Origin of the sequence: Thermotoga sp. SG1 (assembly GCF_002865985.1) — a bacterium.
Lineage (GTDB): Bacteria > Thermotogota > Thermotogae > Thermotogales > Thermotogaceae > Thermotoga.
In genome coordinates this window covers 230,686-285,833 of the sequence record NZ_LNDD01000003.1, presented here as the reverse complement: position 1 = coordinate 285,833, position 55,148 = coordinate 230,686, and the positions used below count along the sequence as shown (strand labels likewise).

Genomic DNA, 55,148 nt, shown 5'->3' with positions numbered 1-55,148 from the left:
ATCCTTGAAAACACCTCATGAAGATAGAGTTTACTGTTTGGAAAAATTCTTTTCCATGATGTCTTTCAGTTCTTTGAGAATCCTTAGAATGTTTTCGGCTTTTTCTTGTCCAAGTTCACTCGTGATCTTTTCTATGAAGTTCTCCCTTCTTTCTATGACTTTTTCTATGACTTTTTCTCCCTTTTTGGTTATGTCCAGAAGATAAGCCCTTCCGTCTGTGGCGTCCGGTGTCCTTGTGAGGTAACCGTCCGTTTCCAGTCTTTTGACAAGGCCGCTTATGGTGCTTTTTGCAACTCCCAGAAGGAGGCTGAGTTCTCCCGGCCTTTTCGGGCCTTCGAAGTATATCTTTTGCAAGATGTCAAACTGTGCAGGGGTGATTCCAAAATCCTTCAGCACCTTTCTTCCTTCCACCTTCACCATGAAACAGATCTCCCTCAGTACCCTCTCGAATGGTTGTTTCATTCTTTCACCTCTTTCCAGAGAGTATCACCGTGATTTCGCCAAGGATTTCCTTCTTCCCGAAGTGCTCGAGTGCCTCACTCACTTTCCCCCTGAAAAACTCCTGGTGCATTTTGGTCATCTCCCTGGCGATGAATATTTCCCGATCTCCCAGTATCTCGAGAATGTCCTTCAGAGTGGAGATGAGTCTCTCTGGAGATTCGAAAAAGACGATGGGCCTTTTCTCCTCTTTCAGCGTTCTGAGAAGTCTTCTTCTGTTCTTCCCGCGTGGAAGAAAACCCTCAAAGATGAATTTGGACCCGGGAAAACCACTCACGGCAACGGCACTGGTCAGCGCACTGGGTCCTGGTACCACATCCACCTCTATTCCGCTTTTCCAGCACTCCTCTATGAGATTGTACCCGGGATCCGAAATCACTGGCATACCTGCATCACTCACAAGTGCCACGGTCTTTCCTTCTTTCAGGAGTGGAAGGACTTCTTTTATCCTTCTTCTTGAGTTTTTATCAGTGAAGGAAAGAAGGGGTTTTTTTATTCGATACTTGTTCAAAAGTACCATCGTTCTTCTGGTGTCCTCTGCGAGTATCAAATCAACACTTCTGAGCGTTTTCAAAGCCCTGATGGTGATGTCCTCCAGATTCCCTATGGGTGTTCCCACAACGATGAGTTTTCCCAAACTATCTCCTCCTCATCTCGAAGAATCCAGAAAGCTCGTGTGCTTCCTTCAACATATCATCACTCAGCTGTATTCGAACAGAAGGACCAAAAAGCTTTTCAAAACTTCTCACGAGTGTTTTTTCCAGAAGAACCACATCAACATCGTACATCTCCAGAAGACCTCCCACCTGGAGAACGCTTTCTCCAAAGATCTCTCTCAAAAGCTTTTTGCTCTGTTTCAGAACGATCGAACCGTGTTCAACGATGGCATTTTTCGTTCTGAACTGGGCACTTCCGACGATCTTCATTCCATCGACCACAATTTCGTATTTCGAAGACGCATCAAAGCAGAATGCGGTATTTCCACGCTTTCCATCTGAGAGTACCGCGGGAACACCCAATTCACGAAGGGCATCCTTTATCACACTATGAACCAGTCTGTGAAACTCAAGAACAGACAGTTCACCGAAGGAATTTCCTCTTGGAACGGCAAGACAGTATGTGATCTCCATGTGGTGAAGAACCGCCCGACCGCCAGATGGTCTTCTCACAAAATCCACACCTTCTGGTATTCTCAAACCATCTTCTTTCTGAAATCTTCCTAGAGAAACTGTCGGATTTTTCCAACCGTATATCCTGAAAAACGGCCTCTTTTCAACCCACACCCATTTTGCCATCAGACTGTCTATGGCCATGTTCAAAGAACCAGGAAAGACACCCTTTTCAATCACAACAAGGGACGCTTGAATGGTATCCCCACCCTCCTTGGGTACTTCTCAGGAGATCGATCCGTCTTTCTGAGCACCAGAAGACACCTCTGTTCACCCGTTTTCAGAGTGTACCTTCTTACCTCCTCCAGTTCGACCTTCAGTTCATCGAGGGCTTTTCTTGCCTCCTTCAATTCCTCTTCAAAAGAAGGTCCTTTGTAAAAGAGCAGTTTCCCTCCTATCCTGACGGCCGGTGCACATATTTCCACGAGAGTGTTCAAGCGTGCCACTGCTCTTGCCGTCGCGTAATCGTACTCTTCCCGGTGCTCCCCTGAGAAGTTTTCGGCTCTTTCCTTTACCACCACAACGTTTTCGAGATTGAGTTTCCTGACGACGTGTTCCAGAAATCGCACGGCCTTTTCTCTGGAATCCAGAAGCGTCACCTTGAGTTCCGGGAAAAATATCGCTAAAATAAGCCCTGGGACCCCGTTACCCGATCCCACATCGATGAGTGATCCCCTCAGGTTTTCATTCTTCAAAGGGATGAGTATCTCTGCAACGTTTTTGTGAACAGCGGAGTCTAATGACCTGAGGGCAGTGAGGTTGTGCGGTGAATTCAGGAGTTCGTTGAGATAACGAAGGGTTTTTTCTACTTGTGATTCTTCAAAGCGAACGCCGTACTCCTGAAGCACGCTTCTCAGAAAGTCCATTCAGAGCACCTCCGAAAAGAATTCTAACATTTCATACTGGAGGGAACGTGTGTGGTTCTCAAGATTGCCATAAGGAATTTCACAAAAAATCTGAAAACATCTTTCATTGTTGTTCTGGGACTGGCCATCAGTCTTTCATTGGTGATAGGGTCATTAACGCTTTCCGACTCGATAAATGCATGGAAGCAGGAAAGAATAGAGGAAAATTTCGGAGTTGCAGATGCTGTCGCAGAACCGAAGAGTCCTTCTTTTCTTTTCTTCGATTTTTTGACAACCAAGATTAAAAACGAAGAAATAGAACTTCTTAGAAAACAAGTAGAAAGGGTACTTCCTGTCTCAGAAGGATCGGCCAGACTGGATGGACTGGATGTCCTTGTGATCGGCGTGAAGCCCGATGAACTTGGTCAATTTGTGGGCAAAGACATCCAGCTGAATCCCGGTGAAGTAATAGTTGGAAAATCCTTAGCAGACGCTCTGAACTTAAGGATAGGAGAAAGAATCACACTCATTTTCTCCACAGGTAACAAGGATTTCATCGTAAAGGAAATAGGAGAGAACGGTTTTTTGAACTTCAAAGGAGAGATGGCAAGTCTACCAGGAACCGTTTTCATCCACCTGAAAGACTTTCCAGACAGCAATTATCCCACCAAATGTTATCTTCATTACGGCCTGCCATTGGATGAGCATGAAAAGATATCCATCGAAACCAGTTTGAGAGTGAGGAAAATAAAGCACAACTTTCTGAAATCACCTGTCAATAGATCTCTCACTTACGTGACGCTCGCGTTCTCCGGAATGTCCATATTCGTTGGTTTTCTGGTTTTCTACATGTTTTGTGAAGACGTGATGAGGGACAGAAACTTCACTCTCGTTACGCTGAGGAAAATAGGTATTCAAAAAAAGAAAGAGTGGGGTATATTGCTTTTGGAAGGGCTCCTGTACTCGTCCATGGCTGCTTTTTTTGGTTTGATCTTCGGAACTTTCGTGGGAAAATACCTCTTGAATCAGTTTCAAGTAGTGGTCGATGCGATGTCCACCACGTTCCTTCACATTGACAGAGTGGTGTTCCACATCTCTCCAAAGACCGTTCTGATCGGCCTTGGACTGGGCGTTGCCTTTCCAATGGTCCTATTTGCTCTCAAATCAAGAGATATCACCAGAAAGCCACCTATCTACCATGATCTCGAAGATCGCTTGGACGTATCTACAAAGAGATTCGTCTTGATGATAATGGTCAGCCTGATGTTGATTCCTTTTTCAGGCCTTCGTATCTTTTCTGTGATACTTCTTCCTCTTGCGCTCTCTTTGAAATTCAAGAACGCATTTTTGTTGATGATGATGGGTGTCATGGATCTCGTCATTGGTGTTCTGATCAACGTGAATCCTCAGTCGGAAAGGCTCTTTCTTCTTTCTTCGATGAGTAAAGGAGCCTCCATATTCACTGGAATTTCACTTCTGGTGTTTTCATTGGTTCTTCTTACGAAGAACGTCCTGGATCGTATGGTATCCGAAGGAAATCTTCCCCTTTTGATCGGTCTATCTTACGTTCAGCGATTTCCGAGAAAGGGCATGATGATCTCTCTGACCTTTGCCCTTCTGATATTCACATCTACCGTTTTCAACATCCTCTCTGCCAGTGCCGATCGATTCGTTAAAGAAAAAGTGAAAAATGGCCTTTTTGGATACAATTTCCTTGTTCTGGAAAACCCGTTCAGGTCTTTTCTTTCTAAGTCTTCCATACCTGCTCATGAGAAACTTGAACTTCCTTCTCGAGCGTACCTCTACATTTTGAGAATAGGAGAAACAGACAGGCTCATAGCTTACGTTGATTATTCTTTCCTTGAACACTCAACATTGAAAGTGACGAACATAGAAGATCTCAAGGTGTCCAATGCTGCACTCGTTGGTTATGAAACAGCTCCTGAAACCATCCGAGGAACCCTGAAATCCATTTTTCCCTTTGGAGGAAGAGAGAATGCGAGTTTCAAGGTGGTGGGAAGATACAACAAAAACGATTACCTGGTTCCCGTTGATATGATCGCACTCGAAGAAAAAAAGCCAGAAAACGTGAAAGGTTTCGAGGTTTTGCTGGGAAAGGCCGATGAAAAAAGTGCCAGTGAAATAAAACGGTTCTATCTTTCCAGATTTCTCTATCCATTCTTTCTAAACGAAGAACTTGGGAAGTTATACAGCGGAATAGAAGGACTTGTCAACGTTATCAAGTTCATCTTCCTTTTTGGCTTCCTGTCAGCCACAACCGGCCTTGTTCTCTTCGTTCTGAAGTCGTACTTTTCCAGGGTGAAAATTCTAGGAACACTCAGAGCGGTTGGATTGAAATCAACACAGTTGATCTTTGCTTTCCTTGTGGAGCATTTTTCTTTCCTTGGTGGAGGAATAATCATAGGAACTGTCTCTGGTATCGTAATGGGACTTTCCATAACAAAAACGATGGCGGAAAACTTGGGTACCTTTGTAGCCTTCTTGCCGATAAAATCCATCATCCTTTCTATACTGTTCGTTGTTGTGCTTGCCGCGATCGCCATGGTTGTTCCAAGCTACATGATATCGAGGGTATCACCACTTGAAGCCATGAAGGAAGGAGAGTGAACTGCGTTGATTGAGGTTCGAAACCTCTGGAAAGAGTATAACAGAAGGGACAGAGTAACTGCCCTCAAGGGGATAAATCTGAAGATAAACAGTGGAGAGTTTGTTGTGATACTGGGACCCTCAGGCTCTGGAAAGACCACTCTTCTCAATTGCCTCTCTGGTGTGGATCGTCCAACGAAAGGAACCGTGATCATCGATGGGATAGATCTCTACACTCTCTCCGAAGAAGAAAGGACAAGGTTCAGAGCAAAAAACATGGGATTTGTCTTTCAATTTTTCAACCTTGTACCTGTCCTCACAGCTCTCGAGAACGTTGAACTTCCTCTTTTGATTTTAGGCGTTAGCAGAAAGGAAGCAAAGGAACGTGCTTTCGATATTCTGAGAAAAGTTGGACTTGCTCACAAGTGGAACAGGTTTCCAGAAGAACTCTCCGGCGGGGAAAAACAACGCGTTGCCATAGCAAGGGCCCTTGTCCACAATCCGAAAGTGATATGGGCAGACGAGCCCACCGGTGCCCTCGATGGTGAAACAGGAAGCATGATCATAGATTTGCTCATGGAGATGAAAAAGAACTCCACCCTGGTGGTCGTGACACACGATGAGAGGATAGCAGAAAAGGCAGATCGTGTTATCAAAATAAGGGATGGTCAGATCGTACAGGATATATGCGAGAGAACGTTGTAGCCGATATGAAGAACCAGGTGTTCAAAGCTTCTGTAGCCACACTCTTCCCACTGAAAAAGGAGACTTTCGATTTCTGGAGCGTCTCCGTAAATCCTCATTTCATCATCTAGAAACTCTACCACTCCTTCCGATCCTACGTAGTAGAAGATCCCGTTCACTCTTGTGAGTCTTCTTGTGAGAAGATCTACCAGTTCTACAAACACATGGAGTCGGGGAACCTGAATCGCTTTTCGAAAGGGAAAATCTTTCAGAAGTTTTCTGTTCCTTTCCAGCAAATTTCCAAGATTTCCTCCTGCTTTTATGAACCTTGTTTCCAGCTTGTAACCACCTTCAAGGTAATTTCCTTTTTTCACAAACAGGAATGCAGGCTGTCTTTCCGAAAGCTTCATGTTGATAGGCACAATCACCCTTCCTCCGTCTTTCAGCTGACGAAACCAGTGTTCCGGTACCTCATCCACTCCAACAGTAGCGAGTATTACATCGTACGGTGCAAGGTCTGAAACACCGTAATACCCGTCGCCACAGACAACTACAACGTTTTCTATTCCAAGACGTCTCATGTTCTCCTGGGCAATTCTGCAAACCTTCTCGAAATACTCTATGGTCACAACAAGTCCTTTCTTTCCAACGACCCTGCTCATCACAGCCGCGTTGTACCCTGTTCCACCCCCTATTTCCAGAACCTTCATCCCTTCATCCAGCCCTGCCCATTCCATGAACATCGCCATCAAGGAAGGCTGGCTGGAAGTGCTGTAGACCTCTCCGTCATCATACGAAACGAGCACTATGTCCTCATAAACATAGGAAGATGGATACCGCTTTACCAGAAACCCCTCCCGAGGTATCTCCAGAAAGGCTTTTGCGATACGATCACTTATTCCGTAGTTCTTCAAAATCCAGAAGAGTCTTTCCTTCATGGCATCCCCCTATGCTATCATATCATTGAAAGGAGGGATCGGATGAAAAAAGCAGCTATAATCACCGTGGGAAGTGAGCTTCTAGAAGGACTGATTCTGAACAAGAACGCTCAGTTTCTCTGCCAAGAATTGAAGAATCTTGGATACAGAGTGATAAAAATCTCCACAGTGGGTGATCATCTCGAAGATATAGCCGAAGAGGTTAGATCACTCCTCTCGAAGGTCCACCTCTTGATACTGACAGGAGGACTCGGTCCTACAAAAGATGATCTCACACGAGAGGCAGTGGCAAAAGCTCTGAACAGAGATCTCTTCCTCGATCAGGAGCTCAAGAAGAAAATCGAAGAAAAGGTGAAAAAGTACCATTCTGAAATACCATCCAACATCGAAAGGCAGGCATTCGTCATCGAAGGGGCGAAAGTGATCGACAACCCTGTTGGAAGTGCGCCTGGCCAACTTCTGGAAGTGGATGGAAAAAGGGTGATTTTGTTTCCTGGTCCACCAAAAGAGTTAATTCCCATGTTCGAATCCTTGAAAGAGCTTTTGAAAACTCCTCACGCTCTTTATCAAGTCATCCTGAAGTACTACAGTATACCCGAGGCCCTTCTGGAAGACCTCCTGAAGGAGATACTGTACTCTCAGGACAAAGTGGAAGTGGCCACAATGGCGGATCACGTTGAAGGCGTGAGACTGAAATTGACGACGAGCGTAGAGCACAAAAAGTTCCTAGACGGACTCGTGGAAAAGATCATTGAAAAAACGGGAGAGTACCTTTACGGGATGAACGACGAAAAGATGGAAGAAGTGGTCGTCAGACTTTTGAAAGAGAACAAAAAGACACTCGCTGTTGCCGAATCCTGCACAGGCGGCATGCTCTCTTCTCTCATAGTGAACGTTCCGGGAGCATCGAACGTTTTCATAGGAGGCGTGGTGGCGTACAGCAACGACCTGAAAAAAAGCATCCTTGGGGTGAAAGAAGGCACTCTGAGAAAGTACGGTGCTGTGAGTGAACAGTGTGTTCGGGAAATGACAGAAGGGCTGAAAAAACTCACAGGAGCAGACATATGTGTAGCCATTTCTGGAATCGCGGGACCATCAGGTGGAACTCCCACCAAACCGGTTGGTACCGTCTTCATAGATCTTTTTGAACAAGATCATGTCACGATACGTTATAATTTCTCTGGTGATCGAAACACCATAAGAACCCGTTCAGCGATGATGGCTCTTGAGAACCTGAGAAAACATTTGAAGGAGCGTGGAAAGCTATGATGGAAGAATATCTGGGAGTGTTTGTCGATGAGACAAGAGAATACCTTCAAAGTTTGAACGATACCCTGTTGAAACTTGAAGAAAATCCCGAGGACATGGAATTGATAAATGAAGCTTTTCGAGCACTTCACACCCTGAAAGGTATGGCAGGAACCATGGGATTCAACAACATGGCAAAGCTTTGCCATTCTCTTGAAAACGTTCTCGACAAAGCCAGAAACGGTGAAATAAAGATAACATCGGATCTTCTCGACAGAATCTTCACGGGAGTGGACTTGATCGCCAGAATGGTTGACAAGATCGTATCCGAAGGATCCGATGAGATCGAAGAAAACGTCGACGTGTTCGCTGATACCATGAAGAGTTTCGTTCCTTCAGAAAGAGAATCGAAAGAGAGTGAAAAAAGTTCCATACCAGCTTCAAACGAAGTAGAAGAGACCATGGCCCTTCCAGAGGAGGTAGTTCACGTTTTCCAAGAAGCAAAAAATAAAGGGTACAAAACCTTCTATGTAAAGATCGTCCTCAAGGAGGGAACACAGCTCAAATCTGCGAGGATCTATCTTGTCTTCCACAAGCTGGAAGAGTTGAAGTGTGAAGTTGTAAAGACCGTTCCTTCGGTGGAAGACATAGAAGAAGAAAAGTTCGAGAACGAAGTGGAGTTGTTCGTCATTTCTCCCATCGACCAGGAGAAGCTCTCTGAAGCCCTGAATAGCATCTCCGACATAGAAAGGGTCATCGTGAAGAGTGTCACTCCTGTTACGGAGAAAAAGACCACCTTTGAAGAAGCGGAGAAGAAAGAAGAAAAAGCAGAAGAGAGCAGCAGAAAGAAGGTTGTTTCTCAAACCGTCAGGGTGGACATAGAAAAACTGGATACTTTGATGGACCTCATGGGAGAGCTCGTCATAGCCAGAAGTAGAATTCTGGAAACGCTCAAAAAGTACAACATAAAGGAAATAGACGAAAGCCTAACCCAGCTCAGCAGAATCACTCTGGACCTTCAGAATGTCGTGATGAAGATCAGGATGGTCCCGATCGCCTTTGTGTTCAACAGATTCCCTCGGATGGTCAGAGATCTTGCGAAGAAGATGAACAAAGAGGTCAACTTCATCATGAGAGGAGAAGACACGGAACTCGACAGAACCTTCGTGGAGGAAATAGGAGAGCCTCTCCTTCACCTTCTGAGAAATGCCATAGATCATGGTATTGAGCCGAAAGAAGAAAGGATAGCCAAAGGGAAACCTCCTGTGGGAACTCTAATCCTTTCCGCTCGTCACGAGGGAAACAACGTGGTGATAGAGGTCGAAGACGACGGAAGGGGAATAGACAAAGAGAAAATCCTCAGAAAGGCGATAGAAAGGGGACTCGTGGACGAGTCGAAAGCTGCCAACCTGTCTGATCAAGAAATACTCAACTTCCTCTTCCTGCCGGGGTTCTCCACAAAAGAAAAGGTTTCAGAAGTGTCCGGAAGAGGGGTAGGAATGGACGTTGTCAAGAATGTTGTTGAGTCCTTGAACGGAAGCATAAGCATAGAGAGTGAGAAAGACAAAGGAACAAAAGTCACCATAAGATTACCTCTCACCCTCGCCATCATTCAGGCTCTCCTTGTGAAAGTTAACAGCTTCGTCTACGCAATTCCAATAGCGAACATCGACACAACCCTCAGAATATCTAGAGGAGATTTACAGAGAGTACAGGACAAGGACGTGATAGTAATAAGAGGTGAAGTGATACCGGTATACAAACTCTGGGAAGTGCTCCAGATAGAACACGAAAGGGAAGAGGAAGAGATGGAAGCGGTCATTGTGAGAATAGGAAACAGAAAATACGGAATAATCGTCGACGAACTTCTTGGTCAAGACGACATCGTTATAAAATCTCTCGGAAAGGTGTTCTCTGATGTCAGAGAGTTCAGCGGAGCGGCGATCCTCGGTGACGGCAGCATCGCTCTCATCATAAATGTTTCTGGTATTGTATAATGGAGGTGAAGAAGTTGCCCGATATGAAAGAGTTCGAGGTACTCTCGTTCGAAGTGGGAGGACAGGTTTTGGCCTTCGATGTGGATAACATCGAGATGGTGATAGAAAAACCCGAAATAACCCCTGTCCCCAAGTCCAAACACTTCGTGGAAGGTGTTATCAATCTGAGGGGTAGAATTATTCCTGTGGTGAACCTTGCAAAAATTCTCGATATTTTCTTCGACGACTCGAAGCTGAAGAGTATAATCGTGGCGAAGACAAAGGATGTAGAAGTGGGCTTCTTGGTCGACAGAGTGCTCGGTGTGTTGAGGATAACAGAAGAACACATTGAGATGGTCGAAGTATCCGACAAGTTTGGGAAGAAATCCAAGGGATTGATAAAAACGGATGGAAAGCTCATAATTTATTTGAACATCGACGAAATAATTGAAGAAATAACAGTTAAGGAGGGTGTGTAAAAGATGGCAAAGAGAGTTTTGATAGTCGACGACGCAGCGTTCATGAGGATGATGCTAAAGGACATCATCGTCAAAGCAGGATACGAAGTGGCAGGAGAAGCCACAAACGGACGCGAAGCTGTTGAAAAATACAAAGAACTCAAACCAGATATTGTTACAATGGACATCACAATGCCTGAAATGAACGGTATCGATGCGATCAAGGAAATCATGAAGATCGATCCGAACGCCAAGATAATCGTATGCAGTGCCATGGGACAACAGGCGATGGTCATTGAAGCCATAAAAGCCGGTGCAAAGGATTTCATCGTGAAACCATTCCAGCCTTCCAGGGTGGTAGAAGCGCTCAACAAAGTTTCGAAGTGATCCGTCATGAGTGCCGTTTTGCAGTTTCTTCTGGCTTTTGGCATCGTTCTCTTCTTTCTTCTTCTCGCTTACTACTTCGTAAGAAGGGGGTTCTTTTCTCAGAAAGGCTCCAGTATCTCGATAGTAGAGAGACATTATCTCGATAGAAAGACCTTCATAGCGATCGTCAGGGTGGTGGATGAGTATTTTGTCATACTGGTGACAGATTCAGGAGCCACGGTTCTTAAAAAACTCGAAGATTACAAAGAAGGTGAATCTTTTTCTTCGATCCTTTTCAAAAAAATAGGGAGAAGGAGTAAATGAGGAGAAGACTCATTTTTTTTCTGATACTTCTTTCACTTGTCTCTTTTTCTCAGGAAGTGCCCTTCCCTTCCATTTCTATAGGAGTCAGACCAGCTGAAAAACCAGAAGACCTTGTGATCACCCTTGAAATTCTCCTCGTTCTGACGGTACTGACACTGGCGCCTTCCATTCTTGTTCTCTTCACTTCGTTCACTCGGATTATAGTCGTTTTTTCACTCTTCAGGAACGCCCTTGGAACAAGACAAACCCCTCCCAACCAGGTTATGATAGGTCTTGCGCTCTTTCTTACGTTTCTCATCATGCAACCCGTCTGGAATGATATCTACAACAATGCCATAACACCGTATCTGGAAGAGAAAATAGGATACCAGGAGATGTTCCAAAGGATCAACACCAGAATCAGAGAATTCATGATAAAGGAGCTGAAGAACCATCATAATGAAGACAATGTCTTCATGCTCGCCAGGAATTCAAACCTTGAGATCACTAAGATAGAAGATGCACCGAATTCTGTGTTGATACCTGCCTTCGTCCTCGGTGAACTCGAAATCGCCTTCAAGATGGGAGTTGTACTGTACGTTCCGTTCATAGTCATCGACATGATCGTGGCGAGCATTCTACTTTCCATGGGTATGATCATGATACCTCCTGTGTTCGTTTCTCTTCCGTTCAAGATACTGATCTTCGTGATGGCAAACGGATGGGATCTCCTCGTTGAAGGATTGATAAAAAGCTTTGTGGGGTGATATTCTTGACCATCGAAGTGTTTCTGGATATCATGAAGAGTGGAATAGGACTCATACTGGAGATCATAGTCCCTCCACTCGTTGTAAGTTTGATTGTGGGACTGATCATAAGTATCTTTCAGGCAGTCACCCAGATACACGAACAAACACTGATGTTCGCACCCAGGGTTATCGTCATGTTCCTCACTTTACTGTTTTTGAGTGGCTGGATGGCTCAGAAGATCCTGGATTTCTTCACAGAACTTCTGCAAAGGTACTTTCAAATGATCTGAAGGAGGTGTCGATATGAAGCGGTTAATTGTTATTTCAATGATAATGACTTCGTCTTTGCTTTCTTTCTCCAGTGCGTTCGACATAATCGATGATGCGTATCTTTCACTCAAAGAGTTCCTCGATCAGCCAGACAGTGGTGCCTTCCTTTCCCTTCTCGAGAGAGCAAGAGGCATTCTCATCGTTCCAAAGTATCTGAAACTCGGATGGGTGGTGGGTGGCCAGTACGGTCAAGGAATTTTGCTGAAAAGAGATCCTTTGACAGGCACCTGGTACGGCCCTCTTTTCGTTAAAATCTACGGTTTGAGTGTAGGACCACAGATAGGATTTCAATCTGTCTCACTCGTTGCGGTTATCATGGAGAACGTGGAGACCTTTGCTGAAGGAAACATCACACTCGGCGGATCTCTCAGTGTTGCGGCAGGACCCCTTGGAAGAAGACTCAGCGCAGACTACAACCTTGAAGCATCCATCTACTCCTATTCGATCGCACGTGGGTTCTACGCAGGCTTTTCTCTGGAAGGAGCAAAGATAGACGTCGATCTGGACCTCACACGGGAATATTACAACGTGTACAGGGTGGACCTGCATGAGATTCTTTCAAAAGAAGTGAAGGGAAGGGCAGAAAAGATAACAGCCTTTTTGAACGAAAAACTCAAAGAAAAATAGGGCACCTCAAAGGTGCCCTTCATCTTGAACTCACCACCTTGTCCACTATACCGTACTCTTTTGCCTCTTCAGCACTCATGAAGAAATCTCTGTCTGTGTCTTTTTCTATCTTTTCTATCGGCTGGCCCGTGTGCTTGCTGAGAATCCTGTTGAGAAGATCCTTTATCCTCAGGAGCTCTCTTGTGATGATTTCAACGTCTTTTGCGGGACCTTCTGCTCCTCCGAGTGGTTGGTGAATCATGATCCTGGCGTTTGGAAGAGCATACCTTTTTCCTTTTGTTCCAGCTGCAAGAAGAACGGCTGCCATGGATGCGGCCTGTCCCACGCAGATGGTGGAAACGTCACACTTTATGTACTGCATCGTGTCGTAGATGGCAAGCCCTGCCGTTACGGACCCTCCGGGTGAGTTTATGTAAAGGTAGACATCCTTGTCAGGATCTTCTGCCTCCAGGAACAGAAGCTGCGCTATAACAAGATTTGCCACATGATCATCTATAGGAGATCCAAGAAAAACGATCCTGTCTTTCAAAAGCCTGGAAAAGATGTCGTACGCCCTTTCGTACCTTCCTGTGCTTTCAACAACTATGGGAACGTACTGATCAATTATCTCCTTTTTCCTCATCACTATCACCCTCTCCTCTGGGTTCAACTACCTTCACCGTCACCTCTTCGAGCAAAAGATCGAGCACCTTTCTCTTCAGTATTGCCCATCTCAGATCCTCTCTGAGATCTCTTCTTGACTTCACAAGTGATTTTGCACGTTCGGGAGAGATTCCCCAGAATGGTGCGAGTTCTTCTGCTTCCTTCTCAAGCTCTTCATCGCTCACATCTATGTTCCTCTCTTTTGCTATCACCTCTATCGCTCTGTCTCTTTTGATATCGTCCAGAATTCTCTTCTTCAGCTCTTCTTTCAGTTTTTCCTCGTTTTCGTAGGAACTCAAAATCTGATCGTACCTTCCTTCTCTCTTCAATCTGTTTATCGTCTCTTGAACGAGTAGATCGAGCGTTTTCTCAGAGATCTCTATCTCCACCACTTCCGGGAGCTTCTCCAGAAGTTGCTCTCGCATGCTTTCTTTCATTTCCACGTCGTATATGTCTTTTCCTTCTTTCTTCAGTTCTTCCTTCAGTTGTTCTAACGTCTCAAACTCGTTGTTCACCGTCCTGGCGAGTTCATCCCCAATCTCTGGGAGGGTCCGCTTGTACACTTCCTGCACCGTCAATCTATAGGTGTACTTTTTCCCCTCGTACTCTCTTTCTATTTCAACCACATCATCTTTCTTTTTTCCTACAAGGTCCTTCACAAACGGCCTGTCTTCCCCTTCTTTTATAACGTACTCGTACTCTCTGGTGGTGAGTTTCTTCCCTTCTTCGTTGTACACTTCCATGCTTATCCTGACAAGATCTCCTATTTCGGCAGGACCTTCCTTGGGTTCTAAAAGTGCATGTTTTTCCCTTAAGTCTTCGAGCCTTCTTTCAACGTACTTTTCCAATACCTTCTCTTCGTTAACCTTTTCAACTTCTATCTTCGAGACGTCTCCTATCTTCACCTCGGGCTCTTCGTGAACCTCAACCACGAACCTTGCCATGTCTTCTTTTATCTCTCTTTCCGTGACCACAGGAGCCACGATGAGATGTCTGTCCTTCAGGGTATCCGGTATGAGATCCATGAGAAAATCAAGAGTGTACTCTTGAAAGTCCTCACCGAGTCTCATCTTCAAGATGTTCTTTGGTACCCTTCCCTTCCTGAAACCAGGTATCTCCACTCTTTGATTCAGGTACCTGGTCGCTTTGTCCTCCGCCTCAAGCACTTCCTCCCTGTTGAATACGTACTCCAGCACGACCCGGTTCTTGTCTCTTTCGAGTTCCTTCACTTCCATCTTTAAGCATCCCTCCTGTCATGTTTTTTAACCTTTTCCAATGGTGTCTCCTCTAGTCCAGATGTTTTTCTGCAAGGAACCTTTGATGTTTCTGAGACTGGAAAGTTCCCGAAACAAACTGTCTTTCCTTTCATTGATGATCCTAAGTCTTTCTCTGTCCTTCTCAAGAATCTCAGATAGCTTTTCCACAGGAAGATTCTTCAGAAGCCTTTCTCTTTCTTTCAAAAGCGACTGAAGATGATCGTAATCCTCTTTTTCTATGGCTTCGTCTATCTTCTTCTCTATTTCATCCACGTCCATCGATCTCACACTCCGAAAGCAAGATATTCCCATATCTCACCAGCTGGCAGTGAAGCTCAGAAAGCCTCTTTTTCAAAGAAAAAGGTGGAATCAAAGTGTCTATTTCCCATCCCTCAGCGGATTTTCCAAGAACACAGAAATTCTCTCTGAGTACCTTTTCATCGCCTTCTACAATGATACCACCTTTTCTTTTTTCGAGTACAACGACCGCCACCACGAACCTGTCATGAGAGAGTGAAACGTGAACAAAGTTGAATTCACCAAAATCCCGATGTATCTTTACAACAGGCTTTCCTCCTGATTCTAGAAATTCCACATCCGTGAAACGGTAACCGTTCAATCCCGTTCCCAAAGCCTTGAAGAACGCTTCTTTGAGAGCGAATCTCCCTGCCACGAATTCTTTTTTGTTTCTCCTGGATCGAAAAATGTTCTTTTCATCTTCTCCCAAAACTCTTTCAGCAAGTCTTTCAGAAACCCTTTCGATCTCAAGAAAATCGACTCCGACACCAACGATCATGAGAGAATCACCGGAGGATCCACCACCAGTCCTCTTTTACCGTTCTTTTTCAACCTCAACAGAACAAGGGTAGCTGTCCTATCAATTTTACCATGAACAAAGCACATCCTCTTCGGCTCGAGACGATAGAGGATGAACTTTTCCAACCAGTCCATGAGATTTTCGGGAGAGAGAACATAAACCGCCGTTCCACCGTTTTTGAGGAAACGAAACGTTGCCCTCACAAAAGATTCGATGTCTGATTTTTCCAGGTTCCTTGTCGAAGATCTCAGAGGATAAGGGCTTTTGACTTTCGTGTGGTGTGGTGGGTTGGATACAACCATGTCAAAGGACTCAGGAGGAAATGAGCAGTTTTCCACAGAGACGTTCACGAAGGAAACTCTTCCCTCCAGACCGTTCAGAGAAATCCCCTGAACAGCTTTTTCATACAGCTTTTTCTCTTTTTCCACCCCCACCACTTCCACATCGTAGAGCTTTGCGAGAGCAAACCCCACCGTTCCTACACCACTCCCAAGTTCCAGAACCCTTTTCACACCTTTACCAGGTTTTGCGTACCAGACGAGGAGAGAAGAAGCGTGGGTAGGACGGTGGTGAGGACCCGCATCGACTATTTCCACACACCTGATGATATCAGGATCGAACCTCATAGAGACTCCAAAATTTCCCTCACCATCTTGTTCACAAGTTTTCCGTCTGCTCTTCCCTTCACCTTCGGCATGACAAGTTTCATGACCTTTCCGAGGTCCTTGGGAGAAGTGGCTCCTACTTCCTTTATTGCATCCATAACGATCTCCCTTACCTCTTCTTCCGAGAGCTGCTTTGGAAGGTAAGATTCTATGATTTCCAGTTCTTTTTTCTCCTTTTCAGCAAGATCTACTCTGCCATGCTTTTCGTACTCTTCGATCGCCTCTCTTCTTTTCTTTGCCTCCTTCATAAGAGCTTCCATCACTTCTTCGTCGCTGGCTTCTTTCATCTTCTCCACTTCGAGGTTTTTCAGCGTTGTGAGTATCATGCGAAGTGTGTTCACCTTTGTCATGTCTTTACTTTTCATCGCTTCCTTCAGATCCGCCATCAACTTCTCTTTCAAGGACATGACGAATACCTCCTCTCCAAAAGCCAAGACCCCGCAGAGCGGGGTCTCAGGAAATCACTCCTTTCATTATTCTCGCAAGTTCTACAAAGGATTCCTTCAAACTGGCTCCTCCTACCAGTCCACCATCGATGTCTCTTTGGATAATGAGTCCGAGGAAGTTATCTGGTTTTATGCTGCCACCGTAGAGTATTCTGATCGCCCTGGCCGTTTCATCGTCGTACATCTCAGCAAGAAGTTTCCTTATGAACGCGTGTACCTCCTGGGCTTGCTGTGGTGTCGCTACCTTTCCTGTTCCGATTGCCCACACGGGTTCATAGGCTATGACTACTTTCTGTGCTTCCTCTTTGCTGAGACCATGAAGACCTTCTCTCACCTGTTTTTCCACAACACAGAATGTGAGTCCCTTTTCTCTCTCTTCCAGAGTTTCACCCACACAGAATATCGGCGTCATTCCCTTCCCCAAAACAGCCTTGATCTTTCTGTTTATCAATTCATCATCTTCTTTGAAAATACGCCTTCTTTCGGAGTGTCCCACGATCACGTATTCAACGCCGATCTCTTTCAACATCACCGGTGACACTTCTCCTGTGAACGCTCCCTGGTCTTCGTAGAAAACGTTTTGAGCACCGAGTTTGATATTCCTTCCTGAGAGGATTTCTCCAACCTCAGATAATGCTGTGAAAGGTGGACAGACCACTATTTCGAACTCTTCCACATCGTACAGTTTGTTCAAAAGTAACGACACGAATTTCTTCGCTTCAGATATGGTCTTGTGCATCTTCCAGTTTCCAGCAAGGATCAATCTACGTCCTGTTTTTTTTTATCGGCGATGCTGACTATGCCAGGAAGTTCTTTTCCTTCGAGGAACTCAAGCGATGCTCCTCCACCCGTTGAAACGTGTGAGAATTTGTCTTCGAGTCCGAACTTGTTCACGGCAGCAGCGCTGTCTCCTCCTCCGACGACCGTGGTGGCTCCCTTTTCAGTGAGAGAAGCAATGGCGAGTGCTATCTGCTTTGTTCCCTCGGCGAAGTCGTCGATTTCAAAGACTCCCATAGGACCATTCCAGACCACGGTCTTTGCATCGGAGAGTTTCTGTTTGAAAAGTTCCACCGTCTCAGGTCCTATATCGAGTCCCATCCATCCTTCAGGAATACCATCGTCTATCCTGACAACTTTCTTTTCTACACCCGGCTCGATCTTCTGCGCGATGACGGCATCAACGGGAAGAACGATTTCGACTCCTTTTTCTTTTGCTTTGTCGAGAAGCTCTTTTGCAAGATCAAGTTTGTCTTCCTCGTACTTTGAGGATCCTATCTGTTTTCCAAGGGCCTTCAGGAACGTGAACATCATGGCACCACCAATGAGGATCCTGTCAGCCTTTTCCATGAGGTTCGTGATGACTCCGATCTTGTCGGAAACCTTTGCTCCACCGAGGACTACTACGTAGGGCTTTTCAGGGTTGTACGTCACTTTGGAGAGAAACTTTATCTCTTTTTCCATGAGGAAGCCCGCAACACTGGGTATGAACTGAGCTATTCCAACGTTAGAAGCATGAGCCCTGTGGGCCGTTCCAAAAGCATCGTTCACGTGAATATCCGCAAGACTTGCCCAGAACTTTGCAAGTTCAGGATCGTTCTTGGTCTCTCCGGGATGGAATCTGGTGTTTTCGAGGAGAAGGACTTCGCCTTCCTTCAGCTCCTCTACTGCCTTCTTCACTTCATCGCCGACGACCGCCGGAACGAACTTCACTTCTTTGCCGAGAAGCTCAGAAAGTCTTTTTGCAACAGGCTCAAGGCTGAATTCAGGCAAAAGTTGACCCTTTGGCCTTCCAAGGTGGGAAAGAAGAATCACCTTTGCACCCTGATCGAGTACGTATTTTATCGTTGGGAGAGCTGCCCTTATTCTCGTATCATCCTGAACAACACCATCTTTTACAGGAACATTGAAATCAACTCTCATGATAACCCTTTTTCCTTTCAAATCGACGTCCCTTACGGTCATCTTTTCCATGATTACACCCCCTTGTTCGAGTGTGGAAAGGGCGGGAACACCCGCCCTGAATCACATCTTGAGGAGAAGTTCAAGGGTGTCGACGACTCTGTTGCTGTATCCGTACTCGTTGTCGTACCAGGAAGCAACCTTCACGAGTTTTCCACCGATGACGTTGGTGAGTGTGGCATCGAAGATTCCAGAGAACGTCGTTCCGATGATATCGCTGCTCACGATGGGATCTTCGTTGTATCCGATGATTCCCTTGAGTCTACCTTCGGTAGCTTCTTTCATGACGGCGTTCACTTCTTCGATTGTCGTTTCCTTCTCAACGAGAACTGTGAGATCCGTGATGGATCCATCGGGAGTCGGCACCCTGAGAGCGATTCCGTCAAGCTTACCTTTAACTTCCGGAACTACGAGAGCCACAGCCTTTGCTGCACCGGTGGTGGTGGGAATGATGTTCACCGCAGCAGCCCTGGCCCTTCTCAGATCCTTGTGTGGAAGGTCGAGCACCCTCTGGTCGTTCGTGTAGGAGTGAACGGTTGTGAGCATTCCACTGACGATACCGAATTTTTCTTGGAGAACCTTCACAATAGGTGCGATGGAGTTCGTTGTACAGGACGCACAGGAGATGATCTTGTGTTCAGGCTTCAGCTGGTCTTCGTTACAGCCAATGACGACCGTGATGTCTTCACCCTTTGCAGGGGCTGTGATTATGACCTTCTTTGCACCAGCCTGAAGGTGAAGTTCTGCCTTCTCCCTGTTTCTGAACACACCTGTGGATTCGATGACGAAATCAACTCCAAGATCCTTCCATGGGAGTTTAGAAGGATCTGGTTCTGCAAAGACCTTGATCTCCTTTCCATCGACGATCAAAGAGTTCTCAGTGTACTCAACTTTTCCCGGGAACTTTTTGTGAACGGAGTCGTACTTGAGAAGGTGTGCAAGCGTTTTGGTGTCCGTCAAATCGTTGATGGCCACCACTTCGATGTCAGGGTTCTTTCTTTCGTAGATGATCCTGTAGACCAGCCTTCCTATTCTACCGAAACCGTTAATAGCCACTCTTGCCATGCTCTTTCCCTCCTTCTTACATTAATCCTGGTATTCCAAACTGCTGAGTGATTTTGCTCATTTCTTCCTCTCGACGTTTTTCAATCTTCTCCATGATCTCATTCACGGCGGCTGCAAGGAGATCTTTCAACGTCTCAAGATCTTCCTTCAGATCTTCATCGATCTCTATTTCCTTTACCCTGCGATCACACGTTGCCACGATCCTGATGGCACCACCTCCAACGGAGGCTTCCACTTCCATTTCAGAAAAATTCTCCTCCAGTTCCTGCATCTTCCTCTGCAGTTCCTCCTGCATCTTCACAAAATCCTTCAGGAGTTTTTCCTGCTTTCCCCCACCTAGACTCTTTCCACCGAAACTTTTGATCTTTTTCAAACTATCCCTCCTGTTCGAAGAGTTTCAAGATCTTTTGAGAGACCTTTTCCACCGTCTCTTCTTTTCCCATCAGTCGAAGTTCTACTTCGACCCTCTTTCCCAGCTTCTTTGAGAAGAGATCTTCAAGCTCAGGAAGCTTTTTCTTCATGAGTTCATAGTGCATCGCTTTGGAAGAATCGAACGTCACAACGACCTTTCCATCTTTGAAACTCACCTCGGAAAGGCTGAGCGCGACGAATATGGAAAGGTCCCCCTTTTCTTTCAACTCTTCCATCAACTCTTTGAAACGTTCTTCGAACCCGATATCTTTTCCCTTTTCTTCTCTCGTCGCGCTTTCCTGAGAACTACTTTGAACGTTATCAGCGTTGCTTGCTTTCGTTTTTTCCGGTACCTTTTCACCAGAAATCCTCGTGGATATGTAAGCGGATCCCACTCTACATACAAGCCGTTTTTCCTCAGCGAATTTTATCTCCCGAAGAAGATTGAGAAGCTGCCTCGAAACCTGAACGATCTCGGACGTTGAAGCATTGTAAACCCTTCTTTCTCTTTCCAGATCGTCTATCAGGTCTTCAACGGCTTCCTGAATAAGCACCTCGTAGTCCTTACCGCTGTAGTAAACATCGTCCAGTACGGTGAAGACCTTCTTCACATCACCCGATAAAATGGCGTTTACGTAGTCTCTTACCATCTGAATTGGAATCAACCCAAGAGCCCTGTGAACCGTCTCAATATCGATCCTTCCCTCCGAAAACTTCCAGACCTGCTCCAGCATGGTGAGAGCATCCCTCATTCCACCAGCCGCCCGCTTGGCTATGAACCTCAGTGCTTCATCGTCGATGTCTATTCCCTCGGCTTTAGCTACTTCTTGGAGTCTCTTTTCTATGAGTTCGTCAGGTATATTTCTGAACTCAAAGACCTGACATCTGGAGATTATCGTTGGAGGAACTTTTTCCAGATTGGTGGTTGCAAGAACGAACACAACGTGGGAAGGAGGTTCTTCCAGGGTTTTCAGCAGAGCATTGAAGGCTTCTTTCGTAAGCATATGCACTTCGTCTATTATGTAAACCTTGTACTTTCCCTCCATCGGTCTGTAACCCACGGCATCTCTTATTCTTCTGATCTCGTCTATTCCCCTGTTCGATGCCGCGTCGAGTTCTATGACGTCCATGAACGTTCCCTCATCGATCTCCCTGCATGACCTGCACCTGTTGCACGGTTCAACGCCTTCTCTGTTCTCACAGTTCAGAGACTTTGCTAGAATCCTCGCAAGTGTTGTCTTTCCCGTCCCCCTGGGTCCAGCGAATATGTATCCATGGGCTACACTGTTTTTCTGTATCGCCCCGATTATCGCCTTCTTCACATGATCCTGATTCACCACTTCCGAAAATGTCTTTGGCCTGTACTTTCTGTAGAGAACCTCCATAAAATCACCTCATGCTATAATCGAACTGTATCCAGCACTATTATACCAGAGGGGATTTTAAAAGTGATTGAACAGAGGAGGAAGATCGTGAAAAAAATAACTATACTGGTTCTGGTGCTTGTTCTCATACCAGTCTTTCTGAGCACCACTCCCACCGAGAAGAGCATCTCCTTTCGGGAGATAAACACCATCACTGTGAAAGAATGGTTCAAAGACCTGGTCAGATCGAGAAGGGCGTCCTACAGATTAAAAAGCGACGATGAATTCCTAGAAGACTTGTGGAAAACGATAAACGAAGTGGCACGTGAGACCAACATCGACCCGATTCTCCTTGTGTCGGTCATAGACGTGGAGAGCGATTTCAGAAACGTGATAGGGTTGTACGGTGAACTGGGGATGATGCAGATCAAAAAAGAGACCGCCGAGATGGTGGCAGACATCTACAATCTGGAACCTCCGGAATCTGACTGGACGGAACTCATCTGGAATTATCGACTGAACATAAAGTACGGTGCCCACTATCTGAAGTATCTGTACGACAGGTTCAACGATCTCAGGCTTGCACTCGAGTATTACAACGGTGGAAACAGAAGGAAGACGTACGCAAAAAAGATTCTTGAAACATACGAGCGTTTCAAGAAAGAACTCGGAATTTAAACCTTCGTATAAATCTTCCCGGAAGAGTCCTGAATCACTCGCAGAGTTAAACCTTCCACTTCCAGTTCTTCGAGCTTTTTTCCATCCGGTGTTTTGTAGACAACCTTTCTGCTTCCCTTCAACTCCTCAAGGGGTTCAAAAATGACCCTGGAAAATCTTTTCGCAACGGGGAAGTTGGTCCTTTCATTCAAGATGACTCCACTTACCCCCATCAGAAAGAGTTTTTCCAGTACTTCTTCGATGACCTCCTGGAAAAGGAATTTGTTCTTGTCGAACCTTCCCACGACCGCTATCTCTCCTGTCAGGTCGTAGAGTTTTATTCCCTCGGACTTTTCGTACCTTTCAATGACGTCAACAACTTCTTTGTCCATAACCACTATCTTTCCGATGTAATGAACCACGTCTCCACTCGTCAATCGCCTTACAACGTTCAGCGAAACGGGATACCTCAGGACAATTTTCAAGAAGATCACCTCACAATCATCCAGACGAACTCGTCTATGAACGTCACAAAAGGATTCATCACAAGCGGTATGATCCATAACACGAGCAGTGCTATCATGAAGAGTATCCCATACACTTCGTATTTTATGAGCCATTCCATGTATCTATCTGGAAGCAAAGAGGCAAGAATCCTGCTTCCATCTAAAGGTGGAATAGGAAAAAGCGAAAAGAGAGCGTAGGTGAGGTTGTACTTAGCAGCCTTCACCATGAAAAACCACCAGAAACTTTTCTCGGACATCTTCGAAGCCAGATACCCACAGAGAAAAAACAGCAGAAAACTCGTCAGAGGGCCGAGGATAGATATCTTCAGAAGGTCTTTCTTTTTGTTCTTCAACTTCCAGTAGCGAACCGGAACAGGCCTGGACCATCCGAATTCGAACAAAATGAAAGAAATCGTCCCAACTGGATCAAGATGAACGAAGGGATTCAAAGACAGCCTCCCGGCTTGTTTTGGAGTGGGATCTCCGAGTCTGTAGGCTACGAGTCCCTTAACATATTCTCTTGGCGTTGCAACGATGAGAACAGCAAGAAACCCTGTTAAAATGTTGCTCAGTGTTGGTGCAACCATCCTCATGAACTACCATCTCCTCAGTGTGTCTTTCAGAAATTCCTTCATCTCCACGGCGTCTTTTTTTAACTTCTCTTTCAGGCTCAATCTTTTCTTCAAAACTGTGGATACCTTGAGCGATATTTCAAGGGGATCTCTTTTTGAAAAAAAGAAATCCTCCTTTGTGTACCTTCTGAAAAACCTTCTTGCCTTCTGACAATCAACGATGACGAAGGGAATTTCAAAGCAGGCAGCAACGAGTGCAGGGTGAAACCTTTCGGTGATGACGATCGATGAACTCTTTATCTCCTCGAGCACGTTACCCCCTGTTCTGAGTGGAGGAAGGTATTGGCAGTCTTTCGAGAAAGCACTCAAAAGAACGAAATCCTCTATTCCGTGATCTCTCAAGTTTTTCAAAACAAAGGACACATCCAGAGGTTTTTTCAAAAAGAAAACGGCTTTGTTCTCTTTTCTTTCCTCTGTCTCATTGTTCATGAGATAGAGTATCGAAGGGTCTGTTCCAAGCCACGCGTTTCCCCCGAGTACCCTCACGTACCTGTAGGAGACAGGGTCTCTTGCTATGAAGGTCACATTTTTGTGAGTCACCACCTCGTGAACGAGTCTTTTCGAAACACTTCTTCTCACAGGCCCTATACTGTTTCCAAAGAAAATGAGGGGTTTTTTCATGAGAAGTGACATCCTGGACAGATAGTAATAGTAAAGGATACTTCTAAAACTCGTCACGTCCTGAAACAGTCCCCCTCCACCTGCCATTGAAATCTGCGATCTTCTCAGAAGAGATACCAGTTTTGGGGAAAATCTTCCCACCGATGTTACTCCCATCGATCTCTTCCCATTCGGAAGGGGAGTGTATATGGTCCCAAAATCCAGCTCTTTCAAAAGATCCACACACGCTCTGAACATGATCTCGTCTCCGAAGTTACCAAAGCCATAATATCCCCACAGAAAGGCAGTTGCCAAGGAAAATCACCTCATTCTGTAGAAGAATACTCTTGGAGAATTATACTACACGAGGTGAAAGAATGATAACGAACCTCTCAGACAATGTTTTCATAATAGGTACCGGAACTTCTTCAAACAGTGTTCTTGTGTGTGGAAAAAAAGTGTGCATCCTCATCGACACGACTCTTTTTCCAGAAAAAGCAAGAAAAATCGAAGAGTTCGCACGAGAGATGTTGAAGAAGGAGATCGTCGCCGCTTTCAACACCCATTACCACCCGGATCACACCTTTGGGAACGAAATCTTTGAGAGGATAATCGCCCACTCTTTGACCAGAGAGTCTCTGAGCAAGGTGGATGAAGAATACATGGAAAGAATCGGTGTGAAAGTGTCCATAAAACTTCCATCGGAAACGTTCAGCGACAGAAAGCTTTACAGATTTGGAGACATCACCGTGGAGGCTGTTCACCTGGGGGGCCATACACCGGATTCTTCCATTTTCATTTTGAAAAACGAAAAGATCGTCGTGTGCGGAGACCTGCTCACCACGGGAATCCATGCCGAGATAGTGCCAGACAGTGATCTGTCGACGTGGATATCGGCACTGGAAGAGATAGAAAAAACAGGTGCCCATTACTGTGTTCCAGGACACGGAAGGGTGGGAACGCTTCAGGATGTGAAAGAGATGAAAGACTACATCGCAAAAATTCTCCGTCTCAAGAAAGGTAGTATTCCCCATTCGGAATTGCTGAGAGATCCAAACTTTCTCTCACGCGAACATCCAGAACTTCTGGAATGGGGAATTGAAAACATCATTCGTTGAGAAGTTCCAGCCTTTCCTTTGGACTCACGATCTCTGTTACCCTCACACCGAAGTTCTCATCTATCACAACGACCTCTCCACGGGCTATGAGTTTCCCGTTGACGAAGATGTCCACCGGCTCACCGGTGAGTTTGTCGAGTTCTATGATGGAGCCTGGTATCATCTCAAGAACACGTTTCAGTGTCATCTTTGTCCTTCCAAGTTCCACTGTCACCTTTAGAGGAATGTCAAGCAGCATCTCGAGCTTGTCCTGAGGAATCTCTACCTTAGCCGCTCCAGATGGTTTCAACTCCGAAAACTCCACCGGTTCGACCTTTACCTTCTTTTCATCTTTCTTTTCTTCTTTCTTTTCTTCAGTTTCTTCTTTATGCGCTTTGGCGAAGTACTCGTACATTTTCTTGACAAGGTCTGCTCCGATCACCTGGTAGAATTTGGATTTCGGAAGCCCTTCTATCTCGATCTCGAATTCCACAATGGCAACATCCTTTTCTGGATCGTCCACAACCGGTGGAAATTTCGTGTTGGGATCGTCGAAGTTCAGAATTTCAACCTTTGGAGGAGAGATGTTCACGGTTATCCCCAGAAGTTCCGAAAGAGAAGTTGCGGCACTTCCCATCATCTGATTCATGGCCTCTCCTATGGCGCTGAGTTTGATCTCATCGAGTTCCTCACTTTCCACCTCGCCACTTCCACCCATCATGAGATCAGCAATTGCAGCGACCAGACTTTTTTCCAGGACGAGAACGTTCAGCCCTTTCAATCCCTCGGTGTACTCTACACTCACAACCACTTTTTCGCCCTTGAAATCGCTTTTCACGTTCTTCATTTTTTCTTCACGAACCGTTGGAACGGTGATGTTGACGTTCCTTCCCAGAATCATAGAGAGCGTCGTTGCGGCACTTCCCATAGCGATGTTTCCAATTTCACCGATCATGTCCTTTTCTTCTGGTGTGAGAACACCTTCTGCTTCTCCACCGAGCAGCTTATCTATTTCCTCCTGAGAGAGAAATTCGTTCTCCGTCATTCTTCTTCACCTCCATTGGTGTACTCACCGGTGATCTTCACAGCGTACTTTCCCTTGAACTTTCCCGGAATTCCCCTGAACTTTGGCCTTCCTTCTACATCAACCCTTATCTCGTCTTTGTAATGGGTGTTGAGCCTTATCACATCGCCTTCCTGAAGATTCAGCACTTCCCTCAGAGTTAGATGGGCTTCCCCAATCACAGCCTGCACCGTCAGTGGAACGCTCTGAGAAACCACTTTGAGTTCCTCAACCCTTTCTTCGATCCTTTCTGGCTTTCTGCCCATCATCCAGAACCTGTTGGAAAGTTTTTCAAGGAAAGGTTCCAGAAGAGAGAAGGGCCAGCACACGTTGATGAAACTCGTGAACTCTCCCCAGGAAACAGAGGCGGTCACAAGAAGCACTATTTCGTTTGGAGGAACGATCTGAACAAACTGTGGGTTGGTTTCGATGTTTTCTATCGAAGGGATGAAATACTGAAAATCGCTCCACGCCTGAGCAAGAAGCGTGAGAATGTTCGTCACTTCTCTTCTCATTATGGAGGTTTCGATGTCAGTAGGGGTTCTGTTTGGAGGATTGTTCCCGGGACCTCCCATGATGATATCCAGTATGGTGTAGAAGAGATCGAGCCTCATCTCGAATATGGCACTGCCCTCGAACACGTCTCCTGTGAAGATGACGATGAAGGAGGGAATCATCACAGACCTTATGAACTCTTCATAGGTGAGCTGGTCGATGCTGATCTCTACGTCAACGAATGTTCTCAGCCTTCCAGAAAGGTACGTCGAAAGCGCTCTTCCAAAGTTCTCATGTATCATCTGGAACGTTCGAAGCTGCTCTTTAGAAAACTTGCTCGGCCTTTTGAAATCGTAAGGCTTGACCTTCTTCTCCTCTTCTTCTTTCAGAAGGTCTTCTTCTTTCAGTTCTCCTTTCATCAACGCTTCAATCAACTGGTTTATCTCTTCCTGACTGAGAACATCCGACATGTTCCCACCTCACTCGGTGGTCGCAAAGGCCTTTATATAAAGATAAACGTTCAAAACGCCGTATTTCTCTCTATCACCAACAAAACCAGTGATGGTGTTGACAGACTCTCTTATCTGTCTTTTCAGAAGTTCAAGCCCCGGAACTGTGCTCAGCTCGCTCTTTTCTTTGCTCAGAAATATCATCATGAGGGCATCCATGATTTCGTCTTCTTTCTCCGCAATGGCAGCTCTGCAAGCGTCACTACCAACGGTAAAGGAAAGAGAGTCTATTACAACAACATCCCTTCCACCTTTCAAGAGAAACGTCTTGTTCTCACCCGGCTGGATGAGAACTGCCTTTATCTCAACAGGAGTCGAAGGTGTGTTCTCACCCTGCCCGCCTTGATTCGTCCCAAGAAACATAGGGAGTAAAAAGTACACAGCGAGCGATACGATGAGCGGTATCACGATACTCATGATCAACGGCGAAATTCCCCGGCGTCTTGGTTCTTCTCTTCTTTCTTCTTCTGCCATCTTCTCACCTCACACCCTCTCTCTTTTTATGAGGATGTCTATTCTTCTGAACTCTCTTCTCAATCTCTCCAGTTCTTGTTGGTATCTTTCCTCCAGTTCTTTCATCTTCGCTTCCCACTCAGAGCGGGTGATCTCACCGTTTCTGAGTCTTTCGTTGAGCAAGGCTTTTTCCGCGTTTATTTCGTTTTCAAGGTCTCTCATTTTTTTCTTTATCTCTCTGTCTCCAAGACCTATCGGATAGAACCTGTCAGGGTTGTAAAAAAAGTCTATGTTGAAGCGTCCAAGTTTAATATCGGCAGCCCTTTCGATCATTCTCTTTTCCTTAAGCTCCGTCAGAAAAAAGTTCACCACACTTGCTGCCCTTGCACTCGAAAGATGCCAGTTGGAAACGTAAATGGAGTTTGGAAGAACGGGTCTATCGTCTGTGTAGCCAAAAATCTCCAGTACGTTCGTGGTGTGTTCTATGACGATCTGTCCTACCTTGGCCAAAAGCTCTTTCGCTTCAGCTGTGAGTCTTGCGCTTCCTGTCTCGAAAAAAACCATGTCTTTCAGAACTATGAGAGTTCCCTCGTCTCTTTCTTCAACAGTGATCTTCCCTTTATACTCTTCGGACAATCTCATGAGTTCTTGATAGATACCTCTTTTCGAGGTGATCAAAGGTTCTTCGTTTATGCTTCTTCCCCCCATCAACACACTCGGTGGTTGCCCACTTAAAGCGATTCTGAGTCCCACCGCCACCTGTTGAAACTTACCGGGGCTGATGGTGGACATTGAAATCAGGGCCACAAAGAATGTGAGAAGGAGCGTCACCATATCTGAATAAGTGGTCATCCACTGTGGCGATCCCTTTTGCTCTTCCTTCTTCTTTGCCATCACGCAGCAGCCTCCTGAGAGGCAGCCTCGTAGGCTCTTTTCTCTTTCTCAGGCAAGAAGGATTTTAACTTCTCTTCCAATATCCTCGGGTTCTCTCCCGCCTGAATCGAAAGAACCGCCTCCAGTATCATCCTCTTTTCCATGACAAGAATGTCTCTTCTTTTTTTGATCTTCTCCGCCATGGGAAGAAACACACCGTTTGCCAGAACGGCACCGTAGAGTGTCGTTATGAGAGCCACAGCCATAGAAGGCCCCAGCGTTTCCGGGTTGTTCAAAGACTTCAACATCTGAATGAGCCCTATCAACGTTCCTATCATACCGAACGCCGGAGCGTAGGCACCCGCTGACTCCAGGACAGCCCTTTCTCCATCGAGTTCTTCCTCAAAGAGTTCAAGCTCTGTTTCCATCATGTTTTTCAAAAGATCAGGATCCGTTCCATCGACCACAAGTTGCAACGCTTTCTTCATGAATGGATCCTCGATACTTTCAAGGTTTTCCTCCAGAGAGAGAAGTCCTTCCCTTCGTGCCTTCTCCGAGAAGGAAACCATCGTCTGTATGAGCGAGGTGTGATCTATCTTTGGTTCTTTCAACGTAGAGAGCATGATGTTCACGATCTTAAAAGCTTTGTCTCTGGGATGAGCCACCATCGTGGCTGCTATGGAACCAACGACGGTTATGAAGAGTGAAGGTATGTTTATGAAAGCTGCAAAATCTCCTCCACCTGTTGCAATTCCTATGAAAAGAGCCGCTATCACAAGAACCAACCCTATCAGGGTTGCAAGATCCATGAGATCACCTGCCCTGATCTTTCCACCAATTGAAGATCTTTCTCTTGTATTCTATCACCCTCTGAACAACCTCTTCCACGGATTCTTTCACGATGTACTTTCTACCGTTCACAAGGGTGATCGTTGTGTCAGGCAGTGCTTCAACGGTTTCTATAAGATCAGCGTTCAGAACAAACCATTTACCGTCGATCTTTGTGAGTTTGATCATTTCTCATCATCTCTTGATGTTCACAAGTTCGTTCAAGATCTGATCTGCCGTGGTAATGACACGTGCGTTTGCCTGGAATCCTCTCTGTGCAACTATCATTTTGGTGAACTCTTCTGCAAGGTCCACGTTTGACATCTCGAGAGCTCCGGGAATCAAGGTTCCTCTTCCACCGCTTCCGGGTGCTCCTATTTTAGGAACACCACTGTTAGAAGACACAGCGTACAGAGAATTTCCAACTTCCATCAAACCTGCAGGATTGTTGAACACCGCAAGGGCGATCTGTCCAAGAACGTCTGTGAGTCCGTTACTGAATGTTCCGATGATCTCGCCTTGCTCGTTTATAGCAAATGACTCAAGAACTCCCATGGGGTTTCCGTCCTGCCACGGGATGTTCACGGTGCTGTCACCGGAGAACTGAGTGATCCCGGAAAGGTCCGCTGTTATTGTAACCACACCGTCACCACTCTGACCCGTGTCGAACTGGATCGTTCGAAGTTCATCGCTGCTGAGTTCGTAGGAAGAAGAGCTGGAATCGTAGTAGAGACCCCTGTACTGAACAGGTCTTCCAGATTCGTCAAATTCTACAAGACCTGCGATATAACTATCGCTTCCCACACCAGTGCTTCCATTCTCGTCAACAAGAGATACAGGTTCTCCGCTTGCCGTGTACGCTCTCCAAATCCATGCATTCTTGAAAGACTCAGATCCTATGCTTGTGTTTCCAAGCCTGACGAACTCGTAGTAGACGGTGTACGCGTTTCCAAGAGAATCGTAAACCTGAACGGCGGTGGTGTACCTCGGAGAAGTGTAATCAACCTGAACGAAGTTCGTTGGATTGTCCGCCTCGTAGAACCTGGGTTCACCAGAAGTAGGGATGACAAGTTCAGCACCGTTTTCTACCGGAAGAGAGGTGATTGTAGAGGTAATAGGTGTCGGTGGAAAAAGTATCACCGTGTAATCGTTCCCGGAAGTTATATCGGGATCGGAAATTGTAAAGCTACCACCCGAAACGTTTACCGTACCGTTGTAAATGATGTTTCCTGAAGAGTCTAAAACTATTCCCTGATAGGTGCCATCCGAAAGTGATGTGCTTCCTGTTATGCTTCCGTCGGTAGAAGCTGTTATAACTTGGGATTCAGCGTATATTCCAGCCTCTTCTACTCTTCCAAATTCGTTGAACACCATGTAACCACTCACGTCTGCAGTTCCATCGTTGTTGATGTCAATTCTCATCGTGTATCTCTGGGAGGAGCTGAAGGGATCTGCTCCAAGGTCGCCAGCTGTCTTTTCAAACCACACTCTAACGTCATGATCAACACCACTGTCATCTGTCAAGGTTATGGTGAAAGAATCTGGTCCCACATTGGAATTTAAATTCCCTTCAAATCTCACGTTCGATGTTTTCTTTGCAGGCATCGTCATTCCAGCACTGATAACAAGATCTCCAATTGGCCTGTTGGTATCTATGTATCTTTCACCTGTTTCAGGATCCTGAACGGCCGTCCACCCCTGAACCTTGTAGCCGGTAGAGGTCTGAATCAGATTTCCATTGCTGTCCAGTGTGAACGCCCCCGCTCTTGTGTAATAGTAGGCGTTGCCATCGGATACGATGAAGAAACCATCGCCCTGTATGGCAAGATCTGTCTTCACACCCGTGTTCTGGAAAGATCCCTGGGTCATGATTTTGTCGATACTTGCTACCTGAGATCCAAGACCGATCTGCATGGGATTGGTTCCACCCACACTTTCCTGTGGGGCTCTACCCGCCTTGATCGTTTGGGCAAGCATCGTCTCGAAGTTCACTCTCGATGCTTTGAAACCCACCGTGTTCACATTGGAGATGTTGTTTCCCACAACGTCCATTGCAACCTGGAAGTTCTTGAGTCCTGTGATACCGCTGTAGAGAGATCTCATCATCACACATCACCCTCCTGGGAGATCTCCAGAATGGAATCAACAGGATAGAGAGATCCGTTCACCAGGACAAACCCCTCACCGCTTTTTATCTGAACAGCCTCGACCACACCGCCTTCCATCCCTCCTATTTCCTCCAACCCACTCGAGGTAACTTTGTACACATGGTAGGTGTAAGTTCCATCTTTCACACTGACACCGTTATCGTCTCTGCCGTCCCACTGCCATCCATGAACGCCTGCTTCAACGCTTCCCAGGTCTTCTGTTCTCACCAGGTTGCCGTTTTCATCCAGGATCTGAATCACAACGTGTGCATCCTCGTCGAGGTTAAAAATGATACTATCTGCCTCACCGTCTTTTAAGTTCACCGTGTTGTTTTTCACCACGACGTATTTTCCTATCAGAGACGCAAGTTGAGCAGGGTTCACACTCGTCTGTATCTCAACAAAGTCTTTCACAGCGCTCGTAAGGTTTGTGATCTGCTCCAGGCTGGTCAGTTGTGACAGTTGTGAAATCATATCCTTCGTCTCCATTGGTTCCAGTGGATCTTGCATTTCCAGTTCTTGAAGGAGAAGTCTGAGGAAAGCATCTTTATCGAGTGTTTTGCTGGCAGTGGAATCTGTCCTCACACCCTGAAGTGTCGAGTAATAGATGTTTCCAAGATCGTATATCATGTCTTCACCCCCTCAATGAACTCCTCAAAAGAAACCCTTTCGTCACTGTGCCTTCTTTCATTTTTTTGCTCTCTGCGGCCATCCTTCGCACTCCCTTCGTTGTTTTCCTGGTAAAGATAGTCATCTTCTTCTCTTTCAACGTAGACCTGTGCGTTCAGGCCTTTTTCGTTGAACCGATCCACCAGTTTTGGTATCTCGTGCTCAAGAATGTGCTTTGCTTCTTCTGTTTGCACCTTGAACACGATTTTCAGTTCGTTGTTTTCCTTTGTGATGGTGATCTCCAGTTTTCCAAGTTTTGGGGGTTCCAGGTCTATCGTTGCTCTTTCCTGCTTTTGAACGTACATCTTTTCCACTATCCTCGGTACACTCTGAAGATCCGTCCTTTTTACTTCTCTCAACGGATAAGCGCTTTTTGCCCTTTCACGGGTGATCATCTCCTGGACTCTTCCATCTGTTAATTCTCTAAAACTCATCAGTTTTCCTTTTTCTTCGTATTTCAAAGATATCTCCTTCAGATCTCTTTTCAGTTCGTTTCCTGGGCTGTCTTTTTCCTTCGATGTTTCACCACCCGACGGCTCCTTTACTATCTCGCTTTTTCCCTGAATTGAAGGCCTTCTGAACTCGCCGTGTTCAACGGAAGGCTGTTTTTCATTGCTTCTGGTTTTTATCTCAAGCGTGCTGATATCTTTCCCAGTTTCCATCAAACTGGTGATGATCTTTTCTTCCTTCACGTTTGTCACTCCTGCTTCCGGTGACTTCTGTTTCAAAATGTCATCTTGCTGGGGTGTTTCCTGAACCGCACTTTCTTTCTGATCTACAGGAATTTTCCCTGAGATCGTTCCTGCGATGGGCTCAACGGTTGCCTTTTCCTTTACAGGTATGAACGCTCTTTCAAAAACAGGGTGGGGGTTTTCTTTCACGCCGATTTCCACACCCTCAGGAGAGGTCTTCAAAATATGTTCTGTGCTCTGTACGGTTTTGTTCTGAAGCATTTTACTGTTTGGCAGGCTCTCGTTTGAAACGTGTGAGAAATCTTCTTCTGTTTCCTCTTTTTCGGAAATCATCTTTACTGATACAGCTTTTCCGATTGAATCATTTCGTGAAGTGCTCGCGTCAGAAACGCGTTTGAAATTTACTGATCCCTGAGTCAGAACATTATGTTCTCTTTTTCCCACCATACCTTCACTATCTGTTGTTCTAATTTCTTTGATCTCTTTTGCTACCGAGATATTCTTCTGACCAAGATCGTTTTTGAGAGGAAGATGAGAAACCCTTTTTTCTGATAACAGAACATCTTCAGGTTCAACTTCGCCAAAAGGAGCATTCCCTTTGGATCTCACGTTTTCTTTCATCGAAACAGAATCGGCAGGGATTTTCGTATCGAAAAGGCTTTTAATGTCATCAGGGATCTTCTTTGGAGATTCAGACACATGTACCGTCCCATCCTCGTTAACTCTCATGTTGCTGACCATTGTTTTTTTCAGAGAAGCAGATACATGAGTTCCATCATCGAAAAGAGGAATTCCATCCTCTGGATAACTTGTGAGATCGCGCTTGGTTTTTGAGATCTTTTTCGCATCTTCAGGAATTTCCGCGTCTGTGAAAGACGTATCTGGTTTGTCCTTTTCAGGCGCTTTCACCTTGTAATTGCGATCGGTGTGGTCGAAAAGAACAGAGTAACGAGAAAGCAGAGCGGTTGTTTCTTCTCCCTTTTGTTTCTTCTTCCCTTCTTTAGTAAAAACGAAAGGTTTTGATTGAACTTCTTTTTTCTCAGCAAGTACCTTCTTCTCGTCAAGAAGAACCGATAGAAATTCCTCTTTCTTTTCCTTTTGAAGTGTTCTCATCAGGTTGAGTAGACTCTCTTTCAGAAGCACTATCCTCACTCTTTCTCCTCCAGAAGTTCCATCGCGTTCTGTACGATGTACTGAACCAAGGCGGAAGCACGTTCCCTGTCCATCATGGAAAGGATGATCCTCAAAGTTTCGGGATCCACGTTTTCTTTCTTCAAAAACTCAACGGCCACATCAGGCGAGACGTTGTTCAGAGCATCCGCCACAACCTTCAGGTACGTCTCCCTTGAGAACAACTGCGTCTCCTTCTTCGTCATCTCCTCCATCGAACTCTTTGCCTGTTCCATGAGAGATTCCAGTCTTTCTATGGTGCTCTCCACTCCCACCATCATTTCCATAACCCTGGCAGCTTTCTGAGGATTCACACCCGAGAGGGCCTCCAGAAACTCACCAGCGTAGGTGGGATCTGACCTCTTGAATATCACTGCGAGTGTTTTGTCATCCACGTTGTTCAGAGTGTTTGCGAGGTTCCTTGGATCTGCGTTCAAAAGCACGTTTATGAGATCATCAACCTGCTTTTTGTAGGACTCCAGTCTGTTCTTTTCTTCGATCAACTGACTCTTCAGGGATTGAACTTCCTCGAGCGTTCTGTCGACGACTGTTTTCTGAGTCTCCAACACCTTCATCTTTTCTTCTATTTCCCTTTCTTTTCTGGTGAGTTCCTCTATCTTCTGCGTGTAGATCTCTATGTACCGCTGATAGATCCTGGAGTAGTACTCGGCAGGGTTTTCTGCCCTGAGCGGCTGGTAAGTAATTCTGTCTTTCAGGAAAGGCACCTTGGAGGCAAGAAACGCTATATAGCTCCTCCAGTCTTCGAAGGGAGACATCCTCCCACCGTACATCCTGTTGATCTCAAAAGAGATGTAGCCGTACATAAAGAGAATTATGAGAACAAGAAGTGTTACAAGAAAGGCCACGAAGAAACCTTTTCTTCTTCTAGGCAAAGTGCATCTACCTCCCTCGATTCCATACTTCTATGGAAACTCGCCGTTTTCCTATGAGATGATAAAATAGACTGGGGGGCATGAATGTGGAGAAAATTCCTGTCATAAAAAGAAGCGGAGAAGTCGTTTACATCGATCAAAGCTCACTGAAGATCTTTTCGAGGAATTTTTCGACTTCTCAGAGAGTAGAAAAATCTTTTTATCTTGATAGTTTCAAAATAGAGTCTCGCGGAAAGAAGTACCGTGTGGAAATCGTGCTGAAGAGTTCCGATGGAGAGAAGATCTCAGGAAGGAGCGAGGGAGCGGGAACGAAGAGTAACCTTCCAAGACTTCTCGGAGAGGCAGTGATAGACGCCTTCAACATCGAAGAAGACATCTCAATAGACGACATAAAAACCGTTTCTCTTGCTGGAAAAGAGTTCGTCTTTGTACACGTCACCTTCTTCAAAGATGGTAAAGAAAGATGGAAGATAGGAATTTCCCTTCTGGAAAAAGATTTTTTGAGTTCAGTGATCTCTTCCGTGATAGATGCTCTGTCAGATATAGTACAATAGTAGGTAAGAACGTATCGAGTGGGGGGTATTTCGATGAGTGCAAAGACTCTGGAAGATGTCATATCGAAGATTTCCGGTGTCATCTCTGTGAAGGTGATAGAAGAAGACGGCCAGCCAAGGGAGATCCACGTCATAGCGGATCCTTCCAGAAATCCAAAGCAGATAGTTCGGGACATTGAAACCGTGGCACTCGCATCCCTTGGAATGAAACTGGACAGAAGGATCATCAGTGTGGCCCAGCTCAGTCAGGGAAGGTTCTCTCCTTCTCAGTCCTACGAAATCTCTTCCATCGAGGTAAAAAGCCTTGACAGAAAAAAGCAGGTGAGGGTTACGATAAACAACCTCTTCGAAGACGAAGAACTGGTCGGTGAATCCGTTGGAGCGGGAACTTCAACGAATCTTCCAAGACTCGTTGGAGAAGCGGTCATAGAGGCTTTCAACGTCGACTCACCTGTTTCGGTGGACGACGTTCAAAGGGTCTTCCTTGCCGGAAAGGAGTTCGTCCTGGTTCATCTCACCGTTCAGGACGACGAAAAGGAGAGGACAGAAGTGGGTGTTGCCCCACTTGAGGGAGACTTTCTGAAGGCCGTTGCAAAGGCCACACTCAGGGTGGTGAAGGACCTCACCTAGATGAACATTTCCACCGTCTTGACAACCTCTTCTATCTCTTCATCGCTGAGTTCTGGAAACATGGGAAGGGCAAGACTTCTCTTCGAAAGTGATTCTGCCACAGGGAAATCTCCCTCTTTGTAACCCAGGTCACTGAAACACCTTTGAAGGTGAAGAGGAAGCGGATAATAAATGGCCGTCTGGATTCCTCTTTCCGAGAGACCTTTCCTCACCCTGTCTCTTGTTTCTTCGTTTTCGAGCAGAACGACGTACTGGTGGAACACGTGGTATCTGAAACCTTTCTCCTCCACTCCGGGATAGATCACAGGAAGACCTCTTTCCTCAAACAGTCTCTGGTAAGTTTTCGCCACTCTCAGCCTTTCCTCTGTCCACTTTTCAAGATACCTGAACTTCACTCTCAGGATCGCAGCGTGTATCTCATCGAGCCTTGAGTTGTACCCCACCTTCTCGTGGAAGTACTTTTTCCTTGCACCGTGCACCCTCAACATTCTGCACTCTTCTGCGATCCGATCATTGTCTGTCACGATCATTCCACCATCACCGTAGGTTCCAAGGTTCTTTGTGGGAAAAAAGGAAAAGATCGCAGCATCGCCAACAGAACCACTCTTTCTTATCTCACCGTTTTCAAACCTCCATTCTGATCCAAAGGACTGGGCACAATCCTCGAGGACCATCACGCCGTATTTTTCTTTCAAAAAACTCAGCGCCTCAAGATCCATCGTTCTTCCAAAAAGATGTACCGGTATAACTGCTTTCACTTTCTCTTTTCTCAACACGTGTTCAAGGTGATTCAGATCCATGTTGAACGTGCTCTCTTCCACATCGACAAAGATCACTCTGGCTCCGAGCCTGTAGGGGGCGCTCGCTGTGGCAAAGAACGTGTAAGGCGTTGTGACAACCACATCTCCCGTTCCAACTCCCATGGCTTGAAGTGCAATGAGAAGAGCGTCGCTTCCGCTTGCAACACCTATTCCGTGCTTCACTCCAACGAAATCCGCCACTTCTTCCTCGAGCCTTCTCACGTTCTCCCCCAGTATCACCCTGCCCGAGGAAATCGTCCTGTCTATCGCATCCAGAACCTCTCCCCTTATTCTCATGTACTGCCTTGTGAGATCAAAGAGTGGTATCATTCTCTCACCCCTTGAAAAGCCTTACGGCGTTCTCTGTTGTTCTTTCCTCTACAACCGTGAAAGATGTGTTCAGTACGTTTGCGATCGTCTCTACAACGTATTTCAGATACTTTGGCTCGTTTCTTTTTCCTCTGTACGGCTGAGGTGGGAGGAAGGGGCAGTCCGTCTCCAGAACGATGTGTTCAAGACCCACCTTCCTCACAACCTCCCTCAAAGACTCGTTCTTCGGATACGTCACAGGCCCTCCTACTCCAAGGAGAAACCCAAGATCGATGAACCTTTTTGCCCACTCGTAGTTCGAAGAAAAAGCGTGGATCACCCCTCTTTTTTCTGGAAGTTTTTCACCTGAGAGTATCCTGTAGGCCTCCTCGTATGCTTCTCTCACATGAACGATGAGAGGAAGATCGAACAATCGTGCAAGCTCTATCTGTTCGATGAAGACCCTCCTTTGGTCCTCAGAAGTAGAGATGTTCCTGAAAAAGTCAAGACCCGTCTCACCGATGGCAACGACCTTCTCCTCTTTAGCAAGAACTTCGAGTTCCTTTACAAAGTTTTCCTGTACATTCTTCGCCTCGTGTGGATGAACTCCTACCGAACAGACGATTCTGTCGCTGAGTTTTGCAACTTCAAGGCTTCTTCTTGAGTCTTCCAGATCCACTCCCACGTTCACAACAAAATCGATTCCATCCTCTTCGAATCTCGAAATGATGCTTTCTCTGTCGTCGTTGAATTGATGGAAATGAAGATGCGTGTGCGTATCCACCATTGAAATCACCCTCCCCACGTGTTAATATACTACCAAGGGTTTTCGTGACAAAGTGAACACCTTCACCTTTTTGTGATGTAGATGTTTCTTTGTTCTTAACAATTAGGTTGGTATAATTTGTATGAACAAACGAATCTGGAGGTGGTGGACATGGCATCGGGATGCAGCTGTTCAGGAAAGTGGGTGAGTTCTTCAGGGACTTTGTAAACGTTTTCAGGCACATCTCAGAGGATCTTGAGATGTACCTCAAGCTCGATCCCGCCGCAGAAAGTAAACTCCAAGTGTTCTTCTTCTACGCTTCCTTCCAGGGTCTCATGTGGTACAGATTCGCCCATTTCTTTTACAAATGGAAACTGAAGGTCCTCGCCTACATCATCTACTACTTTATCCGTGTTCTGTTCGCCATGGACATCCATCCGGCTGCCCAGATCGCACCAGGTGTGGTGATAGACCACGGAATCGGAGTGGTCATAGGAAGCACCGCAACGGTGGGAAGAGGAACCCTCATCTACCACGGAGTGACCTTGGGAACGAAAAAACCTTGCGCTGGAAAGAGACATCCTGACATCGGTGAGAACGTAATGATAGGAACGGGAGCGAAGATCCTCGGCCCGATAAAGGTGGGAAACAACGCGGTTATCGGCGCAAACGCCGTCGTTCTAGAAGATGTCCCCGACGGAGCGGTTGTCGTAGGTGTACCGGCGAAAATCGTCAAATGGAGGAGGGATCTCTGCGATGATGGAAAGACTGATAGGAAACACTCCTATAGTGAGACTGGATTCGGTGGACTCGAGGATATTCTTGAAACTGGAGAAAAACAATCCAGGAGGTAGTGTCAAAGATAGACCGGCTCTCTTCATGATCCTCGATGCAGAAAGAAGAGGTCTTCTCAAAAACGGAATAGTGGAGCCAACGAGTGGAAACATGGGAATCGCCATAGCGATGATCGGTGCAAAAAGAGGACATCGTGTGATCCTCACGATGCCAGAGACGATGAGTCTGGAAAGAAGAAAGGTCCTGAAGATGCTCGGAGCAGAACTCGTTCTCACCCCGGGAGACCTTGGAATGAAGGGGGCCATAGAGAAGGCAAAAGAGATCGCACAGGAGACGGGGGCACACATGCTTCAGCAGTTTGAAAACCCCTACAACGTCTACTCCCACCAGCTCACAACCGGACCTGAGATCTTGAGACAGATGGACTATCAGATAGATGCCTTCGTTGCGGGGGTGGGAACAGGTGGTACGATCAGTGGCGTTGGAAGGGTCCTGAAGACTTTCTTCGGAGACAGGGTGAAGATTGTGGCGGTGGAGCCAGCAAAATCTCCTGTTCTCTCGGGTGGTCAGCCCGGAAAACACGCCATACAGGGTATAGGAGCAGGATTCATCCCGAAGATCCTTGACAGATCTGTGATAGATGAAGTGATCACCGTCGAAGACGAAGAAGCCTTTGAGATGGCAAAGTACCTTGCGAAAAAGGAAGGCCTTCTTGTTGGAATTTCTTCTGGTGCGAACGTTGCCGCTGCTTTGAAGGTAGCAAAAAGACTTGGAAAGGACGCCAGGGTTGTGACCGTTGCACCCGACCACGCAGAAAGGTATCTGAGCATCCTGTGAAGGGAACGTACATTCTGCTTCTAAAACTCGAAAAAAGTGTTTCTTTGAAACATGGAAAGAAAACATCACACCTGAAACCGGGCTACTACACCTACGTTGGATCTGCAATGGGGGGATTCTCAAAGAGGATCCCCCGTTATTTCTTAGGACCTCAGAAAAAACACTGGCACATAGACTACCTCCTTGATCATGCAAAGATCGCAGGACTTATCATGTTCCATGGAAAAAGACTGGAGGAAAAGATAGCGGGTGTGTTATCATCTTATTTTGAAGGAATAGAAGGTTTCGGTGCCAGTGATCTTGGGGTGAAGAGTTGTCTCTTTTGTGTTGATCCCTTCGAACTTTTTTCTCTTCTGGGGGGATTCCGTGAGAATAGAGATACTCGACGGCCACAGAAACATCGGGGGAAACAAGATCAGGGTGGTTGACTCTGAAAACGATGCGTTCCTTCTTGATTTCGGTCTCAACTTCTCCAGATGGGGGGAGTTCTTTGAAGAATTTCTGAACCCAAGAACGGGAAGGATCCTCCAGGACCTCTTGAAACTCAACATGGTCCCCCGCCTGAACATCTACAGAGAAGACCTCTTCGACGGAAGGTTCGAAGATCCGGTGAACCACTCCTTTCTCTTTTTGAGCCACGCCCATGCAGACCACACCGGAATGGTCGGCCTCATAGATGAGAAGATCCCACTCCTCATGTCGAAGGAAACGTTCGCCGTGATGAGTGCCAGCGTGAACACGAGCAACCAAAGTGTCCTGACACAACTCTCCGGAAAAAAGAGAAAAAAGGCATCGGAGAAAGACGTGGAAAACGGTATCAGGCCGGACCTCACGGTGAGTGTAAAATCGAAGAACGCAGAAGAACTTACAAGGTATATCTCTTTTCCGGAAAAAACCGAACTCGATGGTTACAGAACGGTTGAAATGAGCGCTCTCTGGAAGGATGATCTCTTCGTCGAGCCCGTCTATCACTCCGTGATCGGTGCAGCCGGTCTTGTGGTGAAGGTGGATGGATTCTGGCTTGCCTACACCGGTGATTTCAGAACGGGTCCTGAGACGCCGGAAGAAGAAAAATACTGGCTCGACACACTCGGGGAGAAAAGACTCTCACTTTCTCTAAGAACGTCTCGTTTCTTCGAAAGATTGAAAGACAAACGCCCCCTTGTTCTCATCGTGGAAGGAACAAGGCTGGCAAGAGAAGAGAACGTGGAGAACACAGAAAAAGACGTGTTTGACAACGCCATGAAAGTGTTCAAAGAAACAAAAAAGCTTATCCTCGTTGACTTTCCGATCAGACACCTCGAAAGACTCTTCACCTTCCTGAAAGTCTGCTTGGAAAACAACAGAAAACTCGTTCTCATGCCAAAAGACTACGCCTACCTCATCGAGATGGAACGCGTGGAGCCACTCTGGAAACTTTCTGAAGAGGAGAAAAGCCACATCAGGGTGTACCACCCCGGAAAACTGACCTACATAAACCTGGAAAAAGAGGCACTCATCAGGGCAAAAAGCGAGGGTATCCTCATACCTCCCGATGAGATAAACCACTCTCCTGATGAATACGCCCTCGTTTCCGGCTACTGGGATTTTCCACACATCCTAGATCTAGACGAAAAAGTACTGAACGGTGCCGTCTACATCCATTCCACCAGCGAGGCCTACACGGAAGAGCAGGAAATCGATGCAAGGCGTTTCATGAACTGGCTCAGGTACTTCAACATAAAACCGTTCGGTCTGAAGGAGCGCAACGGGAGTGTGATCTTCACAAAAGAATTCCACGCCTCAGGCCACGTTTCACCGAAAAGTCTGGAGGCGATCTTGAACGATCTGAAACCAGACTACATCGTACCCGTTCACACACTGAACCCGAACTGGTTCGTTGAACGCTGGAAAGAGAGAGTCCTACTGGATGATGTGATTGTGCTATAATTTGTTTTGACACTTCTAAAGGGAGGTGGAAAAGTGGCAAGCAGAGAGGAGATCCTTTCGAAAGTGAAGAGCATAATCTCAGAGAAACTGGGAGTGGACGAAGCACAGGTCACAGAAGAGGCAAAACTCATAGACGATCTTGGAGCGGACTCTCTTGACCTCGTCGATCTTGTGATGGACTTTGAGAGCGAGTTCGGTGTGAAGGTGGACGATGCAGACCTTGAGAAGATCTCGACGGTGGGTGACATAGTCAGTTACATCGAAAAGAAATTGGGGTGAGTTCTCTCACCCCTTTTCTATCTCCTCCGGAGTGATCAGTCTAACCCTCCCGGAAAGTTCGTACTCCCTGAACTTGTCTCCACTCAGAACGACCGCTCCCATGGAGATCGCAAGAGACACGATCAGACGATCCGCGGGAGACTCGAAGAAAACGTTCGGTGATTCCTTCCACCTTCTGAATCTCTCTCTTTCCGAAACGGGAAGAACGAACTCTGCGTTCCTGTCGAAGACGATCATGTAGGGAAAGAAGAACTCCTCGAAGATGGAAAGTTTCTCAAAGATCCTGTAGATGTACGAAACAGAGAGGTTTCCCCTCCACAGGAGGTTGCTCCCATCGAGAACGATAGGACAGACGGGTTTTCTCACAACAGACGCAACAACGTAAGGATGAACCCTCAGAGATTCAATCCTACTCTTCTCAGAGGTTGGCAAAATCCTGTAGAGACTTCTCAACTCCTTCACCTTCTCTTCACTCAACTCCTCAAGCGAGAGTTTCTCGATGTGTTTTAAAATATCCGTCTCTTTGTTTTCTTCCACCTCTTCTTCGGCATCTTCCAGATGAAGGTAAAGATCTAAGAAATCTCTTTTTCCGAGCCTCACCCTGAGAAAATTCGCCTTCTGGATGAATTCATCGACGTTTTTTGTCTTCAAAATCCTTTTGAGATTCTCTGAAGGAAGGGGAAACTTCTTTGGAGAGTGCCAAAAGAGTATCTCAAGAACGTCCACCTCATCGACTCCCAGGATTTTCGAGGCAAAAGAAAGATCCCCTTTCAGCGCCTTTCTCACAGCAAGTTCGAAGATGTCAACCGGCACGTCCACTTTGGAGAGCCTTCCAAGAAAGATCCCCTTTAAGACCTTCAGATCCTTCTCCTTCCAGTTTCTTCTTCTGAGAAGAGAAAGAAAGTCGTTTCTTGCTTCTAAAAGCACCTTCCTCATCTGCATATCTCTATCTCGTCTCCTTCTTTCACAGAAAGCACTTTGCTTGCATCTCCCATGTTCACCGCCACTTCGAGAAAGCCGGCGCTGTCGGGGTGAACAAGAAGTTCTCCTCTTTCCACATCACCGAAGGCCCTTGTGACGGTCGCCTTGTACTCTCTCTTTCCAGTCTTCACTCTCACCACGTCGTCGAAGTCCACTCCAAGATTCATGAACATCTCGAAGGAAATGTTCGTTGAGACGTTCCCAAAGGTGTCCAAAACGGCAACTTCGCCGATCACACAGTTTTCCTTCAGAGTGGGTTTCTTCATCTTCAAAATCTCGTACGAGAGAAGTCTCTCCCCTACCTTTTCCATCGGAAGTCCCATATCAAGGTGTGCCGCAACGGGAGCGAAGATATCTCTTCCGTGGAAGGTAAAGGAAGGATTCTTTTTGTAGAAGAGTTCTTTGTTTTCTATCTCTCTGATCTCAGAAACCCCGTACTCTTCAGCGACAACCGTGAGAACACCATTGTCGGGAGCGACGAAGAAAAGATCGTTCTTTGTCTTCATGACGATCGCTTTCCTTGCGGTTCCCACACCGTAGTCGACAACAACGAGGAACACCGTGGAGGGAGGGAAATCCAGTGACGCTCGATAGAGTACATGGGACGCCTTTCTCACGTTGAAGGGTTCTATCTCGTGTGTGATGTCTATGATCTCGGCAGACGGATTTATCCTCTTGATAACCGACTTTGCGACCCCCACGTAGTGGCTTTTCAGGCCCCAGTCTGTGAGAAAGCCGATCATATTTCCCCCTCCATTTTTTTGAATTGTTTCACTATTTTATGGTATTATTATAGCGTGATTGTTCATTCGTATCCCGCCCGAGCCCGCCGGGCCGTGGGGAAAGAGAAAGGGGAGGTTTTCCCTCCCCTTTCTCTGTGAGACTCTCCACACTACTCTACAGGTTCAAAATCTTCCTTCGAAGCTCCGCAGAGTGGACAGACCCAGTCATCCGGCAGTTCTTCAAAGGGTGTTCCGGGTTCGATCCCGCTGTCAGGATCCCCCTTCTCTGGATCGTAGATGTAACCACAGAGCGTGCATCTGTACTTCTTCATGGACTCACCTCACTCTTCGACAGTGATCCTTTTACTGGACTCCCAAAGACCGTGTATGTTGCAGAAGGATAAGGCAAGTAGAGTACCCGATCTGTTCAATTTTACCACAGTCATGACAACGGGTTCTGTGTAGACAAAACCAGTGTTCGGCCCCTGAACGGACTCTCCGTGTGCGTTGAACTCGTACCTTCCCACTTCGTAGACGTAAGGGTCACCATCTGGCTGGAAGAAGACCTTGATCCACCTGATGTGGTGCTCCGTTGTGTTGGGATGAGGAATCTCCTTTCCCACAGTGACCGTGATCTGAACCGCCTCTTCCTTCTTCACCTTCTCGGGTGCCTCTATGACCGGAACGTGTTTTTCCTTTTTGAAATCTTCCGTCTTGATAAAATCAGAAAGTTTCATACTATCCCTCCTTCAGACTGAAAACTCTCTGTAAGCGCTCTTCGGTGCTCCGCAGACCGGGCACTTTTCTGGTGGCTCTCCCTCAACCGTGTGCCCACAGACAGGACAGATGTAGACCTTCTCAGCGGGGTAGTCTTCTCCCTTCTCGATGAGTTCTTTTGCCTTCTTGTACATCTCCGCGTGGATCTTTTCTGCCTCCCAGGCAAATTTTGTGCTTCTTTCTGCTCCCTTTTCCTGCTGAAACTGGGCAACGGTGTTGTAGACAGGATACATTTCCTTGATCTCGAAGGTCTCACCGTCGATACACTGCTGAACGTTCTCCGCCATCTCTTTGTAGATCTTTCCAAGCTCTCTGTAGTGATTTCTTGCGTGGACGAACTCAGCATAAGCGATCGCTCTGAAAAGATTTGCAAGCCTCTTCAATCCCCTCTGCTCTGCCTCGTCTGCGAAGATCAGATATTTCATGTGGGCCATGCTCTCTCCTGCGAAGGCATCCTCGAGGAATTTCTTTGTCATCTCCCTCATGCTTTCACCTCCCAATACCTCGGTTGATCCATTGTCATTTTACCACATAATTATAAATTGTAATGGTTTTGAATTTTGATCTTAATCTTTTGTCGGAAACTCTTCATCGCCATAAGAAAATCGAACGATTTTTGTCCTTTTTTGTTGTAACTTTTAGTTAATTTATGCAACACAAAATTAACCTTGACAGCAAAGAGGGGGTGTGTATAATAATGTCTGTGATACTGAACAAATTTGTCAACTATAGTGGTCAAAGGGGTTGAGAATTTTGTGAAGATCGGTGAAAAACTCAAAAAACTCAGGCTCTCGAGAGGGCTCACACAGGAAGAACTCGCAGAGCGAACAGATCTTTCAAGAAGCTTCATATCGCAGCTTGAGTCGGATAAAACATCACCATCGATAGACACACTCGAGAGAATCCTCGAGGCATTGGGAACCGATCTGAAGCACTTCTTTTCCGACTTTGAAGAGGAAAGAGTTGTGTTCAAAAAAGAGGAGAGAGTTCCGGTCTACGACGAGCCTGAGGGTGTGAAGAGCGAGATTCTGATGAGCGGTGTGGAGGACAAAGAAATAGATCCAATACTGGTAACGCTCGAGCCCGGTGCTCAGACGGAGGAAGAATCGTACCACGAAGGATCGGAGTTCGGTTTTGTGATACAGGGAAAGATCGATCTCTATCTCGACGGCAAAAGGTACAGGTTGAAAGAAGGAGACTGCTTTTACTACAGGGCGGACAAGAAACACTATGTGAAGAATCCGGGTAAAAAGAAGGCGGTGTTACTCTGGATCATGATTGACTGAAAATCTTCAGAGGGGAGGGATTCATATGAAGAGCTTGGGAAGGCACTTGGTGGCGGAATTTTACGAATGTGAAAAGGAGATTCTCGACAACGTACAACTCATAGAGCAAGAGATGAAACAGGCAGCCTATGAAAGTGGAGCAACGATAGTCACATCAACGTTTCATAGGTTCCTCCCCTACGGGGTGAGTGGTGTGGTGGTGATCTCCGAATCCCACCTAACCATTCACACCTGGCCAGAGTACGGTTACGCTGCGATCGATCTGTTCACCTGTGGAGAGGACGTCGATCCATGGAAGGCGTTCGATCACTTGAAAAAAGTCCTCAAAGCAAAGAGAGTGCACGTTGTGGAACACGAAAGAGGCAGGTACGACGAGATAGGAATTCCGGAGGACTCGCCACACAAAGCCACCGTCTGAGGAGGTGTGTAAATTGAAGGAACTGGAAAGAGAACTTCAACCAAGACAGCACTTGTGGTACTTCGAGTACTACACCGGAAACAACGTGGGACTTTTTATGAAGATGAATCGTGTGCTTTATTCTGGACAGAGTGATATCCAGAGAATAGACATCTTCGAAAACCCCGATCTTGGTGTGGTCTTTGCTCTCGATGGTATCACGATGACAACGGAGAAAGACGAGTTCATGTACCACGAGATGCTCGCACACGTTCCCATGTTCCTTCATCCCAATCCGAAGAAGGTGCTCATCATCGGGGGAGGAGACGGGGGAACGCTCAGGGAGGTTTTGAAACACGACAGTGTGGAAAAAGCGATCCTCTGTGAAATCGATGGTCTCGTCATAGAGGCAGCCAGAAAGTACCTGAAACAGACCTCCTGCAGTTTCGACGATCCCAGAGCAGAAATCGTGATAGCAAACGGAGCTGAATACGTGAGGAAATTCAAGAACGAGTTCGACGTCATCATCATAGACTCCACGGACCCGACGGCGGGTCAGGGCGGGCACCTCTTTACAGAAGAGTTCTACCAAGCCTGTTACGATGCACTGAAAGAAAACGGAGTCTTTTCAGCCGAGACGGAAGACCCGTTCTACGACATCGGCTGGTTCAAACTCGCCTACAAGAGGATCAGCAAGGTCTTCCCGATTGCAAGGGTCTACCTTGGCTTCATGACCACCTACCCCTCCGGTATGTGGTCCTACACCTTTGCTTCCAAAGGAATAGACCCGATAAAGGACTTCGACCCGGAAAAGGTGAGAAAGTTCGGCAAAGAGCTGAAGTACTACAACGAAGAGATCCACGTGGCGTCCTTTGCTCTTCCAAACTTCGTGAAAAAAGAGCTTGGCCTGATATGAACCCCGCTCCGGCGGGGTTTTTCCTTCTGGTATAATCTAATTAGTCCGGGCAAACTGGGAGGTCGAACATGAAATTCCACATAAAGACCTTTGGCTGTCAGATGAACGAAAACGACTCGGAAACGATGGCTGGTCTTCTCATGAAAGAGGGCTTCGCCCCCGCCTCCAGTCCAGAGGAGGCGGATGTGGTCATTATAAACACCTGCGCGGTGAGGAAAAAATCCGAGGAGAAGGCCTACAGTGAACTAGGACAGATCCTGAAACTGAAAAAGAAAAGAAATCTCGTCGTTGGCGTTGCGGGCTGTGTCGCAGAAAAAGAAAGAGAGAAACTCCTGGAGAGAGGAGCAGACTTCGTCCTTGGAACCCGTGCCATTCCGAAGGTGACAGAGGCTGTCAAAAAAGCACTTGAAGGAGAAAAGGTGGCGCTCTTTGAAGACCATCTGAACGAGTACACCCACGAACTTCCAAGGATAAGAACGAGTAGACACCACGCATGGATCACCATCATCCACGGTTGTGACAGGTTCTGTACCTACTGCATCGTTCCCTACACGCGTGGCAGGGAAAAAAGCAGACCCATGGAGGACATACTCGAAGAGGTGAAAGAACTCGCAAAACAGGGCTACCGTGAAGTCACCTTCCTCGGCCAGAACGTGGACGCCTACGGAAAAGATCTGAAGGATGGAACGTCTCTTGCAAGACTCCTCGAAGAAACTTCGAAGATCGAAGGAATAGAGCGAATCTGGTTTCTCACCTCCTATCCAACGGACTTTTCCGATGAACTCATAGAGGTGATCGCAAAAAATCCTAAAGTGGCAAAGTCCGTTCATCTTCCTGTTCAGTCTGGAAGCAACAGAATCCTGAAACTCATGAACAGAAGGTACACGAAAGAAGAATACCTTGCCCTCCTTGAAAAGATCAGATCCAAAGTTCCAGACGTTGCGATCAGCAGCGACATCATCGTGGGCTTTCCCACGGAAACGGAAGAAGACTTTATGGAGACGGTTGATCTTGTGGAAAAGGCACAGTTTGAACGACTGAACCTTGCCATTTACTCCCCACGCGAGGGAACGGTGGCGTGGAAATACTACAAAGACGACGTACCCTACGAAGAGAAAGTGAGAAGAATGCAGTTTCTCATGAACCTTCAAAAGAGGATCAACAGAAAACTCAACGAGCGATACAGGGGAAAGACGGTGCGCATCATCGTCGAGGCACAGGCGAAGAACGGCCTCTTCTACGGTCGAGACATCAGAAACAAGATCATAGCCTTTGAAGGTGAAGAGTGGATGATAGGACGCTTTGCGGACGTGAAAGTGGAGAAGATCACTGCAGGGCCCCTCTACGGAAAGGTGGTCTGGGTTGAAAAGACTCCTTCTTCCGTTTCTTCTTCTGAGTGAAGTCCTTCTTTCACAGGTCTACTTCAGCACGGTGGATGACCTTTCTTTTCTTGTCGTCTCACACCTGGCGTCTGCAAGTGAGGTGACGATCGTTGCCTACTCGATCGACCCGAACTACCTCGGCCTGAAGAGACCCAGGATGGCCACAGAAGTTCCTGTAGAAGGTGCCTTCGTTCACATCTCAGATGGGCTTCTTCACTCGAAGTTCATCGTACTCGACCACGAAACGGTGATCTTCGGCTCTGCGAACTTCAACAGGTCGAGTCTTGAAGAACATCTGAACAACCTCATCGTGTTTCACTCGAAAGAGATAGCGAACTTCTTCGAGAAGATATACGACTGGCTCGTTTTTGGGAGAAAACCACAGATTCAACTCAGAACAAAAGAAGGAGAATTCTTCCTCATACCAGCGATTGACGGTGAAAAAATCGTTCTCGACACCCTCTGGAAGGCAAAAAGGTACGTTCTTCTTTGCAGTTACGCCTTTACGGACGAAGACGTCTTCGCCACACTGAAGTTTCTCTCCTCCCGTGGAGTGAAGATCTACATCATCACGGACGAGTGGTTCGAGTCCTCAAGACTCAGGGAACTTCCCCTTGAAACCTTCCACGTTCTCGAAGTGAAAGAGCCTCTCATGCACCACAAGTTTCTGATCGTTGATGGGAAGGTCCTGATCACGGGATCTGCCAACTTCACAGAGAGCGGGTTTCACAGAAATGTGGAGGTGATGTTCAAAACGAGTAACAGAGAGTACGTAGAATCTTTCGAGGAAGAGTTCAACAGAATCTGGAGGGGATACTTTGTACAGGGTGTTCGTTTTTGACCTGGACGGAACGCTCTTCAACGACAACCTGGAGATCTCAGAAAAAGACAAAGCGGCCATCGAGAAGATCTCAAAAAAGTGCCACGTTGTCTTTGCAAGCGGAAGAATGCTCGTTTCCACACTGAACGTGGAGAAAAGATACTTCAAAAGAACCTTTCCCACGATCGCCTACAACGGTGCGATGGTTTATCTCCCAGACGAGGGAGTCGTTCTGAACGAGAAGATCCCACCTGAGGTGGCAAAGAAGGTTGTGGAGTACATAAAGTCGTTCAACGTTCACTGGCAAGCCTACATAGATGATGTTCTCTACTCTGAAAAGGATAACGAGGAGATAAGAAGTTACGCAAAACACTCCAGTGTTGACTATCGTGTTGAACCGAATCTTTTTGATCTCGTCTCAAAGGTGGGAACGACGAAGATTCTTCTCATCGACACTCCAGAAAGACTCGACGAACTGAAAGAGATCCTCTCTGAAAGGTTCAAAGATGTGGTGAAGGTCTTCAAGTCTTTTCCGACGTACCTTGAGATCGTTCCAAAGAACGTGGACAAGGGAAAGGCACTGAGGTTTTTGAGGGAGAGGATGAACTGGAAAAAGGAAGAGATCGTCGTTTTCGGTGACAACGAGAACGACCTGTTCATGTTCGAAGAAGCCGGCCTTCGTGTTGCAATGGGAAACGCCATAGAAAAGGTGAAGGAGGCATCGGACATTGTCACGCTCACTAACAACGATTCTGGTGTGTCTCACGTTCTTGAGCGCATTTCCACAGATTGTTTTGATGAATGAGATATCAGAGAGTGCCAGTGGTTTTGTAGCGGCGAACGTTCCTCTTCAGAACATCTTGAAGGGCATCTCCCTTCTTTGTCTTGGAAGTTCTGGAAATCTGAATCTTTCAAGGGATGTGGGAATCGCCGTGGGAAAGATCCTGAAAGAAAAGGGGGTTTCTTACTACGTCTTTGGAAGTTTCGATGTTTTGAGAAGAATAGATCCCGATCCCCTTCTGAAGGTTTCCACCTCCCCATACATCACCGCACAGATTCTCTCCCTTCTTGCAGAAGGCCTCTCCATAGCCGGTGTCGTTCCTGTCTTCAACGCAGCAGGGCCTGTCAACGATCAGGTTATCATTTCTCTTGTCACAAGAAAGGCCACCTACCCTGTGATGGTAGAAAACATGGAAAAGTACGAGTATCTGAAAAAACTCGGCTACACCACAACACTCGTCATTGACACGGAAGGAAACGTTCTTGTGGGAAGACCGTTGAAATTCTCCTGGTTCTACGAAAAAGAGATAGACTACGAGGGTCTTAGAAGGAAAGTTCTGGAAAGTTCCGTGGTCCTTCTGGATAAAGATAAAAAGAAAATCAGCGTGAACGATCCGTGGGGTGGCGGGGTGCTTGTCTTCTCGGATGAAGAGTGGCTTTTAAAGATCGCTCAAGACGTTCTGAACGGAAAGAGAAATCCCACAGGAAGAGTGCCCTAGATCACATTTTTCCGGCAAGTTCTCTCAGAAAGTTTTTGAATCTTTCTATTTCCTCTTCGAAGCGCTCGTAAACATCGCCTGCTTTTTCCAGAAGAGGTTTCATCCTCTCCCATTCCAGAAGATAACCGTACACGTTTCTGAAAACATGTCTGAATCTCAGATATTCGTCCAGCATTTCTTTGAGACTTTTTGAAATCACGGCAGGGCGAAGCCCCGGTATCTCGAGCGTCATTTTGTTCAGTAACCTCCTGTGCCAGTTATAACTGTCCAGCCTCACTCCGTTCATCTCCGAAGATATCAGTTCAAAAATATCTTCTATGATCGTGTAGAAATCATGAAGAAGGCTACCGAGCGCCCTCAAGATGAACTGATCTGGTTCTTTATCCGAAAATTCCCTCTTTTTCTCTTCTATCTCTTTTACAACCACATTGAGAGCGTTTAAAAGATCATCTATCTCCGCTATCAGTGAGAGAATCTGTTCTCCCTTCAATCTCCATTCCCTCCCTTTCGATCAGGTTCCTGAGAAACGCTGGACATCCTTCAAGATCGATCAGATCTATCTCGAACTCAGAGAGCCTGTTGATCTCAGAGAGCACCCTGAAGTACGCTTCTTTCGGAAGGCCTTCCACCGCAAGATCGATATCGGATCGCTCAGTGAACTCTTCTGCCCCTCTCAAATACTTCGCAAGAGAGCCAAAAAGAACCACCCTTTTTACACCGTACTTTTCTCTCAGCACACTGGTGACCTTCTTTGCCTCTTCAAGAGCCCTCTGAGCCAGCAATTTCATCTTTTCCTCTTCTTTCTTTTTTCTCTCTACCCAGGCCCTTATGTACTCTTCGTACATCTTTTCTCCTCCACAAGACACACAGCCCAGGCAGAGATCCCTTTCCCTTCTCCTTCAAATCCCAGCGTGTTTCCGCTCTTGAACTTCACGTTCACGTGGGTTGTTTTCAACACATTTTTCAGGTTCTTCACTATCTCTTCTCTGTAGGAAGAAAGTTTCACAACAGATACCATCACCGTCGCGTCCACGTTGACCACACTGAACCCTCTCTCCTCCAGAATCTTCACTGTTCTTTTCAGAAGATCCAGGCTGTTTGCGTCTTTGTATTCTTTTGTCTCCGGAAACCACGCTCCTATGTCACCAAAACCGCTTGCACCAAAAAGAGCGTCTATGATCGCATGTGAGAGAACATCTCCGTCGGAATGCCCGAGGCTTCCAACGGGGGAGTCTATCTCCACCCCCGCAAGGACCAGCCTTCTTCCCTCAACGAGTGGATGTCTGTCGTATCCAAAGCCAACGAACATGGGATCACTCTCCGCGATAATGTAATTTCTCCCAGTAAACCTCTCTTTTTTCCACCACGTCCCTTACCTGTCTTTCTCTGGTGTTCAGATTTCCCGTTTTTCCCGTCTTGACTTCAACAAACACTATCCTTCTCAAGTTTCCTTCACTCAGACCATCGAAGACCACAAAATCCACTGGAGTTCCTATAAATCTTGCATCTTTTGGATTGTATCTGAATTCCGGGAAGAAAGGTATCAGGTGCTCTGTAACCTGACCCATTATCACACTTTTGCTTTTGCTGATAGCATCCTCTCTGATCCTTCTCTCCTCTTCCATCTTCCACTCCTGAAACTTCACTTCGTATTCTCTTTTCAAATTTGCCTCAAGAACTCTTCTCTGAAGTTCCCACTCGCTCTTCTTCCACTCCTCAAACATTTTCATAGCGTTGCTCTCAATTTTTCCCCTGAGTTCCTGGATCTCGCGTGACATTTTCAGAAGGTTCCTTGTCAGGATAAAAACAACGATGATGAGAATTACGATGATCAAAACCGTCATGTAAATCCCCCCACTCACATATTCTACATGTTAAAATCCCAAAGGGTGACCACAATGAAAGAAAGCCTCATCGGTTTCATAAAAGAAAAAATAAAAGAATACAACTACAGAGGAGCCGTCGTTGGTGTGAGCGGTGGGGTGGATTCTACCGTTGTTCTTTCACTGTGTGTTCAGGCGCTGGGAAAAGACAGAGTCTTTGCGCTCGTTCTCCCTGAGAGAGACTCCTCGAAAGATTCGGTGAAGGATGCCATAGATCTCTGTGAAACACTCGGGGTCGAGTACAGAAAAAGATCGATCACACCCATTTTGAGAAAGATCGGTGTCTACAAACTTTTTCCTCCAAAACTTTTCTTTCCAGAGTCTGTGGTGAAAAGATACGTTATGAACAGATGGAACACACTCTCAAAAGATCCCTTCCTCGATGATCTCAAAAACGACGGATCTGAAGAGTTTTTAAAGGGCCTTGCCTACTACAGAATAAAGCACAGGGTCAGAATGTGTCTTCTCTACTTTGAAGCAGAAAAGAGGGGATACGCCGTTGTGGGAACAACGAACAAAACAGAGTACCTGACAGGCCTGTACGTGAAATGGGGAGACGAGGCAGTCGATATAGAACCCATCATGCACCTGTACAAAACCCAGGTGTTTGAGCTAGCAAAAGAGCTGAACGTTCCAGAAAAGATCCTGAAGAACCCTCCCTCCCCAGATCTCATCCCCGGTGTCACAGACGAGATGGCGTTTGGCATGAGCTACATGGAACTCGACCGTATTCTGATGAAGCTCGAAAAAAATGAGGACCTCTCAGATGAAGATCCTGAGAAAGTAGAGAGGGTGAGAAAGATACTGGAGCTTTCAGAGAAATACAGAAGAAAAATTCCGATCACCTTTGATAGAATATGAACAGAACACACCAGGGAGGGAAAGACGTGGAAGAAAAAGAACTCACACTCTCAGACATTCTTTTGATGTTCAAAAGAAGATCGAAACTTTTCTGGATCGTTCTTGTTCTTACAGTCTTTGCAACGGGTGTTTATCTTCTGCTTGCAACACCTCAGTACGAAGCCTCCGCGAAGGTGAAAGTCTCAACACAGAAAGGAATGAGCCTTGGTCTTTCCATCGAAGGACTTCTTGGAGGACTATCTAGTCTTTTCGGTTCGGGTGGAAGTGCCATCGAAGATGAAATCGAGATCATGCTCTCTCGAAGAAACATCGTGGCCGTGATCGACGAACTCGATCTTGTCCACAAACTCCTCGACGAAAAGGACATAGAAAAGGCAAAAGAGAACGGTCTCACAGAGAGCGAATTGAAACTCTCCCTCTACAACTACATGGTGGAAAAACTGATAACGGTGGAACCGGTGAAGAATTCAAACATACTGGAAGTCAAGTTCACTTGGCGTGATCCGAAACTTGCCGCCGAGGTGGCAAACAGAATCGTCGAAAATTATGTCAAGATAAGTGAAAGCATCGCAAAGACACAACTTGGTGCAAAAAAAGCGTTCCTTGAAGAGCAAATTCCAAAGGTAGAACAGGAATTAAAAGAAGCAGAGAGCAAACTCAAGGTCTTCAAAGAACAGAACAAGATATACTCTGTTGAAGCTCAAATGGAAGCCCTGATAGAGCGTTACTCTTCTCTTCTACAAAAGATGGAAGAATCCAGAATCGCCATGGAGGCTGCACAGAAACAGTTTGAGTTCTTCTCAAAAGAACTCAAAGATCTCGATATCGAAATCGAACAGATCAGAGACAGCATCACCTTCGATCCGATCATTTCCCAACTCAAAAACAGACTGATCAACATTCAGATAGAACTTGCCGGTCTCATGGAGCGTTACACAGAGACAAACCCGGCGGTGGTACAGAAGAAGGCAGAGCTTGAGGAAACTCAAAAACAACTCAAAACTGAACTCGAAAGACTCCTCACCTCCCAAGTGAAAAAAACAGGGCATCCCATATACGAAGAAGCCCTGAGCAATCTCATAAAGGCAGAATCTGAAAGGATCCTCTACCAGACCCAGTACGAAGCCTTCAAGAAGCTCTACGAAGATCTGGACAAAGAACTTTCCAAGCTTCCAGAACTTGAGCAGAAACTGATAGAACTTGAAAGAGACTACAAGGTAAAAGAAACGATCTACACTACACTTCTTCAAGCAAAATACGAGTCTCTCATCTCTGAAGCCGCCATCACTGCCAACGCGAACGTCATAGACTGGGCGGTACCACCTTTGAGCCCGACAAAACCCAACAAGAAACTCACACTCGCGATTGGAGGTGTTCTCGGAATCTTCCTTGGGATCCTCGCCGTTTTCTTTGCCGAGCTCTCAGACAGAAGGATCAAGTCTGAAAGTGAGGCAGAATACTTCCTTGGCCTGGAAAAAATCGTTGCAAGAGTTCCACTAACACAGAACGAAGAGGTGATAGAAAAAGCCCTTGGAATTTCCGCTGTGAAATCAGGAAAAGTCCTCTTCATCACAGCCCTCGAAGATGGTGCAGGAGTGAGCACAGTCGCGAGATACATGGCAAAGCTGCTCTCAAAAAAAGAAAAGGTGTTACTCCTTACAGAAGAAAAAGTGGAGGGCGCTTTCGACAGAAAAGACATTTTCGACCTTCTGAAAAATCCCGACGTTCTCGAAGAACTGAAAGAGCGCTACGACAGGATTGTAATAGACGCTCCATCGCTGAAAAGAACACCGGAATTTCTTCCGATAGCAGAAAAAAGCGACACAGTCTACATCGTTGTCAGACTCGAACACACCCTCGCTGAAGACTTGAAGATGCTTCACTCACTGAAGAAGATAGACGGTTTCATCTTGAACGGACTGACAAAAAAGAATTCAACGTATGTGAGATAAAAGGCGGCATTAAGCCGCCTTTTTTATTGATTAAGCCATGATTCTAAAAATTCGTCCCATTGAGTG

General features: G+C 46.3%; 69 protein-coding genes (1 of these 69 running past the window's edge). 28 read left to right on the top strand and 41 right to left on the bottom strand.

Going from position 1 to position 55,148, the window contains the following annotated elements; genetic code table 11:
* Nucleotides 1-30 precede the first annotated feature (30 nt).
* The 4 genes from AS006_RS04340 to rsmG are packed head-to-tail and all read right to left on the bottom strand — an operon-like array spanning nt 31 to nt 2,533.
* Complete coding sequence (locus AS006_RS04340) at nt 31-462, bottom strand: MarR family winged helix-turn-helix transcriptional regulator (protein ID WP_101513124.1); 432 nt, start codon at nt 460-462, stop codon at nt 31-33.
* 4 nt (nt 463-466) lie between these two features.
* Entirely contained in the window at nt 467-1,135 is a 669-nt protein-coding gene (rsmI, locus tag AS006_RS04335; protein WP_101513123.1) for a 16S rRNA (cytidine(1402)-2'-O)-methyltransferase, read from the bottom strand.
* Between the two features lies 1 nt (nt 1,136).
* A complete protein-coding gene (locus tag AS006_RS04330; protein ID WP_101513122.1) occupies nt 1,137-1,847 on the bottom strand; it encodes a biotin/lipoate A/B protein ligase family protein in 711 nt (236 codons plus the stop codon).
* Nucleotides 1,844-2,533: a 16S rRNA (guanine(527)-N(7))-methyltransferase RsmG gene (rsmG, locus tag AS006_RS04325; RefSeq protein WP_101513121.1), complete on the bottom strand. Its 690-nt coding sequence runs from the start codon at nt 2,531-2,533 to the stop codon at nt 1,844-1,846. Before rsmG ends, AS006_RS04330 begins: the two co-directional genes overlap by 4 nt.
* 51 nt (nt 2,534-2,584) lie before the next feature.
* Here rsmG and AS006_RS04320 point away from each other — a divergent pair, with 51 nt between their 5' ends.
* Nucleotides 2,585-5,140, top strand: a complete 2,556-nt coding sequence (locus tag AS006_RS04320) for an ABC transporter permease (RefSeq protein WP_199167374.1) — start codon at nt 2,585-2,587, stop codon at nt 5,138-5,140.
* 6 nt (nt 5,141-5,146) lie between these two features.
* The gene (locus AS006_RS04315; protein WP_101513119.1) at nt 5,147-5,824 is read left to right on the top strand and encodes an ABC transporter ATP-binding protein; all 678 of its coding nucleotides are present in this window, start codon (nt 5,147-5,149) and stop codon (nt 5,822-5,824) included.
* Here the strand turns inward: AS006_RS04315 and AS006_RS04310 are convergent.
* Complete coding sequence (locus AS006_RS04310; protein ID WP_101513118.1) at nt 5,788-6,741, bottom strand: protein-L-isoaspartate O-methyltransferase; 954 nt, start codon at nt 6,739-6,741, stop codon at nt 5,788-5,790. The genes AS006_RS04315 and AS006_RS04310 overlap by 37 nt on opposite strands.
* A 42-nt stretch (nt 6,742-6,783) precedes the next feature.
* On the opposite strand from AS006_RS04310, the gene AS006_RS04305 reads away from it, so the two are divergent.
* The 8 genes from AS006_RS04305 to AS006_RS04270 are packed head-to-tail and all read left to right on the top strand — an operon-like array spanning nt 6,784 to nt 12,798.
* On the top strand, nt 6,784-8,010 hold the full coding sequence (locus AS006_RS04305) for a competence/damage-inducible protein A (protein WP_101513117.1): 1,227 nt from the start codon (nt 6,784-6,786) through the stop codon (nt 8,008-8,010).
* A complete protein-coding gene (gene cheA, locus AS006_RS04300; protein WP_101513116.1) occupies nt 8,007-9,986 on the top strand; it encodes a chemotaxis protein CheA in 1,980 nt (659 codons plus the stop codon). Before AS006_RS04305 ends, cheA begins: the two co-directional genes overlap by 4 nt.
* 5 nt (nt 9,987-9,991) lie before the next feature.
* Nucleotides 9,992-10,444 (top strand): chemotaxis protein CheW, encoded by a 453-nt coding sequence (gene cheW, locus AS006_RS04295; protein WP_101513337.1) that lies wholly within the window; start codon nt 9,992-9,994, stop codon nt 10,442-10,444.
* Between the two features lie 3 nt (nt 10,445-10,447).
* Nucleotides 10,448-10,810 carry a chemotaxis protein CheY gene (gene cheY, locus AS006_RS04290; RefSeq protein WP_101513115.1) on the top strand — a complete coding sequence of 121 codons (363 nt, stop codon included), beginning with the start codon at nt 10,448-10,450 and terminating at the stop codon, nt 10,808-10,810.
* Nucleotides 10,811-10,816: 6 nt separating this feature from the next.
* Nucleotides 10,817-11,113 (top strand): flagellar biosynthetic protein FliO, encoded by a 297-nt coding sequence (fliO, locus tag AS006_RS04285; protein ID WP_101513114.1) that lies wholly within the window; start codon nt 10,817-10,819, stop codon nt 11,111-11,113.
* Nucleotides 11,110-11,859, top strand: a complete 750-nt coding sequence (gene fliP / locus AS006_RS04280) for a flagellar type III secretion system pore protein FliP (RefSeq protein ID WP_101513113.1) — start codon at nt 11,110-11,112, stop codon at nt 11,857-11,859. Before fliO ends, fliP begins: the two co-directional genes overlap by 4 nt.
* Before the next feature lie 5 nt (nt 11,860-11,864).
* The gene (gene fliQ / locus AS006_RS04275) at nt 11,865-12,131 is read left to right on the top strand and encodes a flagellar biosynthesis protein FliQ (protein ID WP_038068142.1); all 267 of its coding nucleotides are present in this window, start codon (nt 11,865-11,867) and stop codon (nt 12,129-12,131) included.
* 13 nt (nt 12,132-12,144) lie between these two features.
* Nucleotides 12,145-12,798 (top strand): YSC84-related protein, encoded by a 654-nt coding sequence (locus tag AS006_RS04270; protein ID WP_101513112.1) that lies wholly within the window; start codon nt 12,145-12,147, stop codon nt 12,796-12,798.
* A 19-nt stretch (nt 12,799-12,817) separates the two neighbouring features.
* Here AS006_RS04270 and clpP read toward each other — a convergent pair whose 3' ends face one another.
* The 11 genes from clpP to dnaX are packed head-to-tail and all read right to left on the bottom strand — an operon-like array spanning nt 12,818 to nt 21,444.
* Nucleotides 12,818-13,420 (bottom strand): ATP-dependent Clp endopeptidase proteolytic subunit ClpP, encoded by a 603-nt coding sequence (clpP, locus tag AS006_RS04265; RefSeq protein ID WP_369819745.1) that lies wholly within the window; start codon nt 13,418-13,420, stop codon nt 12,818-12,820.
* Nucleotides 13,398-14,675 carry a trigger factor gene (tig, locus tag AS006_RS04260; RefSeq protein WP_101513111.1) on the bottom strand — a complete coding sequence of 426 codons (1,278 nt, stop codon included), beginning with the start codon at nt 14,673-14,675 and terminating at the stop codon, nt 13,398-13,400. The genes clpP and tig overlap by 23 nt, the downstream gene beginning before the upstream one ends.
* 27 nt (nt 14,676-14,702) lie before the next feature.
* On the bottom strand, nt 14,703-14,975 hold the full coding sequence (locus tag AS006_RS04255) for a flagellar protein FliT (RefSeq protein ID WP_101513110.1): 273 nt from the start codon (nt 14,973-14,975) through the stop codon (nt 14,703-14,705).
* Nucleotides 14,962-15,492 (bottom strand): holo-[acyl-carrier-protein] synthase, encoded by a 531-nt coding sequence (locus AS006_RS04250; protein WP_101513109.1) that lies wholly within the window; start codon nt 15,490-15,492, stop codon nt 14,962-14,964. Before AS006_RS04250 ends, AS006_RS04255 begins: the two co-directional genes overlap by 14 nt.
* Entirely contained in the window at nt 15,489-16,139 is a 651-nt protein-coding gene (locus tag AS006_RS04245; protein WP_101513108.1) for a tRNA1(Val) (adenine(37)-N6)-methyltransferase, read from the bottom strand. Before AS006_RS04245 ends, AS006_RS04250 begins: the two co-directional genes overlap by 4 nt.
* Nucleotides 16,136-16,585, bottom strand: a complete 450-nt coding sequence (locus AS006_RS04240) for a GatB/YqeY domain-containing protein (protein WP_101513107.1) — start codon at nt 16,583-16,585, stop codon at nt 16,136-16,138. The genes AS006_RS04245 and AS006_RS04240 overlap by 4 nt, the downstream gene beginning before the upstream one ends.
* A gap of 46 nt (nt 16,586-16,631) precedes the next feature.
* A complete protein-coding gene (tpiA, locus tag AS006_RS04235; protein WP_101513335.1) occupies nt 16,632-17,363 on the bottom strand; it encodes a triose-phosphate isomerase in 732 nt (243 codons plus the stop codon).
* A 20-nt stretch (nt 17,364-17,383) separates the two neighbouring features.
* Complete coding sequence (pgk, locus tag AS006_RS04230) at nt 17,384-18,595, bottom strand: phosphoglycerate kinase (RefSeq protein ID WP_101513106.1); 1,212 nt, start codon at nt 18,593-18,595, stop codon at nt 17,384-17,386.
* 51 nt (nt 18,596-18,646) lie between these two features.
* Nucleotides 18,647-19,648 (bottom strand): type I glyceraldehyde-3-phosphate dehydrogenase, encoded by a 1,002-nt coding sequence (gene gap / locus AS006_RS04225; RefSeq protein ID WP_101513105.1) that lies wholly within the window; start codon nt 19,646-19,648, stop codon nt 18,647-18,649.
* Nucleotides 19,649-19,664: 16 nt separating this feature from the next.
* Nucleotides 19,665-20,021, bottom strand: coding sequence for a YbaB/EbfC family nucleoid-associated protein (locus AS006_RS04220; protein ID WP_101513104.1), 357 nt, complete (start codon nt 20,019-20,021; stop codon nt 19,665-19,667).
* A gap of 1 nt (nt 20,022) precedes the next feature.
* Nucleotides 20,023-21,444: a DNA polymerase III subunit gamma/tau gene (gene dnaX, locus AS006_RS04215; RefSeq protein WP_101513103.1), complete on the bottom strand. Its 1,422-nt coding sequence runs from the start codon at nt 21,442-21,444 to the stop codon at nt 20,023-20,025.
* A gap of 87 nt (nt 21,445-21,531) precedes the next feature.
* On the opposite strand from dnaX, the gene AS006_RS04210 reads away from it, so the two are divergent.
* Entirely contained in the window at nt 21,532-22,101 is a 570-nt protein-coding gene (locus AS006_RS04210; protein ID WP_101513334.1) for a transglycosylase SLT domain-containing protein, read from the top strand.
* Here AS006_RS04210 and AS006_RS04205 read toward each other — a convergent pair.
* From AS006_RS04205 to csaB, 3 genes are read right to left on the bottom strand one after another with little or no spacing between them, the layout of a single operon-like run.
* The gene (locus AS006_RS04205) at nt 22,098-22,574 is read right to left on the bottom strand and encodes a tartrate dehydratase (protein ID WP_101513102.1); all 477 of its coding nucleotides are present in this window, start codon (nt 22,572-22,574) and stop codon (nt 22,098-22,100) included. The two genes, AS006_RS04210 and AS006_RS04205, sit on opposite strands and share 4 nt — an antisense overlap.
* Entirely contained in the window at nt 22,571-23,179 is a 609-nt protein-coding gene (locus AS006_RS04200; protein WP_101513101.1) for a site-2 protease family protein, read from the bottom strand. Before AS006_RS04200 ends, AS006_RS04205 begins: the two co-directional genes overlap by 4 nt.
* A gap of 3 nt (nt 23,180-23,182) precedes the next feature.
* A complete protein-coding gene (gene csaB / locus AS006_RS04195; protein WP_101513100.1) occupies nt 23,183-24,133 on the bottom strand; it encodes a polysaccharide pyruvyl transferase CsaB in 951 nt (316 codons plus the stop codon).
* Between the two features lie 62 nt (nt 24,134-24,195).
* Here csaB and AS006_RS04190 point away from each other — a divergent pair, with 62 nt between their 5' ends.
* The gene (locus tag AS006_RS04190; RefSeq protein WP_199167370.1) at nt 24,196-24,936 is read left to right on the top strand and encodes an MBL fold metallo-hydrolase; all 741 of its coding nucleotides are present in this window, start codon (nt 24,196-24,198) and stop codon (nt 24,934-24,936) included.
* On the opposite strand, the gene fliY is transcribed toward AS006_RS04190, so the two are convergent.
* From fliY to AS006_RS04140, 10 genes are read right to left on the bottom strand one after another with little or no spacing between them, the layout of a single operon-like run.
* Nucleotides 24,926-25,960, bottom strand: coding sequence for a flagellar motor switch phosphatase FliY (fliY, locus tag AS006_RS04185; RefSeq protein ID WP_101513098.1), 1,035 nt, complete (start codon nt 25,958-25,960; stop codon nt 24,926-24,928). The two genes, AS006_RS04190 and fliY, sit on opposite strands and share 11 nt — an antisense overlap.
* Complete coding sequence (gene fliM, locus AS006_RS04180) at nt 25,957-26,943, bottom strand: flagellar motor switch protein FliM (protein WP_101513097.1); 987 nt, start codon at nt 26,941-26,943, stop codon at nt 25,957-25,959. Before fliM ends, fliY begins: the two co-directional genes overlap by 4 nt.
* 9 nt (nt 26,944-26,952) lie before the next feature.
* Nucleotides 26,953-27,456, bottom strand: coding sequence for a flagellar basal body-associated protein FliL (gene fliL / locus AS006_RS04175; RefSeq protein WP_101513096.1), 504 nt, complete (start codon nt 27,454-27,456; stop codon nt 26,953-26,955).
* A 9-nt stretch (nt 27,457-27,465) separates the two neighbouring features.
* Nucleotides 27,466-28,329: a flagellar motor protein MotB gene (locus tag AS006_RS04170; RefSeq protein ID WP_199167368.1), complete on the bottom strand. Its 864-nt coding sequence runs from the start codon at nt 28,327-28,329 to the stop codon at nt 27,466-27,468.
* A complete protein-coding gene (locus tag AS006_RS04165; RefSeq protein WP_101513094.1) occupies nt 28,329-29,117 on the bottom strand; it encodes a motility protein A in 789 nt (262 codons plus the stop codon). Before AS006_RS04165 ends, AS006_RS04170 begins: the two co-directional genes overlap by 1 nt.
* 4 nt (nt 29,118-29,121) lie before the next feature.
* Nucleotides 29,122-29,325, bottom strand: a complete 204-nt coding sequence (locus tag AS006_RS04160) for a flagellar FlbD family protein (protein WP_101513093.1) — start codon at nt 29,323-29,325, stop codon at nt 29,122-29,124.
* 6 nt (nt 29,326-29,331) lie between these two features.
* Nucleotides 29,332-31,242 carry a flagellar hook protein FlgE gene (locus AS006_RS04155; protein WP_101513333.1) on the bottom strand — a complete coding sequence of 637 codons (1,911 nt, stop codon included), beginning with the start codon at nt 31,240-31,242 and terminating at the stop codon, nt 29,332-29,334.
* Nucleotides 31,242-31,913, bottom strand: a complete 672-nt coding sequence (locus AS006_RS04150; protein WP_101513092.1) for a flagellar hook assembly protein FlgD — start codon at nt 31,911-31,913, stop codon at nt 31,242-31,244. Before AS006_RS04150 ends, AS006_RS04155 begins: the two co-directional genes overlap by 1 nt.
* On the bottom strand, nt 31,910-33,796 hold the full coding sequence (locus AS006_RS04145; protein ID WP_101513091.1) for a flagellar hook-length control protein FliK: 1,887 nt from the start codon (nt 33,794-33,796) through the stop codon (nt 31,910-31,912). Before AS006_RS04145 ends, AS006_RS04150 begins: the two co-directional genes overlap by 4 nt.
* Nucleotides 33,793-34,707 (bottom strand): MotE family protein, encoded by a 915-nt coding sequence (locus tag AS006_RS04140; protein WP_101513090.1) that lies wholly within the window; start codon nt 34,705-34,707, stop codon nt 33,793-33,795. Before AS006_RS04140 ends, AS006_RS04145 begins: the two co-directional genes overlap by 4 nt.
* A gap of 86 nt (nt 34,708-34,793) precedes the next feature.
* On the opposite strand from AS006_RS04140, the gene AS006_RS04135 reads away from it, so the two are divergent.
* Together AS006_RS04135 and AS006_RS04130 are read left to right on the top strand one after the other, a co-directional pair.
* Entirely contained in the window at nt 34,794-35,261 is a 468-nt protein-coding gene (locus tag AS006_RS04135) for a hypothetical protein (protein ID WP_101513089.1), read from the top strand.
* A gap of 33 nt (nt 35,262-35,294) precedes the next feature.
* Entirely contained in the window at nt 35,295-35,891 is a 597-nt protein-coding gene (locus tag AS006_RS04130) for a hypothetical protein (protein ID WP_199167366.1), read from the top strand.
* Here AS006_RS04130 and AS006_RS04125 read toward each other — a convergent pair.
* A complete protein-coding gene (locus AS006_RS04125) occupies nt 35,888-37,021 on the bottom strand; it encodes a DegT/DnrJ/EryC1/StrS aminotransferase family protein (protein WP_101513087.1) in 1,134 nt (377 codons plus the stop codon). The two genes, AS006_RS04130 and AS006_RS04125, sit on opposite strands and share 4 nt — an antisense overlap.
* A gap of 4 nt (nt 37,022-37,025) precedes the next feature.
* The gene (locus AS006_RS04120; RefSeq protein ID WP_101513086.1) at nt 37,026-37,787 is read right to left on the bottom strand and encodes a TatD family hydrolase; all 762 of its coding nucleotides are present in this window, start codon (nt 37,785-37,787) and stop codon (nt 37,026-37,028) included.
* Between the two features lie 161 nt (nt 37,788-37,948).
* Here AS006_RS04120 and cysE point away from each other — a divergent pair, with 161 nt between their 5' ends.
* The 5 genes from cysE to AS006_RS04095 are packed head-to-tail and all read left to right on the top strand — an operon-like array spanning nt 37,949 to nt 41,606.
* Nucleotides 37,949-38,620, top strand: coding sequence for a serine O-acetyltransferase (cysE, locus tag AS006_RS04115; RefSeq protein WP_101513085.1), 672 nt, complete (start codon nt 37,949-37,951; stop codon nt 38,618-38,620).
* A complete protein-coding gene (gene cysK / locus AS006_RS04110) occupies nt 38,523-39,398 on the top strand; it encodes a cysteine synthase A (protein WP_101513084.1) in 876 nt (291 codons plus the stop codon). The genes cysE and cysK overlap by 98 nt, the downstream gene beginning before the upstream one ends.
* Complete coding sequence (locus AS006_RS04105) at nt 39,395-39,826, top strand: DUF123 domain-containing protein (RefSeq protein ID WP_101513083.1); 432 nt, start codon at nt 39,395-39,397, stop codon at nt 39,824-39,826. Before cysK ends, AS006_RS04105 begins: the two co-directional genes overlap by 4 nt.
* Nucleotides 39,765-41,327 carry a ribonuclease J gene (locus AS006_RS04100; RefSeq protein WP_101513082.1) on the top strand — a complete coding sequence of 521 codons (1,563 nt, stop codon included), beginning with the start codon at nt 39,765-39,767 and terminating at the stop codon, nt 41,325-41,327. Before AS006_RS04105 ends, AS006_RS04100 begins: the two co-directional genes overlap by 62 nt.
* 33 nt (nt 41,328-41,360) lie before the next feature.
* Nucleotides 41,361-41,606, top strand: a complete 246-nt coding sequence (locus AS006_RS04095; RefSeq protein WP_101513081.1) for an acyl carrier protein — start codon at nt 41,361-41,363, stop codon at nt 41,604-41,606.
* Nucleotides 41,607-41,612: 6 nt separating this feature from the next.
* Here AS006_RS04095 and AS006_RS04090 read toward each other — a convergent pair whose 3' ends face one another.
* The 5 genes from AS006_RS04090 to AS006_RS04070 form a co-directional block, all read right to left on the bottom strand.
* Entirely contained in the window at nt 41,613-42,542 is a 930-nt protein-coding gene (locus AS006_RS04090) for a hypothetical protein (protein WP_233185633.1), read from the bottom strand.
* Nucleotides 42,539-43,330, bottom strand: coding sequence for an S-adenosyl-l-methionine hydroxide adenosyltransferase family protein (locus tag AS006_RS04085; protein ID WP_101513079.1), 792 nt, complete (start codon nt 43,328-43,330; stop codon nt 42,539-42,541). Before AS006_RS04085 ends, AS006_RS04090 begins: the two co-directional genes overlap by 4 nt.
* Nucleotides 43,331-43,479: 149 nt before the next feature.
* Nucleotides 43,480-43,641, bottom strand: coding sequence for a rubredoxin (gene rd / locus AS006_RS04080; protein ID WP_015920339.1), 162 nt, complete (start codon nt 43,639-43,641; stop codon nt 43,480-43,482).
* Between the two features lie 9 nt (nt 43,642-43,650).
* Nucleotides 43,651-44,046, bottom strand: a complete 396-nt coding sequence (locus AS006_RS04075) for a class II SORL domain-containing protein (RefSeq protein ID WP_101513078.1) — start codon at nt 44,044-44,046, stop codon at nt 43,651-43,653.
* A 12-nt stretch (nt 44,047-44,058) separates the two neighbouring features.
* Nucleotides 44,059-44,571, bottom strand: a complete 513-nt coding sequence (locus AS006_RS04070) for a rubrerythrin family protein (protein ID WP_101513077.1) — start codon at nt 44,569-44,571, stop codon at nt 44,059-44,061.
* 270 nt (nt 44,572-44,841) lie between these two features.
* Here AS006_RS04070 and AS006_RS04065 point away from each other — a divergent pair, with 270 nt between their 5' ends.
* The 7 genes from AS006_RS04065 to AS006_RS04035 all read left to right on the top strand — a co-directional run bounded on the left by AS006_RS04065 (nt 44,842) and on the right by AS006_RS04035 (nt 50,386).
* The gene (locus AS006_RS04065) at nt 44,842-45,372 is read left to right on the top strand and encodes a cupin domain-containing protein (protein WP_101513332.1); all 531 of its coding nucleotides are present in this window, start codon (nt 44,842-44,844) and stop codon (nt 45,370-45,372) included.
* Nucleotides 45,373-45,397: 25 nt separating this feature from the next.
* Nucleotides 45,398-45,790, top strand: coding sequence for an adenosylmethionine decarboxylase (gene speD / locus AS006_RS04060; protein WP_101513076.1), 393 nt, complete (start codon nt 45,398-45,400; stop codon nt 45,788-45,790).
* 13 nt (nt 45,791-45,803) lie between these two features.
* Nucleotides 45,804-46,685 carry a polyamine aminopropyltransferase gene (gene speE / locus AS006_RS04055; protein ID WP_199167364.1) on the top strand — a complete coding sequence of 294 codons (882 nt, stop codon included), beginning with the start codon at nt 45,804-45,806 and terminating at the stop codon, nt 46,683-46,685.
* 68 nt (nt 46,686-46,753) lie between these two features.
* A complete protein-coding gene (miaB, locus tag AS006_RS04050; protein WP_101513074.1) occupies nt 46,754-48,085 on the top strand; it encodes a tRNA (N6-isopentenyl adenosine(37)-C2)-methylthiotransferase MiaB in 1,332 nt (443 codons plus the stop codon).
* Nucleotides 48,048-48,908 carry a phospholipase D-like domain-containing protein gene (locus tag AS006_RS04045; protein WP_101513073.1) on the top strand — a complete coding sequence of 287 codons (861 nt, stop codon included), beginning with the start codon at nt 48,048-48,050 and terminating at the stop codon, nt 48,906-48,908. The genes miaB and AS006_RS04045 overlap by 38 nt, the downstream gene beginning before the upstream one ends.
* Nucleotides 48,886-49,692, top strand: coding sequence for a Cof-type HAD-IIB family hydrolase (locus tag AS006_RS04040; RefSeq protein ID WP_101513072.1), 807 nt, complete (start codon nt 48,886-48,888; stop codon nt 49,690-49,692). The genes AS006_RS04045 and AS006_RS04040 overlap by 23 nt, the downstream gene beginning before the upstream one ends.
* Entirely contained in the window at nt 49,685-50,386 is a 702-nt protein-coding gene (locus AS006_RS04035; protein WP_233185632.1) for a hypothetical protein, read from the top strand. The genes AS006_RS04040 and AS006_RS04035 overlap by 8 nt, the downstream gene beginning before the upstream one ends.
* Before the next feature lies 1 nt (nt 50,387).
* On the opposite strand, the gene AS006_RS04030 is transcribed toward AS006_RS04035, so the two are convergent.
* Genes AS006_RS04030 through AS006_RS04015 form a run of 4 tightly spaced genes read right to left on the bottom strand, consistent with a single transcriptional unit; the run spans nt 50,388 to nt 52,230 of the window.
* Entirely contained in the window at nt 50,388-50,876 is a 489-nt protein-coding gene (locus AS006_RS04030; RefSeq protein ID WP_101513070.1) for a hypothetical protein, read from the bottom strand.
* Entirely contained in the window at nt 50,833-51,231 is a 399-nt protein-coding gene (locus AS006_RS04025) for a nucleotidyltransferase family protein (RefSeq protein WP_101513069.1), read from the bottom strand. The genes AS006_RS04030 and AS006_RS04025 overlap by 44 nt, the downstream gene beginning before the upstream one ends.
* Complete coding sequence (gene ispF / locus AS006_RS04020; protein WP_101513068.1) at nt 51,213-51,695, bottom strand: 2-C-methyl-D-erythritol 2,4-cyclodiphosphate synthase; 483 nt, start codon at nt 51,693-51,695, stop codon at nt 51,213-51,215. The genes AS006_RS04025 and ispF overlap by 19 nt, the downstream gene beginning before the upstream one ends.
* A gap of 4 nt (nt 51,696-51,699) precedes the next feature.
* Nucleotides 51,700-52,230: a Holliday junction resolvase-like protein gene (locus AS006_RS04015; RefSeq protein ID WP_101513067.1), complete on the bottom strand. Its 531-nt coding sequence runs from the start codon at nt 52,228-52,230 to the stop codon at nt 51,700-51,702.
* A 54-nt stretch (nt 52,231-52,284) separates the two neighbouring features.
* Between AS006_RS04015 and nadE the strand changes: the two genes are divergently transcribed.
* A complete protein-coding gene (nadE, locus tag AS006_RS04010) occupies nt 52,285-53,130 on the top strand; it encodes an NAD(+) synthase (protein ID WP_101513066.1) in 846 nt (281 codons plus the stop codon).
* Nucleotides 53,131-53,156: 26 nt separating this feature from the next.
* Nucleotides 53,157-55,082 carry an exopolysaccharide transport family protein gene (locus AS006_RS04005; protein ID WP_101513065.1) on the top strand — a complete coding sequence of 642 codons (1,926 nt, stop codon included), beginning with the start codon at nt 53,157-53,159 and terminating at the stop codon, nt 55,080-55,082.
* A 23-nt stretch (nt 55,083-55,105) separates the two neighbouring features.
* Here the strand turns inward: AS006_RS04005 and AS006_RS04000 are convergent, their stop codons facing one another.
* Nucleotides 55,106-55,148 carry the 3' end of a clostripain-related cysteine peptidase gene (locus tag AS006_RS04000; RefSeq protein ID WP_101513331.1) on the bottom strand. 1,355 nt of this gene lie beyond the right edge of the window, so the window shows 43 of its 1,398 coding nt (coding positions 1,356-1,398); the start codon falls outside the window, past its right edge; the stop codon is at nt 55,106-55,108.

Coding starts and splice junctions, on each gene's coding strand:
- AS006_RS04340 (WP_101513124.1), bottom strand. CDS start 462: ATGAAACAACCATTCGAGAGGGTACTGAGGGAGATCTGTTTCATGGTG.
- rsmG (WP_101513121.1), bottom strand. CDS start 2,533: ATGGACTTTCTGAGAAGCGTGCTTCAGGAGTACGGCGTTCGCTTTGAA.
- AS006_RS04310 (WP_101513118.1), bottom strand. CDS start 6,741: ATGAAGGAAAGACTCTTCTGGATTTTGAAGAACTACGGAATAAGTGAT.
- AS006_RS04305 (WP_101513117.1), top strand. CDS start 6,784: ATGAAAAAAGCAGCTATAATCACCGTGGGAAGTGAGCTTCTAGAAGGA.
- cheA (WP_101513116.1), top strand. CDS start 8,007: ATGATGGAAGAATATCTGGGAGTGTTTGTCGATGAGACAAGAGAATAC.
- cheY (WP_101513115.1), top strand. CDS start 10,448: ATGGCAAAGAGAGTTTTGATAGTCGACGACGCAGCGTTCATGAGGATG.
- fliO (WP_101513114.1), top strand. CDS start 10,817: ATGAGTGCCGTTTTGCAGTTTCTTCTGGCTTTTGGCATCGTTCTCTTC.
- fliP (WP_101513113.1), top strand. CDS start 11,110: ATGAGGAGAAGACTCATTTTTTTTCTGATACTTCTTTCACTTGTCTCT.
- AS006_RS04270 (WP_101513112.1), top strand. CDS start 12,145: ATGAAGCGGTTAATTGTTATTTCAATGATAATGACTTCGTCTTTGCTT.
- clpP (WP_369819745.1), bottom strand. CDS start 13,420: ATGAGGAAAAAGGAGATAATTGATCAGTACGTTCCCATAGTTGTTGAA.
- tig (WP_101513111.1), bottom strand. CDS start 14,675: ATGGAAGTGAAGGAACTCGAAAGAGACAAGAACCGGGTCGTGCTGGAG.
- AS006_RS04255 (WP_101513110.1), bottom strand. CDS start 14,975: ATGGACGTGGATGAAATAGAGAAGAAGATAGACGAAGCCATAGAAAAA.
- AS006_RS04250 (WP_101513109.1), bottom strand. CDS start 15,492: ATGATCGTTGGTGTCGGAGTCGATTTTCTTGAGATCGAAAGGGTTTCT.
- AS006_RS04245 (WP_101513108.1), bottom strand. CDS start 16,139: ATGAGGTTCGATCCTGATATCATCAGGTGTGTGGAAATAGTCGATGCG.
- AS006_RS04240 (WP_101513107.1), bottom strand. CDS start 16,585: ATGTCCTTGAAAGAGAAGTTGATGGCGGATCTGAAGGAAGCGATGAAA.
- tpiA (WP_101513335.1), bottom strand. CDS start 17,363: ATGCACAAGACCATATCTGAAGCGAAGAAATTCGTGTCGTTACTTTTG.
- pgk (WP_101513106.1), bottom strand. CDS start 18,595: ATGGAAAAGATGACCGTAAGGGACGTCGATTTGAAAGGAAAAAGGGTT.
- gap (WP_101513105.1), bottom strand. CDS start 19,648: ATGGCAAGAGTGGCTATTAACGGTTTCGGTAGAATAGGAAGGCTGGTC.
- dnaX (WP_101513103.1), bottom strand. CDS start 21,444: ATGGAGGTTCTCTACAGAAAGTACAGGCCAAAGACATTTTCGGAAGTG.
- AS006_RS04200 (WP_101513101.1), bottom strand. CDS start 23,179: ATGAGGATGGTTGCACCAACACTGAGCAACATTTTAACAGGGTTTCTT.
- AS006_RS04190 (WP_199167370.1), top strand. CDS start 24,196: ATGATAACGAACCTCTCAGACAATGTTTTCATAATAGGTACCGGAACT.
- fliY (WP_101513098.1), bottom strand. CDS start 25,960: ATGACGGAGAACGAATTTCTCTCTCAGGAGGAAATAGATAAGCTGCTC.
- fliM (WP_101513097.1), bottom strand. CDS start 26,943: ATGTCGGATGTTCTCAGTCAGGAAGAGATAAACCAGTTGATTGAAGCG.
- fliL (WP_101513096.1), bottom strand. CDS start 27,456: ATGGCAGAAGAAGAAAGAAGAGAAGAACCAAGACGCCGGGGAATTTCG.
- AS006_RS04170 (WP_199167368.1), bottom strand. CDS start 28,329: ATGGCAAAGAAGAAGGAAGAGCAAAAGGGATCGCCACAGTGGATGACC.
- AS006_RS04165 (WP_101513094.1), bottom strand. CDS start 29,117: ATGGATCTTGCAACCCTGATAGGGTTGGTTCTTGTGATAGCGGCTCTT.
- AS006_RS04160 (WP_101513093.1), bottom strand. CDS start 29,325: ATGATCAAACTCACAAAGATCGACGGTAAATGGTTTGTTCTGAACGCT.
- AS006_RS04155 (WP_101513333.1), bottom strand. CDS start 31,242: ATGATGAGATCTCTCTACAGCGGTATCACAGGACTCAAGAACTTCCAG.
- AS006_RS04150 (WP_101513092.1), bottom strand. CDS start 31,913: ATGATATACGATCTTGGAAACATCTATTACTCGACACTTCAGGGTGTG.
- AS006_RS04130 (WP_199167366.1), top strand. CDS start 35,295: ATGAGTGCAAAGACTCTGGAAGATGTCATATCGAAGATTTCCGGTGTC.
- AS006_RS04125 (WP_101513087.1), bottom strand. CDS start 37,021: ATGATACCACTCTTTGATCTCACAAGGCAGTACATGAGAATAAGGGGA.
- AS006_RS04120 (WP_101513086.1), bottom strand. CDS start 37,787: ATGGTGGATACGCACACGCATCTTCATTTCCATCAATTCAACGACGAC.
- cysE (WP_101513085.1), top strand. CDS start 37,949: ATGCAGCTGTTCAGGAAAGTGGGTGAGTTCTTCAGGGACTTTGTAAAC.
- cysK (WP_101513084.1), top strand. CDS start 38,523: ATGATGGAAAGACTGATAGGAAACACTCCTATAGTGAGACTGGATTCG.
- AS006_RS04090 (WP_233185633.1), bottom strand. CDS start 42,542: ATGAGGAAGGTGCTTTTAGAAGCAAGAAACGACTTTCTTTCTCTTCTC.
- AS006_RS04085 (WP_101513079.1), bottom strand. CDS start 43,330: ATGATCGGCTTTCTCACAGACTGGGGCCTGAAAAGCCACTACGTGGGG.
- rd (WP_015920339.1), bottom strand. CDS start 43,641: ATGAAGAAGTACAGATGCACGCTCTGTGGTTACATCTACGATCCAGAG.
- AS006_RS04075 (WP_101513078.1), bottom strand. CDS start 44,046: ATGAAACTTTCTGATTTTATCAAGACGGAAGATTTCAAAAAGGAAAAA.
- AS006_RS04070 (WP_101513077.1), bottom strand. CDS start 44,571: ATGAGGGAGATGACAAAGAAATTCCTCGAGGATGCCTTCGCAGGAGAG.
- speD (WP_101513076.1), top strand. CDS start 45,398: ATGAAGAGCTTGGGAAGGCACTTGGTGGCGGAATTTTACGAATGTGAA.
- miaB (WP_101513074.1), top strand. CDS start 46,754: ATGAAATTCCACATAAAGACCTTTGGCTGTCAGATGAACGAAAACGAC.
- AS006_RS04035 (WP_233185632.1), top strand. CDS start 49,685: ATGAATGAGATATCAGAGAGTGCCAGTGGTTTTGTAGCGGCGAACGTT.
- AS006_RS04025 (WP_101513069.1), bottom strand. CDS start 51,231: ATGTACGAAGAGTACATAAGGGCCTGGGTAGAGAGAAAAAAGAAAGAA.
- ispF (WP_101513068.1), bottom strand. CDS start 51,695: ATGTTCGTTGGCTTTGGATACGACAGACATCCACTCGTTGAGGGAAGA.
- AS006_RS04015 (WP_101513067.1), bottom strand. CDS start 52,230: ATGACGGTTTTGATCATCGTAATTCTCATCATCGTTGTTTTTATCCTG.
- nadE (WP_101513066.1), top strand. CDS start 52,285: ATGAAAGAAAGCCTCATCGGTTTCATAAAAGAAAAAATAAAAGAATAC.